The following is a 54,673-nucleotide window of genomic DNA, read 5'->3' as shown; positions in this document are numbered from 1 at the left end:
GCGCCGTGTGGTCAGGCAACGCCGCCGCCACGTCGGCGAAGAAGTTCGCCCGTTGCGGCAACACATGGTCACGGTCCCGGTAGGTCAGCCATTCCTTCTCGCTGTCAGGGCTATGCACCACCTCCTGCAAGCAAAGGATGTCGGGAGCGGACGAGCGCAGGTATGCAAGCAGCGGCTCGTGAAGCTTTCCGCCCCAACCGTTCAGGCACATGATCTTCAAGGGCCACCCGATGCTCGGCCATGTAGGATAGAACGAGCTCGATAGCCGAAGGCATGAGGCTTTCAAGTCGGTCGTGAGCGAGAATCTTTACACCTACGCCGCGTCTCGGCTCCACCCTGGACAGACCATCGGCGTATCCGCTTTCGGCGCCGCCGTTCGGCATTGCCGGTCGCGGTCCATCTCGTCGTTTCAGGGCGCGAGGCGCGGATCAGTCTTCCGAGATCGCCCAGATTTCCTTGGGGGTGCGCACGATCACCGCCAGGGCGATCGTGCCGGCCACCGCCAGGGCGCCGCCCATCCATTGAACCGGGTTCATGCCCTCGGCGGCGTAGCGTCCGACGATCCAGCTCACCGCCACCACGGCGGCGGCCGAAAGCCACTTGGCGATCAGGGGCGAACGCAGCCGTTCGAACATGCGCGATCCTCGCGAAAGACGCCTGGATGAAAGGGGCGGAACGTCGCCCGCCCTCCGACGACGGCGGACGGGACGTCGCGCGAAATACCCGAAACGGCGGCGTAACGCAAATCGGCGAGGCGGCCTGTCTGCGGCCTTCGCCCCTGATCGGGCTGGGGAATTTCCGGTTTCGCACGTTGCGGGCGAGCCCCTGCGGCGCGTTCGCCCAGGCCGCGTCCAAATCTGTCGTCCGGGGGCGGACGGGTGTATGATCGAGACAGGGTCGATCGGACCTGAAGGGCCACGCCATGAGCCGGTCCGCTTACAGCCGCAGGCGTCTGCTCGCCCTGCTCGGGGCGGGGATAGGCTGGGCCGGCGCGGCGCTGGCTTCCCCCGATCCGCCGACCGGCAGCCGCATTCCCCTCGACCCGACCTCGCCGGACGCGGTCTACGAGCCGCCGGCCAGCCTAGCGGCCGCGCTCGATCTCTACAGCCGCATGACCGCGCCGGTCCTGGTCAACGGCGCGGGGCCGTTTCCCTTCGTGGTGGACACCGGCGCCAACCAGACCGTCATCTCGACCGAGCTGGCCGACCTGCTCCGGCTGCCGCTCGGACCGCCCCAGCCCCTGCACGGCGCCGTCGGGGTGCGGATGGCCGACACCGCCCAGGTCGATTCCCTGAGCATCGGCGCGCGCATGCACCGTTCGGTGATGGTCTCGATCCTGCCGCAGGCGGCGGTCGGCGGTCCCGGTCTGCTGGGCGTCGACCGGCTGGGCGACCAGAGGCTGACCCTGGACTTCAAGGGCCGGCGCATCCGCATCGAGGATTCGCGCGGGGCGCGGCGCAGCGGCCTCGACCTCGTCGCCCCGGCGGCGCGGCGGGCGGGCCAGCTCACCCTGGTCAAGGCGCGGCTGGGGCGGGCGCCCATGACCGTCTTCCTCGATTCCGGGGCCGAGACCACCATCGGCAACATGGCCCTGCGCAACCTCGCCGCGACCGGGTTCCCCAAGACCCAATGGAGCCGCACCACCATCATCAGCGCCACCGGCCAGCAGATGGACGGCGACTGGGCCGTGCTGCCCGAGCTGAAGCTGGGCGGGCTGGATGTCCGCAACCTGTTGACCATCTTCGCCGACCTGCACACCTTCGCCATCTGGAACATGCTGGAGGAGCCGGCGCTGCTGCTCGGCGTCGACGTGCTCAGTCAGTTCGAATTCGTCTCCCTCGATTTCGCCCGCAGCGAGGTTCGTTTCCGGCCGCCGCAAGGCCCGGATCGGGTCCGGCTGCTTTAAGCCGCCGGGAGGCGTAGAGTAGGGACAAAGAGGTCGTCGGACCCGAATGGAAACGCTGATGGATCATCCCGACGAGACGCGGCGGCGGCTTGCGGTCCTGCTGGCGGCGGCGCTGGCCTCGCCCGGCCTGGCGTCGCCGGGTCTGGCGCGCGCCAGTCCGCCGGCGCCGCAGACCGGCACGCGGCTGCTGGAGCCGCCGGTCGATCTGCACGGCGAGCAGTACGTGCCGCCGACCACGCTGCGGGCGGTGGCCGACCTCTACAGCCGCATGAGCGTGCCGGTCCGCATCAACGGCGGCGGTCCCTATCAGTTCGTCGTCGACACCGGGGCCAACAATTCGGTCATCGCCGACGCGCTGGCGGCCAGGCTCGGGCTGCTGGTCGGGGCGGCCCGGGAGTTGCACGGCGTCGCCGGCGCCGAGATGGCCGGCACCGTGACGGTCGATTCGCTGCAGGTCGGCGACCGCGTCCGGCGCGGCTCCAACCTGTTCGTCCTGCCGGCCGCCGCGCTGGGGACCTCCGGCCTCCTGGGCCTGGACAGCGTCGACGGCCAGAAGCTGGTGCTGGACTTCAAGGCGGCCGAGATGCGCATCGAGGCCTCCGACCGACCCCGGCCGGATCGCCGCGAGATCATCATGAGCGCCCGTCGCCGGTCGGGCCAGCTGACCCTGGTCGACACCGAGCTGGCCGGCGTGCCGGTGACGGCCTTCATCGATTCCGGCGCCCAGAACACCATCGGCAACCGGGTGCTGCAGCGGCGGGCGGGCGCCCGCTCGCCCCAGACCGTCTGGCTGCCGGTGCCGATCCTCAGCGCCACCGGCCAGACCATATCCGGCGAAGCCGGCGCCCTGCCGTCCTTCCGCATGGGCGGGCTCAGCGTCGACCACTTGCCGGTGCTGTTCGCCGACCTGCACACCTTCAGCCTCTGGGACCTCAACAGCCGGCCGGCGCTGCTGCTCGGCATCGACGTGCTCAGCCGGTTCGAGCGGGTCTCCCTCGATTTCGCCCGCGGCGAGGTGCGTTTCCTGATGCCGGGCGGGGTGCGTCCGCCCTCTCCCGACGTGGCGGCGCACAGCGTTTCGCGCGCCGAGGGCTAGGCGTCCGCGGCGCGCCAAGACGCCGTCGAGGCCATGCCTCGCCTTGACCGGACTCGGCCGGACCTTCAAAGCTGAGAATTCAGCGGAGGGTTAGCGGCATGGGCTTTCAGGCGCGGTTGCAGCGCGAGTGGCGGTTTTTGCGCGGCCTGACGCGGACGCTGAAGCGGGTGAAGTCCATCGCGCCGGATTCGCCCAACCTGGTCTGCGACGACCTGGAGGCGGCCGTCGACCAGTGGTCGGCGCGCACGGCCGTCGTCTTCGAGGGGCGCAGCGTCACCTACGCCGAGCTGGACGCCATCGCCAACCGCTTCGCCCACTGGGCCAAGGAGCACGGGCTGCGCCGGGGCCAGACCGTCGCCCTGGTCGCGCCCAACCGCACCGAATACCTGCCGATCTGGTACGGCCTTTCCAAGATCGGCGTGGCCACCGCCCTGATCAACAACAACCTCGTCGGCGCGCCGCTGGCCCACTGCCTGTCGATCTCGGGCGCCGCCCACGTCATCGTCGACGGCGACACCGCCGAGGCCTTCGCCGCGGTCAAGGAGACCCTGGCCCGGCCGATGACGGCCTGGACCCTGGGCGCGGCCCACGGCGACCTGCGCGACCTGACCATGGCGCTGAGGAGCTGCAGCCAGCTGCGGCCGGACCGCGCCCTGCGCGAGGGCATGACCGCCAAGGACACCGCCCTCTACATCTACACCAGCGGCACCACCGGCCTGCCCAAGGCGGCCCGCATCACCCATTCGCGGGCGCAGCTCTACATGCGCGGCTTCGCCGGCTCCACCGGCGCGCGGCCGGACGACCGCATCTACGTGACCCTGCCGCTCTACCACGCCACCGGCGGCCTGTGCGCCATGGGCGCGGCCCTGCTCAACGGCGCGTCGGTGATCCTGCGGCGCAAGTTCTCGTCCACCCACTTCTGGGAGGACGTCAACGCCCACGAATGCACGATGTTCGTCTATATCGGCGAGCTGTGCCGCTATCTGGTCAACCAGCCCGAGGCCGAGGGCGAGCGCCACACCAAGCTGCGCCTGATCTTCGGCAACGGCCTGCGCCCCGACGTCTGGGAAAAGCTGCTGCAGCGTTTCCGCATCGACAACGTGCTGGAGTTCTACGGCTCCACCGAGGGCAACGTCTCGCTGTTCAACTTCGACGGCAAGGTCGGCGCCGTCGGCCGCGTGCCCGGCTATCTGCGCAGTCGTTTCAACATCCGCATCGTCAAGTTCGACGTCGAGAGCGAGCAGCCGGTGCGCGGGGCCGACGGCCGCTGCGTCGAGGCCGGGATCGACGAGCCGGGCGAATGCATCGGCCATATCGGCGCCGACGCCCGCTCCAGCTACACCGGCTACGCCGACAAGGCCGCCAGCGACAAGAAGGTCCTGCACGACGTCTTCCAGAAGGGCGACGCCTGGTTCCGCACCGGCGACCTGATGCGCATGGACGGCGAGGGCTATTTCTACTTCGTCGACCGGGTGGGCGACACGTTCCGCTGGAAGGGCGAGAACGTCTCGACCGGCGAGGTGGCCGAGCACCTGGCCGGCGTGCCGGGGGTCAAGGAGGCCAATGTCTACGGCGTCCGCGTCGGCGATCTCGACGGCCGCGCCGGCATGGCCTCGCTGGTGGTCGGCGACGATTTCGACATCGCCGCCCTGACCGGTTTCGTCGACGGCGACCTGCCGGCCTACGCCCGGCCGCTGTTCGTGCGCCTGAAGCGCGAGATCGAGACCACCGGCACCTTCAAGTACCGCAAGGTCGATCTAGTCGAGGACGGCTTCGACCCGGCCAAGGTCAAGGAGCCGCTCTACTTCAAGGACCCGGCCAAGGGCTATGTGAAGCTGACCAAGTCGGTGTTCGAAAAGGTCCAGGCCGGCGGCTACAAGATCTGACCCTAGGGGCCGGCCGGCGTGTCGGCCGGCGACTTCCCCCGGATGGCGCGGCGCAGGCCGGCGAGCGCGACGACCAGGCCGGTCAGGGCGACGACGGCGGCGGCCAGGGCCTTGAACCAGGCCGGGCTCTGCAGGACGACGTCCCACACCCAGAGCCACCACGGGGACTGGACCTTGATCCCGTGCGTCTCCGGCCGGAAACGGAGCGGGACATAGTTCCCGTCGCTGTCCTTGAACTCGACCTGGGTGGTGACGGTCAGCTCGTGGTCGCCGCCGGACTTCGGCGTGACCAGCCAGTCCCAGTGGGTGACGCTGTCCTTGAGCACCTCCTGGTGCTCAGGCCCTTGCGGGACGATCTCGAAGGCGTCGCCGGTCAGGGTCGCCGACATGTAGCGGCCGACCAGCGGCTTGTAGGGGGTCGCCTCGCCAGGCAACTGCTGCACCGCCGCCTCGGGTCCCGGCGGGGGCGGCGGCGTTTCGGGCTCGGCGACATGCGCGGCGTGCGGATGGCCTGGCCGGGCGGCGGCCTTCTCGATAGGCTTCTTGACCGGGGCGGGCGGCTCGGGCGGCGGGGGAGGCGGCGCCTGCTCCACCGCCAGCCGCAGCAGGACGGCCCGGCCGCGGCGCATCTCCTTGGGCCAGTTGAACGCCGCCAGACCTTCCCTGACGTCGTGGTCGGTGGCGTTGGCGAGGTCGCAGTCCTGCCTGGTCACGAGGCGGCGGCCGATGATCTCGCAGGGGATCAGGTCGGTCCTTCCGGCCGTCGCGGCCTCGTTCGCCGGCGGGGGCTTGGGCCTGGCCTCGTCCCGCGCCTGGCAGGCCGTCAGCGTCAACAGAACGGCGTATCCCACGCCAACCCATGTCCGCCGCATGTCAGCTTCCCCCGCAGCAGGGCCGAGAATGTCACGACAACCCGGAGTTGTCGAACGCCGTTCTCCGTTCGCGGGCCCCGTTGTGGCCTCCGGCTCTTCTTGCGACTGTCGCACCGGCCTCGCCGAAGATCGGGGCGCGCTGGAGGGACCTTCAACCATGGCCGATCCGCACGCGTTTCATACGCCCAGGTCCAGCTACGCCAAGGACGACCTGATCCTTTCCGGCCAGGGCGGTTACTTCGGTCCCGGCAACGCGCAGCTGCCGGCCCCGCCGATGCTGATGATGGACCGGATCACCGAGCTCAGCCTTGACGGGGGCGAGTTCGGCAAGGGCCACGTCGTCGCCGAACTGGACATCGTTCCGGACCTTTGGTTCTTCGACTGCCACTTTCCCGGCGATCCGGTCATGCCGGGCTGCCTCGGGCTGGACGCCATGTGGCAGATCCTCGGCTACTGGCTGGGCTGGTCCGGCTCGCCGGGCAAGGGGCGCGCCCTCGGCGTCGGCGAAGTCCGGTTTCGAGGCGACGTCACGCCGGCGACGCGGATGGTGCGCTACGAGGTGAGCGTGCGGCAGGCCAGGCGCGGCCAGCTGGCGCTGGGGGTGGCGAACGGCCAGCTGTTCGCGGACGACGCCTGCGTCTATGTCGCCTCGGGGCTGAGGGTTGGAATGATCAGGCCCGCGTCCTAGCGGGTTGCGATCGACCTCCAGCTTGCGCTTTCGCCTGCCGCGCATGGCGTCCGGGTTCGCCCCCGGCCGAGGCCGGTCGTTGGTATGGGGCTTCTGAAAAGAACTTTACATTACAAAGTAATTGGCGATAGAAACGTTCATGCCAGCGGCGGGAGGCCGACATGAACGATCAGATCCAGACCCTGAAAGACGACATCGCCTTCATGCGGGCCATGGCCGAGGAGGGTCGCTCGGCGCCGCTGCTGGGCGGGGCCGTCCTGACCAGCGCGGGGGTGGTCTACGCCCTGGCCAGCCTCGCGCAGTGGGCGGTGCTGACGCAGACCGTGGCGGTGTCCTACAAGGTGCTGCCCTACATGTGGCTGGCGGCCATGCTGATCTCGATGACCCTCCTGGCGGTGTTCAAGCGCCGCCTCGCCGGCGCGCCCGGGTCGGCCTCGCCGGCCAACCGCGCCGCGCGCTTCGCCTGGAAGGGCGTCGGCCAGGCCATATTCGCCATCGGCGCGGCGATGTTCATCGCCGTCTGGAAGACCCAGGACTACAACCTGATAAACTTTTCGCCCAGCATCGTGCTGGCGCTCTACGGCGTCGCCTGGACGGTCGGCGGGCTGATGATTCCGGCCAGCTGGGTGCGTTTCGTGGCCTGGGGCGCCTTCGCTGCGGCGGTGCTGATGGCGTTGCTGATCGGCGACGTCAAGGTTTGGCTGGCCTATGCGGCGGCGCTGCTGCTGCTGACGGCCGTCCCCGGCGTCGTCCTGATGCGGCAAGAACCCTCGGACGTGATCTGAGGCCCGCCATGGACGGGTTCGACATCGACAGGATCGACGAGGTGATCCATGGCCGGCTGCGGCTGGGCGTGATGGCCTTCCTCTCCAGCGCCGAAACGGCCGATTTCAACGCGCTCAAGGCCAAGCTCCAGGCCACCGACGGCAACCTCTCGACGCATCTGCGCAAGCTGGAGGAGGCCGGCTATGTCAGGATCGACAAGAGCTTCGTCGGCCGCCGCCCCCTGACGCGGGTCAGCCTGACCGACGCCGGCCGGGCCGCGTTCGTCGGCTATCTCGACGCCATCGGCAAGCTGGTCGGCGCGGGATGACAGCAGCCTTGGCGACGGGCCATGCGCGCGCCGCCAGACTCGCCTATATCGGGACCATGACCGAGGAGACCCCGGCCGCCCCCCTGCAGGGCGCCGCCCTGATCGCCGACGAGGTGAAACGCCTGCCCGACGCGCCCGGCGTCTATCGCATGATGGGCGAGGACGGCGAGGTGCTCTATGTCGGCAAGGCCAAGAGCCTGAAGAAACGGGTGATCCAGTACGCGCAAGGGCGGTTCCACACCCAGCGCATCGCCCATATGGTCCACCTGACCCGGTCGATGGAGTTCGTCACCACCAAGACCGAGACCGAGGCGCTGCTGCTCGAGATCAACCTGATCAAGCAGCTCAAGCCCCGGTTCAACGTGCTGCTGCGCGACGACAAGAGCTTTCCCGAGATCCTGATCCGCCGCGACCACCCCAGCCCGCAGATCCGCAAGCATCGCGGCGCCCACGCCATCAAGGGCGACTATTTCGGCCCGTTCGCCAGCGCCTGGGCGGTCAACCGCACGGTCAACAGCCTGCAGAAGGCCTTCCTGCTGCGCTCGTGCTCGGACAGCGTGTTCGAGACCCGCACCCGGCCGTGCATGCTGCACCAGATCAAGCGCTGCAGCGCCCCATGCGTCGACCTGGTCACCCCGGCCGAGTACGACGACCTGGTCGAGGAGGCGCACGACTTCCTGCGCGGCAAGAGCCGGGCGGTGATGAAGCGGCTGTCGGACGAGATGACCGCCGCCGCCGAGGAGATGGAGTTCGAGCGCGCCGCCCGCCTGCGCGACCGCATCCGCGCCCTGGCCTCGGTCAGCCAGGAACAGACCATCAATCCCGAGACGGTCGACGAGGCCGACGTCTTCGCCCTGCACGCCGAGGGCGGCCAGGCCTGCGTGCAGGTGTTCTTCTTCCGCGCCGGCCAGAACTGGGGCAACCGCGCCTATTTCCCGCGCGTGGCCAGCGCCATCGCCGACGGCGGGGAAGGCGAGGGCGGAAGCGAGGACCCGGGCGACGCCGCCATCCTCGACGCCTTCCTCGGGCAGTTCTACGAGAGCCAGGCCATCCCGCGCCTGATCCTCCTATCGCACGAGGCGCCCAACCGCGAACTGCTGGCCGAGGCGTTCAGCATGAAGACCGGCCGCAAGGTCGAGATCGCCACGCCGCAGCGGGGCGAGAAGCGCGAGCTGGTCGCCCACGCCCTGACCAACGCCCGCGAGGCGCTGGGCCGCAAGATGGCGGAAGGCTCGGCCCAGTCGAAACTGCTGGCCGGGGTGTGCGAGGCGTTCGGCCTGGAGGCCTCGCCCGAGCGCATCGAGGTCTATGACAACAGCCACATCATGGGGACCAACGCCGTCGGCGGCATGATCGTCGCCGGCCCGGAAGGCTTCCAGAAGAACCAGTACCGCAAGTTCAACATCAAGAGCGCCGAGCTCACGCCCGGCGACGACTACGGCATGATGCGCGAGGTGCTGCGCCGCCGTTTCGGCCGCCTGGTCAAGGAGGAGGAAGCCGGCGAGCCGGCCGTGCGGCCCGATCTGGTGCTGGTCGACGGCGGCAAGGGCCAGCTCGACGCGGCGCTGGAGATCATGGCCGACCTCGGCGTCGACGACATCGCCGTGGTCGGGGTGGCCAAGGGGCCGGATCGCGACGCCGGCCTGGAGCGGTTCTTCATCCCGGGCAAGGAGCCGTTCATGCTCGAGCCCAAGTCGCCGGTGCTCTACTACCTGCAGCGCCTGCGGGACGAGGCGCACCGCTTCGCCATCGGCAGCCATCGCGCCCGCCGTTCGGCCGAACTGAAGAAGAACCCGCTGGACGAGATCGACGGGGTCGGGCCGGGGCGAAAGCGGGCCCTGCTGCACGCCTTCGGCTCGGCGCGCGGCGTCTCGCGCGCCGCCGTGGCCGACCTGGCCAAGGTCGAGGGGGTGAGCGACCAGCTGGCCCAGCGCATCCACGACCATTTCCGCAGGTCGTGAGCGCGCGGTCAGTTTCAGTCATGTCGATCCAAGCCTAGGGGACCGACCTGGGCGAGGCCTTGGCCGACCCGTGAAATATTTGCCGCGCGCAGGCCGATCCGCCGCAAAATTAAGGTTGAAGTAACCCTAAAGCTTGTCTGGCTTCCCTGGTGTCTCGTTTGCGGGAGGTGAGTGCATGTCGGGCGGCGAAACCTTGAAGGAGCGGCTGCGGTTCATCGGCCTGGACGAGGCCGAGCGGGCCAATCTTTCCGCCAACCGCGCCTTCATCGACAAGGCGCTGCCCGACGCGCTCGACACCTTCTACGCCCGCGTCCGCGAGACGCCGCAGACGCGCCGGTTCTTCCGCGACGAAGATCACGTCGCCGCCGCCCATTCGCGCCAGAGGGCCCATTGGGGCCGCATCACCGAGGCCCGCTTCGACCAGTCCTATGTCGACAGCGTGCGGGCCATCGGCGAGGTCCACGCCCGCATCGGGCTGGAGCCGCAATGGTACATCGGCGGCTACGCCATGGTGCTGGAAAGTCTGGTCCGGGCCATTCTGGAGCGCGACTGGCCCGAAAGCCGCCGGTTCGGCGGCCGCAACGACGGGCCGGGCAAGACCGCCGACGCCGTCGCCGCCCTGATCCGCGCGGCCATGCTCGACATGGACCTGGCCATCTCGGTCTATCTCGACGCCGGCGAGGCCGCGCGGCGGGCCAGCCTGGAGGAGGCCGAGGCCGCCAAGCGGGCGACCCTGGCCGGTCTGGCGCGGCGGTTCGAGGCCAGCGTCGCCGGCGTCGCCGAATCCGTCGCCGAGGCGGCCGGCCAGCTCGAGGCCACGGCCCGGGCGATGTCCGACACCGCCCAGCGCACCAGCGAGCGGTCGGCGGCGGTGTCCACCGCCGCGCAGCAGGCGACCACCAACGTCTCGGCCGTCGCCGCCTCGGCCGAGCAGATGGGCCAGTCGGTCGCCGAGATCGCCCAGCGCATCGGCCGCTCCGGCGCGATGACCAGCCAAGCGGTGGTCAAGGCCCAGGCCGCCGACGAGACCATCGGCAAGCTCGCCGCCGCCGCCGAAATGGTCGGCGAGGTGGTCAACCTGATCGCCGAGGTCGCCGCCCAGACCAACATGCTGGCCATCAACGCCACCATCGAAAGCGCCCGCGCCGGCGAGGCGGGCAAGGGCTTCGCCGTCGTCGCCGACGAGGTCAAGCGCCTGGCCGCCCAGACCTCGAAGTCGGCCGCGTCGATCCGCGAGCAGGTCGGCGAGATGCAGGACGTCGCCCGCGCCTCGGCTGACGAGATCGCCGCCATCCGCGCCATCGTGCTGGAGCTGGGCCAGGTGTCGACCGAGATCCAGAACGCCATAGACGAGCAGGCCTCGACCACCCGGGCCATCGCCCGCAACACCCACGAGGCTGCGGCCGGCGCCGAGGTGGTGTCGCGCAACATCGTCGACGTCCAGGACGGCGCCGACCGCACCGGCCGCAGCTCGAGCGAGGTGGTCGCCGCCTCCCAGAACCTGGAGCGCCAGGCCGGCGACCTGCGTCTGGTGGTCGACGAATTCCTCAAGAGCGTCCGCGCCGCGTGACAGGGCGCGCGGCGCGCGGCATGAGTGGCGCGTGAACCGCTGGAGACCGCGACCATGCTGAAGGCGCTGCCGAACATCATGACCGGGCTGCGCCTGCTGCTGTGCCTGGCCCTGTTCGCCGCGCTGGCGGCGGCGGGCTGGGGGCTGCGCCACGAGGGCATGTCGCTGGCCGCGGGCTTCGCCCTGTGCCGGTTCGCCTTCGCCGCCTTCGTGGTGGCCGCGGTCACCGATTTCCTCGACGGCTGGCTGGCGCGCCGCTACGACGCCACCAGCCTGCTGGGCGCCATCCTCGACCCCATCGCCGACAAGATCCTGGTCTGCGGCGCGATCCTCGGCCTGATGGCCGTCGAGGCCGAGCCGTCGGTGATGCTGCCCGGCGGGATCATCCTGTTCCGCGAGTTCGCCGTCTCGGCCCTGCGCGAGGTGCTGGCCCCGCGCGGCGTCAAGCTGCCGGTCACCTTCCTGGCCAAGACCAAGACCGCGTTGCAGCTGTTCGCCCTGGCGGCGGTGATGTTCGTCCGCTTCTGGCCGGCCTGGGGCCTGCCCCTGGACTTCCGCGTCTTCCGCCAGGCCGAACTGGCCGCGCACATGGTGCTGTGGCTGGCGGCGCTGGTCACGGTGTGGACGGGGATCGAGTACGCCCTGTCGGCCAGGAAGGCGTTGGCGCGGGGCTGAGCCAGCCCCGCGGCCCCGCCGCAAGCCTCAGGCCGAAGCCTCGGGCTTGTGCATCGGTCCGGTGTAGGTCTCTTCCGGCAGCGGGATGAATTCGCCCTTGTCGTCGGGCGGCAGCACGAAACGGCCGGCCTTCCAGTCGGCCTTGGCCGCGTCCAGCCGGTCCTGGGTCGAGGCGACGAAGTTCCACCAGATCAGCCGCGGGCCGATCGGCTCGCCGCCCAGCAGCATCACCGTCGACGGCTGCGACGCCTTGAAGACCACGGTCTGGCCCGGCGCGAACACCATCATCTGGCCGGCGTGGAAGGTCCGGCCCTCGACCTCGACCGCGCCCTTGGCGACATAGGCGGCCCGCTCGGGATATTCGGCCGGCAACGCCGCCTCGGTCCCGGCCTGCATCTCCCAGTGGACATAGAACAGCGGCGAATGGGTCCGCACCTTGGCCTTGGCCCCGAACGCCTCGCCGGCGATCAGGCGGGCGAACAGGCCGCCGTGCTCGTAGGACGGCAGGTCGTCCGGTCCGTGGTTGGCGAAGGAGGGGGCGTCGTCCTCGTTTTCGGTCGGCAGGGCGACCCAGGCCTGCATGCCGTGCATGCGCACGCCCCTGGCCCGCACGTCCGGGTCGGTGCGCTCGGAGTGGGCGATGCCCTTGCCGGCGGTCATCCAGTTGACCTCGCCGGGGCGGATCACCTGGCTGTTGCCGAGGCTGTCGTGGTGGTGGGCCTCGCCCTCGAACAGATAGGTGACCGTCGACAGGCCGATGTGCGGGTGCGGCCGCACGTTCAGCCCCTCTTCGTCGGGGGCGAAGTCGGCCGGGCCCATGTGGTCGAGGAAGATGAAGGGGCCGACCGTGCGGCGCTTGTGGAAGGGCAGCACCCGCCCGACCTCGAAGCCGCCGAGGTCCTTTTTCCGTGCGTCTATGACAAGGTCGATCATTGCGTTCGGGCTCCGGCGTCACGATATCCGCGCCAACCGAAAATGGAGGCGCGGCCGGATGCTATACCTGGTCACGATGATGCGAAATCCAGCCTTCGATCCAGCCGTGATTCCAGAGCACCAGGCGTTCCTGGAGCAGCTGAAGGCCAGCGGCGAACTGATCATGTGGGGGCCGTTCACCGACCGGACCGGCGGGGCCTACGTCCTGCAGGCCGGTTCACTCGACGAGGCCGCATCGATGGCCTTCACCGACCCCGTCCACGTCTCGGGCGCGTCGACCGTCACCGTCACCGAATGGGACGCCAAGCGCCCCTGATCTCAGATCACCGCGCTGACATAGGGGCTGACCAGCCCCAGCGGCACGGCCGTGGTGTTCTTGACCGCGCGGATGACGATGCGGCTCTCGATGTTGGACACCAGGCCCAGCGACAGGATCTTGTCGCGCAGGAAATCGTCGAAGGCGTGCATGTCGCGGGTGATGACCCGCAGCTCGTAGTCGGCCGCGCCGGTGACGGTGGCGCACTGCACCACTTCCGGCCATTTCAGGATGGCGATCTCGAAGGCCTCGAGGTTCTCCTTGGTCGGCAGCGACAGCTTGACGGTGCAGTAGACCTCGAAGCCGAGGCCGAGGCTTTCGCGGTCGAGAATGGTCACGCGACGCTGGATGACGCCGGCGTCCTCCAGCCGCTTGATCCGCCGCCAGCAGGGGCTCGACGACAGGCCGACGCGCTCGGCGATCTCGGCGACGGACAGCCCGGCGTCGTGTTGGATGAGGTCCAGAATCTTGGCGTCAACGGCGTCGAGCGTCTCGGACACGTTTTTCTCCCCCAGAACGCCCTTTGGCGCGCGGTTCTTGCCGTGCGGACCGACTCATGGGGCACGGCTTTGGCAAGCAATTTCGCGCTGCTTATATGATCTTGCAAGGCTCAGGGAGAGGCCCGTAGGAAAAATCTTGCAATGCGACACTCCGAAGTGACCTTGGACGACAAATATGTCCTCGAAGAGGGTCGCGCGTTCATAACCGGCGTGCAGGCTCTGATCCGGGTGATGCTGGACCAGCGCCGCCTGGACAAGGCCGCCGGGCTGAACACCGCCGGCTTCGTTTCGGGCTATCGCGGATCGCCGCTCGGCGGCCTCGACCAGCAGGCCGGCCGCGCCAAGAAACTGCTCGCGGCGGCCGAGGTGGTGTTCAAGGAGGGGCTCAACGAGGACCTCGCCGCCACCGCCGTCTGGGGCAGCCAGCAGACCAACCTGTTCCCCGGCGCCCGCTTCGACGGCGTCTATGGCATGTGGTACGGCAAGGCGCCGGGCGTCGACCGCACCGGCGACGTGTTCAAGCACGCCAACTTCGCCGGGACCTGGGGCAAGGGCGGCGTGCTGGCCGTGGCCGGCGACGACCACGCCTGCAAATCCTCGACCCTGCCCTCGCAGTCGGAGTTCGCCTTCCAGGACTTCGAGATTCCGGTGCTGTCGCCCGCCGATGTCCAGGAAGTGCTCGACTACGGCCTGATGGGCCTGGCCATGTCGCGCTTTTCGGGGCTGTGGACCGGCCTGATCGCCCTGGCCGACACCATGGATTCCGGCGTCACCATCGACGTGTCGCTGAACCGGCACAGCTTCACGACGCCCGATTTCGCCCTGCCGGCCGGCGGGCTCGGCATCCGCGTCAAGGACCAGCCGCTCGAGAAAGAGCGACGCATGCGGCTCTACAAGATCCCGGCGGCCCTGGCCTTCGCCCGCGCCAACGGGATCGACCGGGTGGCGCTGTCCTCGTCGCGGCCGCAGCTCGGCATCGTCTGCCAGGGCCAGGCCTACAAGGACGTGATCGAGGCCTTCGCGGCCATGCAGATCAGCTTCGAGGAGGCCGCCGCCCTCGGCGTGTCGATCTACAAGGTCGGCATGCCCTGGCCGCTGGAGCCGATCGGCCTGCGCGCCTTCGCCGCCGGCCTCGACACCCTGATGGTCATCGAGCACAAGCGCGGCCTGATCGAGCCCCAGGCCCGCGCCGCCCTCTACGACCTGCCGGCCCACGCCCGCCCCAAGATCATCGGCAAGACCGACGAGCACGGCGCGCCGCTGCTGTCGGAAACCGGCGCCCTGTCGGTGGCCGAGATCGCCCTCGCCCTGTTCGACCGCCTGCCGGACGGCCCGCACCGCGAGCGCGCCCAGGCCTATCTGGATCGCGTCTCGGCCGCCGGCGTCGCCGCCGTCACCCTGGCGGCGGACCAGGTGCGCAAGCCGTTCTTCTGCTCGGGCTGCCCGCACAACACCTCGACCCGCCTGCCGGAAGGCTCGCGCGCCCTGGCCGGGATCGGCTGCCACTACATGGCCAGCTTCAACGATCCCAACACCGACATGACCAGCCAGATGGGCGGCGAGGGCCTGTCGTGGATCGGCACGGCGCCGTTCACCGACGAGGGCCATATCTTCGTCAACCTGGGCGACGGCACCTATAACCACTCCGGCTCGCTGGCCATCCGCGCTTCGGTGGCCGCCAATTCGCACATCACCTACAAGCTGCTGTTCAACGACGCGGTGGCCATGACCGGCGGCCAGCGGGCGGAGAGCGGCTTCACCCCGGCCCAGATCACCCGCCAGATGGCGGCCGAGGGCGTGGCCAAGACCGTCATCGTCGCCGACGATCCGTCGCGCTACGACGGCGTCGCCGACCTCGCCCCGGGCGTCGTCGTGCGCCCGCGCGCCGAGCTGATGGACGTCCAGCGCGAGCTGCGCGAGACCCCCGGCACCACGGTCCTGCTCTACGATCAGGTCTGCGCCACCGAGAAGCGCCGCCGCCGCAAGCGCGGCACCATGGCCAAGGCCGAGACCAAGGCCTTCATCAACCCGCTGGTCTGCGAAGGCTGCGGCGACTGCTCGAAAGCCTCGAACTGCGTCTCGGTCGAGCCGCTGGAGACCGAGTTCGGCCGCAAGCGCAAGATCAACCAGTCGAGCTGCAACCAGGACCTGTCCTGCGTCAACGGCTTCTGCCCCTCGTTCATCACCCTGGAGGGGGCCGGCAAGGTCGGCGAGAAGAAAAACCCGGCCCTGACCGCCGACGCCACGCCCCTGCCCGAGTTCGAGACCTTCGAGGGCGTGCGCACGATCGTCTTCACCGGCATCGGCGGCACCGGCGTGACCACAGTGGCCTCGATCCTGGCCATGGCCGCCCACATCGACGGCCGCGCCGCCTCGGTGGTCGACATGACCGGCCTCGCCCAAAAGGGCGGGGCGGTGTTCAGCCACGTCAAGATCGGCGAGCGCGAGGACAGCGTGGTCGGCGGCCGCGTGCCGGCGGCCTCGGCCAATGTGCTGATCGCCTGCGACGTGCTGGTGGCGGCGGGCCCCGAGGCCCTGGCGCTCTACGCCAAGGACCGCACCCACGCGTTCGGCAACGGCGACTTCTCGCCGACGGCGGACTTCGTCACCAACCGCGACATCCGCTTTGACACCGGCGTCATGGCCCGCAAGATCAAGGCGGCGGTCCACGACTACGACGCCTGTCCGGCCCAGCGCCTGTCCGAGGAGAAGCTCGGCGACGCCATCTACACCAACATGATCATGCTGGGCTTCGCCTGGCAGCGCGGCGTGGTGCCGGTGTCCAGCCGCGCCGTCTATCGCGCCATCAAGCTGAACGGCGTCGACGCCGAGGCCAACCTCCAGGCCTTCGAGGTCGGCCGCAAGGCCGCCGCCGATCCGGACTTCGCCGCCAAGGCCCGCCCGCCCGGCCCGACCCAGGACACCTTGAGCGTCGCCGACCTGATCGCCCAGCGCGCGCGCGAGCTGACCGCCTATCAGGACGAGGCCTACGCCAAGCGCTACCTGGAACGGATCGGCAAGGTCGCCGCCGCCGAACAGGCCCTGGGCGGCGGCTCGGACGCCCTGACCCGCCAGGCGGCGGTCAGCCTGTTCAAGCTGATGGCCTACAAGGACGAGTACGAGGTGGCGCGTCTCTATTCGGACGGCCGCTTCGCCGGGGAGCTGGCGCAGGCCTTCAAGGGCGGCAAGGCCAAGGTGTGGCTGTCGCCGCCGCTGCTGGCGCCCAAGGGCGCGGACGGCAAGCCGAAGAAGATCGCCATGCCGGGCTGGGTCGTCACCGGCGTCTTCCCGGTGCTGGCCAGGTTCAAGGGCCTGCGCGGCGGCGCGTTCGACATCTTCGGCATGACCGAAGAGCGCCGGATGGAGCGCCGGATGATCGCCGAGTTCGAGGCCAGCCTCGACCGCCTGGTCGGCGGCCTGGCGGCCGGCAACCTGGCCGCCGCCGTCAAGATCGCGGCGGCGCCCCAGGCCGTGCGCGGCTTCGGCCACGTCAAGGAAGCGGCCTTCAAGGCGTTCAAGGCCGCCGAACCGGGCCTTTGGGCCGAGTGGGAGAAGGCCGGCGAGGCCGTCGCCGCCTGATCTTCGCGCGCGAGGACGCCGGCGCGAATCGCGTCGGCGCTTCCAACCGGTTGCGAAACAGGCTTAACCTCGCCGAATGGCTTTGCTCGACTGGTTTTCGACCCAGGCGCCGCTGTCGCTTGAAGGCGGCGGCGTCAGCCTGAGGCCGCCCCGGTGGGGCGACTACGCCGAATGGGCGGAGCTTCGCCGCATCTCCCAGACCTTCCTGCAGCCGTGGGAGCCCACCTGGCCGGCCGACGACCTGTCGCGCGCGGCGTTCCGTCACCGGCTGTCGGCCTACGCTCGCGACATCGACCTGGGCCAGGGCTATCCGTTCTTCGTGTTCCGCCAGTCGGACGACGCCCTGGTCGGCGGCGTCACCCTGTCGAACATCCGCCGCGGCGTCGCCCAGATGGGCGTGCTCGGCTACTGGATCGGCCAGCCCTTCGCCCGGCGCGGCCACACCCTGGGGGCGGTGCGGGCGGTGACGGCCTTCGCCTTCGACCGGCTGGGCCTGCACCGGGTCGAGGCCGCCTGTCTGCCCGAGAACGGCGCCTCGCACGGCCTGCTGCTGCGGGCCGGCTTCACCCAGGAGGGGCGGGCGTCTGGTTATCTGAAAATTAACGGCGAATGGCGAGATCATCTATTGTTCGCCATCGTGGCGCGCGACCATGCGCGCTAGGATCGACCAAGAGCGCCCGGCGGGCGCATGGACGCGCATGCCGCAAAGGGCTGGAGACCGTTTCGTCTGGGACGCCACCGCCACGCTCGAGGCGCTGGGGTCGGCCGCGGTCGCCCTGTGGGTGTGGGAGCCCGAGCGCGATCGTCTCAGCCTGACCGGCGCGGTGCGGCCGCTGGGCCTTGCGCCCCTGGCCCCCGAATGCTCGTCGGCGGCGATCCTGGCGCTGTCCCTGCCGCAGGACCGGGCGACCACCGAGGACGTCCTCCGGGTCCAGGAGCCCGGCTCCGAGATCGCCGCGCGGGTGCGCATGCGCGGCGGCGACACCTGCATCTGGCGCGGGGTCTGGTTGGAGGAGGGCGTGCGCGCCGCCGGGATCATCGCGCCCGAGACCAAGTTCGCCGCCTCCGAGCGCGACGTCCTTACCGGGTTGCTCGACCGCAAGAGCTTCGTCGCCCGCGCCCGCGAGCGACTGCAGTCGCCGGGCTCCTACGACCTCGTGGTGGCCGACCTCGACCGTCTGCGCCGCCTGAACGAGGCCCTGGGCCACGAGCGCGCCGATCTGGTGCTGGCGGCGCTCGGCTCGCGCCTGGCCACCGCCTTTCCGCCGGAGGCCGTGCTCGCCCGCGTCGGCGAGGACGAGTTCGCCGTGCTGTCGCCGGCCGGGCCGGCACCCGATCCGTCCGAAACGGTGCGCGACGCCCTGGAGCGGCCGTTGCGCGTCGCCGGCTTCGACATCCATCCGACCCTGTCCATCGGCGCGGTCAAGGCCGAGGGCGGGGCCGACGCGCCGGAGGCGGCCGAGCTCCTGCGCCGGGCCGAGCTGGCGGTCGAGGCGGCCAAGAGCGCCGGCCGCGGCGGGGCCGCCGCCTATGGCCGGGCCCTGGAGACCGATGGCCTGTCGCGCCTGGCTCTGGAGGCCGACCTGCGCGGCGCCGTGGCCCGCGGCGAGATCGTGCCCTACTTCCAGCCGGTCGTGCGGCTGTCCACCGGCGCCATCTCCGGGTTCGAGGCGTTGGCCCGCTGGCGCCATCCGCGCCGGGGCCTGATCTCGCCCGACGAATTCCTGCCGCTGTGCGACGAGATGGGCCTGCTCAGCGCCCTGGGGGCGGCGATGATGGAGACGGCCGCCGGCCAGCTCGCCCAGTGGCGGCGCTCGCATCGGGCGGCCGGCGACCTCAGCGTCAGCGTCAACCTGTCGACGGGCGAGCTCGACCGGCCGCACCTGGTGGCCGACGTCGCCCGCATCCTGGCCGAGACCGGCCTGCCGCGCGGGGCGCTCAAGCTGGAGATCACCGAGAGCGACATCATGCGCGACCCCGAGCGGGCGGCGGTGACGCTGCACGCCCTGCGCTCGGCCGGGGCGGCCATATCGCTCGACGACTTCGGCACCGGCTTCTCGTCGCTGTCCTACCTGACGCGGCTGCCGTTCGACATGCTGAAGATCGACCGCTACTTCGTGCGCACCATGGGCGCCAACGAGGGCTCGGCCAAGATCGTGCGCTCGGTGGTCAATCTCGGCCGCGAACTGTCGCTGGAGGTGGTGGCCGAGGGCGTCGAGAACGCCGCCATGGCCCGGGCCCTGCTGGACCTGGGCTGCGACTATGGCCAGGGCTTCGGCTATGCGCCGGCCCTGTCGGCCCAGGAGGCCGAGGTCTATCTCAACGAAGCCTATGTCGACGGCGTCGCCCCAGTGAAGGCCCGCGGCTAGGCCGCCTCCGCCGCCGGAAGGCCGGTCCCCGGCAGGTAGAGCATGACCGGCCTGATCTCGTAGACGGCGGTGGGGTTGACCCGGCGCAGGTCGCGGGCCGCCTCGACGGCGGCGTCGCGGTCGGCGCAATCGACGACATAGAAGCCCAGCAGCTGTTCCTTGGTCTCGGCGAAGGGGCCGTCGACGACCACGCCGGCGCCGGGACCGCGCAGGGTGCAGGCGGTCTCGACGGCGTCCAGCCGCGCGGCCGGGCCCATGCGGCCCGCGTCTATCAGGCGGCCGTGGACCCGGTGCAGGTCGTCCATCAGGGCGGCGTCCTCCTCCGGCGACCAGACTGCGAACGATCCTTCCGCGTGATAGGCCAGAATGGCGTAGAGCATGCGATCTTCTCCTTCCAACTCGCGCCGGGGGCGGCGTAGCCTAAGGACGTCGGCGAGGCGCGGGAGCCGACATCCGCGTTTTCAGTTCAGGAGGTTCGATCAGGCCATGAAACCATCCAGCTTGCCGGCGGAGGGCGGGTGCCGGTGCGGCCACGTGCGGTTGCGCATCGCCGCCGCGCCGCTGTTGACCATGGCCTGCCACTGCACGGGCTGCCAGAGAATGTCGGGCAGCGCCTATTCGCTCAGCGCCGCCATCCCCTCGGAAAGCTTCGCGGTGATCCAGGGCGAGGCGGTGCGCGGCGGCGCTTCGGACGGGGCGGCGGGACATCACTTCTGTCCCCGCTGCTGGAGCTGGATGTTCACCCGGCCGCAGGGGCTGGACTGGTTCGTCAACCTGCGCCCGACCATGCTCGACGACGCGGCGTGGTTCAGCCCGTTCATCGAGACCTACACCAGCGAGGCGCTGCCCTGGGCCCGCACGCCGGCCGTCCACAGCTTCGCCCAGTTCCCGCCGTTCGAGGCCTATGAGGCGCTGATCGGCGAATACGCCGTCGCGGCCGCCTGAGGCGGGGCGTCGGCCAGCGTCGGCCTGGGCTCGATCCGGCCGGGCAAGCTGGCCGAGGCCGGCGTCGCCCCGGCGGGGACGAAGGGCGCTAGGCGCGGCCGGCGTGGGCGGACAGGCGTTCGGCGCTGACGCCCAGCTTGGCCAGGGCCGAGGACCACTTGTGCTCGTGGTCGTCGCCGAACAGCAGGGCCTCGTCCGCGTCGCAGGTCAGCCAGACGTTGTCCTGCAGCTCGCGCTCCAGCTGGCCGGCGTCCCAGCCGGCGTAGCCCAGGGCCAGCACCGCCTGGCGGGGGCGGCGGGCCTCGTCGGCCATGGCCTCCAGCACCTCGCGGGTGGTGGTCATGGCGATACCGTCGGCGACCGGCAGGGTCGAGCCCTCGGAATTGTAGTCGTCGGTGTGCAGCACGAAGCCGCGCTCGCGCTGTACGGGCCCGCCCAGCAGCACCGTGCCGCCGGCCGGGTCGGCGCCGTCGATGCCCAGGCGCTCGAACAGGTCCGGCACGCTCAGTCCCTCGACCGGCCGGTTCACCGCCAGGCCGAAGGCGTGGTCGGGGGTGTGGTCGACCAGGAAGATCACCGCCCGCTCGAAGCGGGGGTCGCCGATGCCGGGCATGGCGATCAGCAGCCGCCCGGTCAGGAATTCCGGCGTCTGATCGGTCGGCGGATTGGCGGCGGGCTGGCCCATGTCCCTATGTTCGGTCTTGTGCATGACGCTTTCAAGACCGTGCGCGCACGAGGCGAGGTTCGGGCGCAAGGCCCGTTCCAGCCGTCGCGAAAGCGGGCTATCTGTCGCGCGGAAGTTCCGGGCGGCCCTTCGGCCGGCCCCTAGCGAGGGAGAGGCCGATGGCCATCAAGGTTGGCGACAAGCTGCCGGGCGCGACGTTCATGACCGTCACCGAGGAAGGGCCCGCGCCCGTCACCTCCGACGAGGTGTTCAAGGGCAAGACCGTCGCCCTGTTCGCCGTGCCGGGCGCCTTCACCCCGACCTGCTCGGCCAAGCACCTGCCGGGCTTCAAGGAGAAGGCCGCCGAGTTCAAGGCCAAGGGCGTCGACGCCATCGCCTGCCTGTCGGTCAACGACGTGTTCGTGATGAAGGCCTGGGCCAAGGACCAGGGGATCGCCGGCGAGGTGATCATGCTGGCCGACGGCAACGGCGACTTCACCCGCGCCATCGGCCTGGAGCTGGACGGCTCCAAGTTCGGCATGGGCCTGCGTTCGCAGCGCTACTCGCTGATCGCCAAGGACGGCGTCGTCGAGCAGCTCAATGTCGAGCAGGGCGGCGAGTTCAAGGTGTCGTCGGCGGAATACCTGCTCGAACACCTCTAGGCGTTTTCGCCGCTCCTCCTGAGCGGCGAGCGGCCGGCCGGTTGGACACGGCCGGCCGGCGCCGTCTAGAAATCCTCCTAGGCCGCCGTCAGCGCGGCGAGGAGGAGACGGCGAGGATGGCCAGGGCGCGCGCGAACGGCGTCGAGATCGAGTACGACATCGTCGGCGACGGTCCCGAGACCGTGCTGATGATCATGGGTCTGGGCGGACAGATGACCCGCTGGCCGCCGGCCCTGACGGCGCGCATCGCCGCCGAGGGCTTCCGCGTCGTCGTCTACGACAACCGCGACGTCGGGCTGTCCACCGGGTTCGACGCGGCCGGGCCGGCCGACATCGCCGCGGTGATCACGGCCATGGCCGAGGGGCGCAAGCCCGAGGTTCCCTACCTGCTGGACGACATGGCCGCCGACGCCGCCGGCCTGCTGGACGCCCTGGGCGTCGAGCGCGCCCACCTGTTCGGCGTCTCGATGGGCGGCATGATCGGCCAGATGGTCGCCGCCAACCATCCGGAGAAGACCCTGTCGCTGGTCTCGGTGATGTCGACCACCGGCGCCCGCGCCGTGCCGCCGCCGACGCCCGAGGCCCAGACCGCGCTGATGGCCCGCGCGCCGGACGGCGCCGGCGTCGAAGTCGCCGCCGACTACGCCCTCAAGGCCCAGATCGCCATCCAGAGCCCCGGCTATCCGCTCGACCCGGTCGAGACCCGCGCCCGGCTGCGCGCCGACATCGTGCGGGCCTACCGCCCGGCCGGGGTCGGCCGCCAGATGGCGGCGGTGATCGCCAGCGGCGACCGCCGCGAGCGCCTGCGGACGATCACGGCGCCGACCATCGTCGTCCATGGCGTCGACGATCCGCTGGTGCGCGTCGAGGGCGGCCGCGACACCGCCGCGACCATCGCCGGCGCCGAGCTGCGCCTGGTGCCGGGCATGGGGCACGACCTGCCGGCCGGCCTGTTCGACGTCTTCGTCAAGGCGGTGATCGACGCCGCCGAGCGGGCGCGGGCGACGGCCTGAACGCCTAGTCCAGGCCGAAGGCGCGGGCGTAGCGCACCTCGCCCGCCAGGGCCGCGCCGTCCTGGCCGCGCAGGCGATGGCCATGAAGGACGGCCCCGAGAACGGCGCCTTCAGTCCCAGCGCCGCCTGGGCGGAAAACCCGAAGCGCGGATAATAGTCGGCGTGGCCGAGCACCACCACGGCCTCGAAGCCGGCCTCGCGGCAGGCGTCCAGGCCGGCGCGGATCAGCGCCCCGCCGACGCCCCGGTTCTGGCGGGCGGGGTCCACCGCCACCGGCGCCAGGGCCACGGCCTTCAGCGCGCCCTGCGCGCCGACGATGCTCAGCGACGAGAACAGGATGTGCCCGACCAGAACGCCGTCCTGTTCGGCGACCAACGAGACGGCGGCGTCGCCGTCGGCGCGCAGGGCGTCGACCAGGGCGGCTTCGTCCGGCTGGTCGAAGGCCGCCGTCTCGATCCGGCGGACGGCGTCGTGGTCGGCCGGGGTCTCCGGACGAACGACGAGGGCGGGGCTCATGCGCCCAGCGCGTCGGCGGTCAGGGCCTCCAGCGGGGCCGCGCCCTGGGTCGCGCCGGCGGCCAGGCCTGGCGCCCGGGCCAGGACCTGTTCGGCGAACAGCCGGGCGAGGGCGATCTTGCCCCGCAGATAACCGTCCTCGCCGCGGCCGAGGCCGGCGTCGGCGGCCAGGGCCCCGCGCCCGAGCATCCAGCCGCCGGCGACGTCGCCCAGCAATTGCAGATAGGCTCCGGCGCCGGCCAGGGCGTCGGGCGAGCCGCGCCGCTCCAGCATCCAGTCGCTGGCGGCGACCAGGGCCTCCAGCGCCGCCTCCAGGCGGGCGCCGACGTCGCGCAGGCCGGCGTGGCCGAGCAGGGCCTGGGTCGTGGCCCGGATGTCCGCCGTCAGGCGGCGCAAGGCCTCGCCGTCGCCGAGGCCCAGCTTGCGGCCGACCAGGTCGATGGCCTGGATGCCGTTGGTGCCCTCGTAGATCGGGGCGATGCGGGCGTCGCGATAGTGCTGGGCCGCGCCGGTCTCCTCGATGAAGCCCATGCCGCCGTGGACCTGCACGCCGATCGAGGCGACCTCGACGCCGACGTCGGTGGACCAGGCCTTGGCCACCGGGGTCAGCAGCTCCTCGCGCAGGCGGGCGGCGTGGCGGTCGTCCGCGTTCGGGGCGAGGCGGGCCAGGTCGGCGGCGACGCCGGCGGCGAGACAGATCCCTCGGGCCGCCTCGATCTTGGCCTTGGCCAGCCCCAGGCTGCGGCGCACGTCGGGATGGTCGAAGATCGGGGCCGAGGCCTCGCCGGTCCAGGCCGAGCGGCCCTGCCGCCGTTCCTGCGAGAAGGCCAGGGCCTGCTGGTAGGCGCGCTCGGCGATGGCCACCCCCTGCACGCCGACGTTCAGGCGGGCGGCGTTCATCATGGTGAACATGTGGGCCAGGCCCTGGTTGGGCTGGCCGACCAGCTCGGCCTGGGCGCCGTCGAACAGCATCACGCAGGTGGGCGAGCCGTGGATGCCCAGCTTGTGCTCGATGCTGGCCGGCCGCAGGTCGTTGGCGCCGCCCAGGACGCCGTCCTCGCCGACCAGGATCTTGGGAGCCAGGAACAGCGAGATGCCTTTGACGCCCGGCGGGGCGTCGGGCAAGCGCGCCAGCACCAGATGGACGATGTTGTCGGCGCAGTCGTGGTCGCCCCAGGTGATGAAGATCTTCTGGCCGTACAGGCGATAGCCGCCGTTCCCGTCGGGTTCGGCGCGGGCGCGCACGGTCGACAGGTCCGAACCCGACTGCGCCTCGGTCAGATTCATGGTGCCGGTCCATTCGCCGGAGACCAGCCGGGGCAGGTAGACCGAGCGCTGGCGCGCGTCGCCATGCGCCTGCAGCGCCTCGATGGCGCCCTGGGTCAGCATCGGGCACAGGGCGAACGCCATGTTGGCGGCCTGGAAGGTCTCGAAGACCGCCAGCTCCAGCGCCTTGGGCAGGCCCTGGCCGCCGAATTCGGGATCGGCCGACAGGCTGTTCCAGCCGCCCTCGGCGAAGGCCTTGTAGGCGGCGGCGAAGCCAGGGGCGGCGGTGACGCGGCCGTTGGCGCAGGCCGCCCCGACCTGGTCGCCGATCCGGTTCAGCGGGGCCAGGACGTCGCCCGCCAGGGCGCCCGCCGCGTCGAGCACCGCGCTCATGGTGTCGCGGTCGAAATCGGGGAAGGCCCCGCCGCCCGCCAGCTGGTCGATGTCCGCCACCTGGGCGAGCGTGAAGGTCAGGTCGCGAAGGGGGGCTTTGTAGGTCATCAGAAAAACTTCAATGTGCGGCGGCCAGGTTGACGTTTTAGTGCCAGACGGCGCGCTGTGGGCCAGGAGGTCGGTCGATCACGGTTTCGTGAACGGGTCGCCGGCTTCCCCTGCGCCGCGACCGCTCTATCTTTCGCGAACTGCAACAGCAGCTATAACAATTCGGAGACAGACCATGCGCCCCATCCTCGCCGCCGCGCTGGCCGCCGGCCTCGCCTTCGCCGGCCTCGCCGCCTCGACCGCCGCCTCGGCCGCGCCCGGCGTCTCGTCGACCAAGGCCGCCGACCTGCCGGCCGGCGCCTATGTGCTGGACAAGTCGCACGCCAGCCTCACCGCCAAGCTCAGCCACATGGGCTTCTCCAACTACACCCTGCGCTTCACCAAGTTCGACGCCGGCTTCAGCTACGACCCCAAGGCCCCGCAGGCCTCGAAGATCACCGTCACCGTCGATCCGGCCTCGCTGGAGACCGGCGCGCCCAGCTTCAACAAGGAGCTGATCGGCGACGGCTGGCTCGAGGCGGGCAAGTACCCGACCATCACCTTCGTCTCGACCTCGGTCGACGTCGGCGACGGCGTGCATGGCAAGGTGGCCGGCGACCTGACCTTCCACGGCGTCACCAAGCCGGTGGTGCTGGACGTCGCGTTCAACGGCGTCGGCGCCGGCCTGGCCCCGGGCAGCACCCGCACCGGCTTCTCGGCGACCACGACCATCAAGCGCACCGACTTCGGCGTGAGCAAGTACGCCCCCCTGGTCGGCGACGACGTGACCCTGGCCATCGAGGTGGAGTTCACGCCGAAGTAAGTCATTCTCCTCCCAGAACCCTTCGAGGAGACCGGCATGACGGCTGCGTCCGCGCCCGCGCGTTCCGCGGGACGCTATTCCACGGTCGCGATCACCCTGCACTGGGTGATCGCGGCGGCGCTCATCTTCCAGATTATCCTGGGCTGGCGGATGGGCGACGGCCCCAAGGGGCCGGCCACCTACGCCCTGTTCCAGCTGCACAAGTCGGTGGGGATCACCATCCTGATCCTCACCCTGGCGCGGCTGGGCTGGCGGCTCGGCCACAAGCCGCCGCCGATGGCCGAGCACCTGGCCGGGTGGGAGCGGGCGCTGGCGCGCGCCGTCCATGTCCTGTTCTACGTCATCCTGCTCGGCCTGCCGCTGACCGGCTGGGTCATCGTCTCGGCCAGCAAGACCAACATCCCGACCCTGCTCTACGGGGTGATCCCCTGGCCGCACATCCCGGGCCTGCCCGAACTGGCGGCCGGGCCCAAGCACGCCTGGCACAACGCCGGCGAGCTGGGCCATGGCCTCCTGGTCAAGCTGACCTACGGCCTCCTGGCCCTGCACGTCGCCGGCGCGCTCAAGCACCAGCTCTTCGACCGCGACGCCGACCTGGCCCGCATGGCGCCGGGAACCCGGCCGGGGGCGTGGCTCGATCCGCGCCTCCTGGCCATCGTCGCCGGCGTCGCGGCGGTGATCGGGCTGGGCTACCTGTTCAAGCCGGCGGTCAAGCCGGCCGCTCCGCCGCCGGCGCCCATCGCCGCCGAGCCCGCGCTCGCCGCGCTTCCGGCCCCGGACGCGGCGGCTGCGGCCTCGCCCGCCGCCCCGCCGGCGACCGACGACAAGGTCGCTCAGGACAAGGCGGCTGAGGATAAGGCCGCCAAGCCGGCCTCGCCCTCGAAATGGGCGGTGGCCAAGGGTTCGGCCCTGGGCTTTTCGACCTCGTGGTCGGGCGCGGCGGTCGAGGGGCGGTTCGACCGCTGGAGCGCCGACATCCTGTTCAGCCCCGACGCCCTCGACCAGTCGAGCGTGACGGTCAGCGTCGATGTCGCCTCGGCCTCGACCGGCGACAGCCAGCGAGACTCCACCCTGCCGACCGAGGACTGGTTCGACGCCGCCGGCCATCCCAAGGCGACTTTCACGGCCAAGACCTTCCGCAAGACCGGCCCGGACCGCTACGAGGCCAGGGGAACCCTGTCGCTGCGCGGCGTCTCGCGGCCGGCGGCCTTGCCCTTCACCCTGAAGATCGACGGCGACAAGGCCCGGATGACCGGTGTAACCACCCTCGACCGCACGGCTTTCGGCGTTGGGCAGGGCGAGTGGAAGGCGACAGATCAGATACCGGCCGCAGTGAAGGTCAGCGTCAGCCTGACGGCGACGCGCCAGTAGCCGCCGTCGAGGCGGCCGCCGCGGCGCTGCGCGCCGGCCGCCTCGTCATCCTGCCGACCGAGACGGTCTACGGCCTGGCGGCGGACGCCGGCGATCCCGCCGCCGTGGCCGCCATCTTCGAGGCCAAGGGCCGGCCGCGCTTCAATCCCCTGATCGCCCATGTGCCCGACCAGGCGGCGGCCGAGGCCGTCGCCATCTTCGACGACCGTGCCCGGGCGCTGGCCGCCGCCTTCTGGCCGGGGCCGCTGACCATCGTCGCGCCGATCCGCGACGCGGCGGCCGTCTGCGACCTGGCGCGCGCCGGGCTGGAGACGGTGGCGATTCGCGCGCCGGGCCACCCGCTGGCGCGCCGGCTGCTGCGGGCGTTCGGCGGCGCGGTGGTCGCGCCTTCGGCCAACCGCTCGGGCCGGCCGAGCCCGACCACCTATCAGGACGCCCTGGACGAGACCGGTTCCGCCGTCGCCGCGTCGCTCGACGGCGGGCCGTGCGCCGTGGGCCTGGAATCCACTGTCGTCGCCGTGCTGGACGGGCCGGTGCGGCTGCTGCGGCCCGGCTCGGTCATCCGCGCCCAGATCGAGGCGGTGGTCGGCCCCCTGGCCGAGGCCGAGGTCGACGCCAGGCGCTCGCCAGGGCGCCTCGCCCTGCACTACGCCCCCGACGCGCCGGTGCGCCTGAACGTCACGACGCCGGAAGAGGGCGAGGCGTGGCTGGCCTTCGGGCCGGCGGCGCAAGGGCCTTCGGTGTTCAACCTGTCGCCGCGCGGCGACCTGGCCGAGGCCGCCGCCAACCTGTTCGCCTATCTGCGCGCCGCCGACCGCCGAAAGCCCGTCGCCATCGCCGTCGCCCCCATCCCGGACGAGGGCCTGGGCGAGGCGATCAACGATCGCCTGCGCCGCGCGGCGGGGTTCATCGGCTAAGCCCCAGGGACTAGACTTCCGCCATGACCGTCGCCGTTTCCACTCCCGTTCCGGACCACGTCGTCTCCCGCCTCAAGGCCGCGGTCGGCGAGGGCGGCTGGAGCCAGGAGCCCGAGCGGCTCGCCCCCAAGCTGGTCGAATGGCGCGACCGCTGGAGCGGGACGACGCCGATCCTGATGCTGCCCAGATCGACCGCCGAGGTCGCCGCCATCGTCGGGATCTGCGCCGAGACCGGGACCCCGGTCACGCCCCAGGGCGGCAACACCGGCCTGGTCGGCGGCCAGATCCCGCAGGGCGAGGTCCTGCTGTCGCTGGAGCGGATGCGGGCGATCCGCGACATCGACGCCTTCGACGACGTCGTCGTGGCCGAGGCCGGCGCCACCCTGGCGGCCGTGCACGCGGCGGCCCTGACCGTCAATCGCCGCTTCCCGCTGGGCCTGGCCTCGGAAGGCTCGTGCACGGTCGGCGGCAACGTCTCCACCAACGCCGGGGGCGTGGCGGTGCTGCGCTACGGGGTGATGCGCGATCTGGTGCTGGGCCTGGAGGCGGTGCTGCCCAACGGCGACGTGTGGAACGGCCTCAAGCGCCTGCGCAAGGACAACACCGGCTATGACCTCAAGCAGCTCCTCATCGGCGCCGAGGGCACCCTGGGCGTGGTCACCGCCGCCAGCCTCAAGCTGTTCCCGATCCTGGCCTCGCGCGCCACGGCCGTGGTCGGGCTGCGCACGCCCCAGGACGCCATCCGCCTGTTGGCCCGGGCCAAGGAAGAGACCGGCGGCGCCGTCGAGGCCTTCGAGCTGATGGGCCGGCGCGGGGTCGCCTTCGTGCTCAAGAACATCCCCGGCCAGCGCGAGCCGCTGGAGGGCGTGCATCCCTGGTATGTGCTGATCGAGACCGCCAGCGGCGAGCCGGGCGCGGCCGAGGCGGCGATGGAGCGGCTGCTGGCGCGGGCCCTGGAGGACGACTTGATCCAGGACGCCGCCGTCGCCCAGACCGAGGCCCAGGCCCACGCCTTCTGGGCCGTGCGCGAGAACCAGTCGGCCGGCCAGAAGCCGGAGGGGGCGGCCTGGAAGCACGACGTCTCGGTGCCGGTGTCGCAGATCGCCGACTTCATCGACGAGGCGACGGCGGCGGTCGAGGCCTTCTCGCCCGGCGTGCGCGTGGTGGCCTTCGGCCATGTCGGCGACGGCAACGTCCATTACGACGTCCTCGCGCCCGAGGGCGGCGATCCGGCCGCCCATTCGGCCCGACGCGACGACGGCTCGCGCCTTGTTCACGATATTGTCGCCCGGCGTTCAGGCTCGATCTCGGCCGAGCATGGGCTGGGGGCGATGAAGTCGGCCGAGGCCTTGCGCTACAAGGCCCCGATCGAGGTCGAGGCCCTGCGCGCCGTGCGCGCCGCGCTCGATCCGCGACGGATCATGAACCCGCGCGTGCTGTTCTAAGGCTGGTTTTTGGCGACGGGCCGGCCTATCTCGCGCCCGACGACGACCGCTCCAAAGGCCGCCATGCTGTTCGTGCTTTCCCCCGCCAAGTCCCTCGACTTCACGCCCGCGCCGCTCGACGCGCCGCTGACGACGCCGGCCCTGACCAAGGACATCGCCGAGCTGGCGAAGACCACCCGCGTCCTGTCGGTGGGCGACCTCAAGAGCCTGATGCACATCTCGGACAAGCTGGCGGTGCTGAACCGCGAGCGGTTCCAGGCCTTCGACCCGGTCTGCGAGGACGGGCTGCAGGCGGCGATCGCCTTCGACGGCGACGTCTACGAGGGCCTGCAGGCCCGCACGCTCGACCGGCCGGGCCTGGACTGGGCCCAGCAGCACCTGCGCATCCTGTCGGGGCTCTACGGGGTGCTGCGGCCGCTCGACGCCTTGCAGCCCTATCGCCTGGAGATGGGGGTGCGCCTCAAGACCAAGCGCGGCTCGACCCTCTACGACTTCTGGGGCGCGCGCATCTCCGAGACCCTGAACGCCGCCGCCGAGGGCCACGCCGACCGCACCTTGGTCAACCTGGCCAGCCAGGAATATTTCGGCGCGGTCGACGCCAAGGCGCTCAAGCTCAAGGTCGTCACCTGCCACTTCAAGGACGAGAAGGACGGCAAGCTGCGCACGCTGGGCTTCTACGCCAAGAAGGCGCGGGGCCTGATGGCGCGCTTCGCCGTCGACAACCGCATCGAGCGGCGCGACGACCTCAAGGCCTTCGACGGGGCCGGCTACGCCTTCCAGAAGGGGCTGTCCGACGAGGCCGACTGGGTGTTCACCCGCCCGCAGCCTTGAATTTCATCTCTTGATGAATTTAAACCGGAGGCCATGAACGAGCCGCTCCGGCGAAGCGGTTAGGGGCTCGCTCTTCGCAACCGCAGCGCCTATGCTGCGTTGCAGCAAGTCAGGAGGAGCGACACCATGGCTTATTCGTTCGGATTGAAGGACCACGTCGCCGTCGTCACCGGCTCGACCAGCGGGATCGGTCACGCCCTGGCCGACGCCTTGGCCGCCGAAGGCGTCGACATCGTGCTCAACGGCCTGGGCGACCCGGCCGAGATCGAGAAGACCCGCGCGGCGATGGAGGCCGCCCACGGGGTCAAGGTCCGCTATCACGGCGCCGACATGACCCAGCCGGCGCAGATCGCCGATATGGTCGCCTTCGCCCACAAGCAATTCGGCCGCCTCGACATCCTGGTCAACAACGCCGGCGTCCAGCACGTCGAGGCGATCGAGACCTTCCCGGTCGAGAAGTGGGACCAGATCATCGCCATCAACCTGACCTCGGCCTTCCACGCCACCAAGGCGGCGATCCCGATCATGAAGGCCCAGGGGCGCGGACGCATCGTCAACATCGCCTCGGCCCACGGCCTGGTCGCCTCGCCGTTCAAGTCGGCCTATGTCGCGGCCAAGCACGGCATCGTCGGCTTCACCAAGACCGCCGCCCTGGAGCTGGCCACCTCCGGCGTCACCGCCAACGCCATCTGCCCCGGCTATGTGAAGACGCCGCTGGTGGTCGCCCAGATCGCCGACCAGGCCAAGTCGCGCGGCATGAGCGAAGAGGACGTCATGAAGAACGTCATCCTGGCCGCCCAGCCGACCAAGAAGTTCGTCGAGTTCTCCGAACTGGCGGGCCTGCTGCTCTACATGGTCTCCGACGCCGGCGCCTCGATGAACGGCGCGGCGGTCGCGGTCGACGGCGGCTGGACGGCGGAATAGGGCGGGGCATGCTCGGCTCGCGCAAGAAGCCGGCCGCGCCCAGGCCGATCAGCCTGGCGCTGCAGGGCGGCGGGGCCCACGGCGCGTTCGAGTGGGGCGTGCTCGACCGGCTGTTGGAGCACGGCGGCGTCGAGATCAAGGCCGTGGCCGCCGCCTCGGCCGGGGCGATGAACGCGGTCTGCCTGGCCGACGGCCTCGCCGAGGGCGGCCCGGACGGGGCGCGGGCCCGGCTGGAATCGTTCTGGCGGGAGGTCAACCGCGCCGGCGGCCGCAACGTGTTCGGCGACGCCGCCGGCTGGACGGCGGCCTTCAATCCGGCGACCTGGCTGCAGAACACCCCCGGCTGGCGTCTCGCCGAGAACCTGGCGATGAGCTTCAGCCCCTACGAGTTCAACCCCTTCAACCTGAACCCGCTGCACGACGTGCTGGAGGCCCAGGTGAACTTCAAGGCGATCCGCGAGCGCTCGCCCATCGCCCTCTACATCTCGGCCACCGAGATCCGCACCAGCAAGGCGCGGGTGTTCCGCGGCCCTGAACTGACCGCCAAGCACGTGATGGCCTCGGCCTGCCTGCCCTATCTGTTCCAGGCGGTGGAGATCGACGGCGAGTCCTACTGGGACGGCGGCTATCTGGCCAACCCGCCGCTGTGGCCGCTGTTCTACGACAAGACCCCCAACGACATCCTGGTGGTCAGCCTCAACCCGCTGGTCCGCGAGACCACGCCCAAGTCGCCGGGCGAGATCATGGACCGGCTGAACGAGATCACCTTCAACGCCTCGCTGGTCTCCCAGCTCCGCTCGGTCGCCTTCGTGCAGAAGCTGATCGAGGAGGGCCTGCTCAAGGACAGCGCCAGGGGCCGCTATCGCGGCATGTACATCCACGCCATCACCGCCGACGGCCGGCTGGACGACCTGTCCTCGACCAGCAAGTTCGACACCGAGTGGTCGTTCCTCCAGGACCTCAAGGCGCGGGGCCGGGCGGCGGCGGACGAGTGGCTGGCCGCCGCGCTCAAGGACGTGGGGGTCCGTTCCAGCATCGACGTCCGCGCCTCGTTCCTTTAGGGGGCTCCAGGTCGGCCGCGCGACGCCATCAGGCGGCGCAGGCGCTGACGTCGGCATGGCGGAAGACGGGGCGGCGGCGATGGGCGATCAGGCGAGAATTCCGGTTCCGACCGCCGGCGTGGTCTGCCTGCGCGGCTCCGAGGTGCTGTTGATCAAGCGCGGCAACCCGCCCCGCCAGGGCCAGTGGAGCCTGCCGGGCGGCCGCCTGGAATGGGGCGAGACACTGGCCCAGGCCGCCTTGCGCGAACTTCGGGAGGAAACTGGCGTCGAGGCCGAGCTCCTGGGCCTGATCGACGTGGTCGACGGCCTGTTCACCTCGCGCGCGAGCGGCGAGACCACGCGCCACTACGTGATGGTCGACTACGCCGCCCGCTGGCTGTCGGGCGAGCCGAAGGCCGGCGACGACGCCGCCGACGCCCGGTTCTTCTCCCGCGACGAGGCCCTGGCCGTGGTCGAGTGGGACGAGACCCGCCGGGTGATCGCCGAAGCCGCCGCCCGCTTCGGCGGCTAGGCCGGCGCTAGAACGACCAGGCGCAGCCGACGCCGGCGGCGGCGCCTTCCTGGCCGAGCACTGTCACGGTTCCCGCCGCCCGCGCCTTGCAGCCGTTCTTGGGCTTCTTGGGCAGATAGGCCTCGGGGTCCTGGCTGGCGGCGAAGTCGCCCCGACGATCCAGGTTGAGCCTGGGCGGCGGTCCGTCGGCGCGCCGACCGGCGGCGAAGCGGTCCTGGCAGGCCTGGCGCGCCTCGCGGGAGGCGTCAGGCATGGCGTTCCGGCATGCCAGGGCGTCGCGCAGCGCCCGCTGCAAGGCGAGGCGCTCGTCCTGCTCCGGCTTGGCCATGGCCGGGGGCGCCGGCCCGGCCGGCTCGGCGTTCGGCGTTAGGGCGGACGGCGGGGCGGCGACGGGGACCTCGGCCTTGCGAGCCGGCGGGGAATGGGCGGGGCGGCGGCTGCGGCCCGCCGGCCAGGGCGGCGTCAGCGTCACGCTGATCGCCTGGGGCTCGCGCGGGCCCGAGGGCGTATCGAGATGCGCCGCCATCCACGCGATGAGCGCGGCGTGGATCAGGATCGCCCCGGCGACCGCGTAGGCCAGGCTCTCGCCCCGGACCCGCCGAATGCTGGCCGCCATCCTCGCCGTCCCCCTGGTTCGCGTCCGAAATAAACCTTGCGTTGCGGCGCAAAGAAGACTGACGCGAGGCGAAAGCGCGGCCTGGCCGCCCGCCCCGGCTTGACGGGCCGAGCGGAACCCGCTTCCTGTCGAACAACTGTTTCAACGGGAGATGACGCCATGGCCTACGCGCCCTTCGACCTGACCGGCAAGGTCGCCCTGGTGACCGGCGGCAACCGCGGCATCGGCTTCGGCATGGCCGAGGCCCTGACCCAGGCCGGGGCCGACGTGGTGATCTGGGGCTCGAACCACGACCGCAACATCGAGGCCGAGGGCAAGCTGACCCGCCACGGCCGCCGCGTCCTGGCCCAGGTGGTCGATGTCTCCAACGAGCAGGCGGTGGTCGAGGCCATGGCCGAGGCGGCGACCGCCATGGGCCGCATCGACACCGTCATCGCCAACGCCGGCGTCGGCTACGGCGCGCCGTCCTTCGTCGACATGACCACCGAGACCTATCGCAAGGTGCTGGCGGTCAATCTCGACGGGGTGTTCTGGACCTTCCGCGAAGCCTGCCGCCACATGGTCGAGCGGGCCAGGTCGGGCGATCCGGGCGGCTCGATCGTCGGCATCGCCTCGCTGGCGGCCATCGAGGGCGCGGCCCGCAACGAGGCCTACGCCGCCACCAAGGGCGCGGTGATCTCGATGGTCAAGTCGGTCGCCGTCGAGCACGCCCGCTACGGCGTGCGGGCCAACGCCATCCTGCCGGGCTGGATCGCCACCGACATGACCGCCGGGGCCCAGGAGAACAAGGCCTTCGCCGACAAGGTGATCCCGCGCGTTCCGGCCCGCCGTTGGGGCGAGCCGGCCGATTTCGGCGGCATGGCGGTCTATCTGGCCTCGGACGCCTCCAGCTACCACTCGGGCGACACCCTGGTCATCGACGGCGGCTACGCCATCTTCTGAGGCCATTTTCCGGCTCGCCTTGACGCGGGGTCACGGTTGCGCCGCCCCGGCGGCGGCGCGATGCTCGCCTGAACGACGATAAGTTCGGGAGCCCGCCATGTCCCTGCGCACGCCGCTCTGCGATCTCCTGGAGATCGAGCATCCCATCCTGCTGGCCGGCATGGGCGGGGTGTCCTACGCCGAGTTGGCGGCGGCGGTGTCCAACGCCGGCGGCTACGGCGTGCTCGGCATGGCTGGAACCGGCCCCGACTTCATCCGCGAACAGATGCGCCAGGTGCGCAGGCTGACCGACCGGCCGTTCGGGGTCGACCTCCTGGCCGCCACGCCGGACGCCCTGACCGCCTCGGTCGACGTCATCATCAACGAGGGGGCCAGCGCCTTCATCGCCGGCCTGGGCGTGCCGACGCCGATCCTGGAGAAGCTGCACAAGGCCGGCCTCAAGGTCATGGTGGTCTGCGGGGCGGTCAAGCACGCGGTCAAGGCCGAGCAGGCCGGCTGCGACGCAGTGATCTGCCAGGGCGGCGAGGGCGGCGGCCACACTGGCCTGGTCGGCACCTTGCCCCTGGTCGGCCAGGCGGTCGACGCGGTGAACATTCCGGTGGCTGCGGCCGGCGGCATCTCCGACGGGCGGGGCCTGGCCGCCGCCCTGGCCCTGGGCGCCCAGGGCGTGTGGATGGGCACCCGCTTCATCGCCTCCGAGGAGGCCCACGCCGGCGCCGCCTATCGGCAGGCGATCCTCGAGGCGGCCGACGAGGACACCGTCCGCACCCGCTGCTATTCCGGCAAGCCGATGCGGGTGAAGAAGAATCCCTATGTCGAGGACTGGGAGAGCCGGCCTCAGGACATCCAACCCTTCCCGATGCAGGCGGGGATCAGCATCCGCAACGGGGCCATGGGCGGCATCGGCGGCCAGATCGACGGCCTCGATCCCGACAAGTCGTGCTTCGCCATGGGCCAGTCTGCGGGCGGCGTGCACGAGGTGCTGCCGGCGGCCGAGATCGTCGCCAGGATCATGGACCAGGCCGAGGCCGCCGTCGCGCGCATGGCCGGGCTGCGGGCCGGGGTTCCGGCGGCGGCCGAGTAGGGACCTTCCCGGCGGACTCGTGCTAAGGCGCGGGTCATGAGCGAGCATCCGCATTCCCACCCCGCCGTCAGCCGCTGCGCCTGGAAGGGCATGGCCGGCGATCCGCTGTACGAGGCCTATCACGACACCGAATGGGGCGTGCCCGAGTACGACAGCCGCGCCCTGTGGGAGAAGCTGGTGCTCGACGGGTTCCAGGCCGGGCTGGCCTGGATCACCATCCTCCGGAAGCGCGACGCCTTCCGCGCGGCCTTCGCCGATTTCGACCCGGAGAAGGTCGCCCGCTTCGGCGAGGCCGACCGCGCCCGCCTGATGGCCGACGCCGGCATCGTCCGCTCCAACGCCAAGATCGACGCCGCCATCTCGGGCGCGCGCCTCTATCTCGACATGCGCGAGCGCGGCGAGGACTTCTCGCAGTTCCTGTGGGGTTTCGTCGGCGGCGCGCCGATCCAGAGCCGGTGGGAAAGCATCGCCCAGGCGCCGACCCAGACCCCCGAGGCGGTCGAGATGTCCAAGGCGCTGAAGGCCAGGGGCTTCAAGTTCGTCGGCCCGGTGATCGTCTACGCCTTCATGCAGGCGACCGGCCTGGTCAACGACCACATGGTCGGCTGCTTCCGCCACCAGCCGATCCGCGACATGGCCCGGCGATGAGCCGAACGGGTCCGGATTTCCTGCTCGAGGCGGCCTGTCCCGGCCCGGTCTGCGGCGTCGACGAAGCTGGCCGGGGCCCATGGGCCGGGCCAGTGTCGGCGGCGGCGGTGATCCTCGATCCGGACCGCTGCCCCCAGGGGCTGAACGATTCCAAGAAGCTGACCGCCAGGGCCCGCGACCGGCTGGAGGGCGAGATCAAGGCCATGGCCGTCTCCTGGGCGGTGGGTTTCGCCTCGGTCGAGGAGATCGCCGAGCTCAACATCCTGCACGCCACGGGCCTGGCCATGCGCCGGGCGGTGGAGGGACTGAAGGTCGCGCCGGCCTTCGCCCTGGTCGACGGCAACTATCGCTTTCCGCTGCCTTGCCAGGTCAGGACGGTGGTCAAGGGCGACGCCGTGTCCTGCTCCATCGCCGCCGCCTCGATCCTGGCCAAGGTCGCCCGCGACCGGCTGATGACCGAGCTGGACGCCGTTCATCCCGGCTACGGCTTCGCCTCGCACAAGGGCTATGGCGCGCCGATCCATATCGAGGCGCTGACCCGGCTCGGCCCGTGCCCCGCCCACCGCATGAACTGGGCCCCGGTGCAGACGGCCCTGCGCGGCGCGGCGCGCGAGGGCTGACGATCCTTCCGGTTGCGGCGGGCGGCTTTCGCCGGTCTGATGGCGCGCGCCTGAGGGGGACGTCATGCCGCAAACCAGCAACCACGCCACCGTCGAAAGCCTCAACCGGGCCTCTGAGGGCAAGCTGCCCGGTCATGTCGGCCTGGAGGTGGTCAAGGTCGAGCCTGGCCTCGTCCAAGGGCGGCTGACCGTCCGCCCAGACCTTGTCGCGCACACCGGCTACCTGTTGGCCGGGACGGTGCTGACCGTGGCCGACATCCTCTGCGCCTACGGCGTCTCGACCGCCTGGCCCGAGGGCGCGAGCGGCTTCACCACCGCCGAGGTCAAGTGCAACTTCACCGGCACGCTGCGTGAAGGCGTCGGGCTGTGCACGGCCAGGCTGCTGCACGGCGGCCGCCTGACCCAGGTCTGGGACGCCAGCTTCACAGACGAGGCCGGCGAGCGCCTGCTGGCCGCGTTCCGCTGCACGCAGATCATTCTCTACCCGCGGGGGTGAGCACGGTTTCCAGCCGCCGGCTCCATCCTTCCGACCAGTCGACCAGCGGCAGCAGCAGGTCGAGCAGGGCCGCGCCGTCCTCGGTCAGGCGGTAACCGCCGCCGTCGTGCGCCACCAGGCCCGCGCCGCGCAGTTCGTGCAGGCGGGTGTTCAGCACCGCCGGATTGGTCTCGGCGGCGTCCTGCAGCGCCCGGAAGGTCAGCGGCCCGCCGCGCAGCTCCCACAGGACGCGCAGCGTCATGCGCCGGCCCAGGAGGTCGAGCAGCACCATGACCGGCCGGCCTGTGGACGAGCCGCGCACGGGGGCGCCGATCTGGGGAATCTTCATGCTATACTTTTCATAGCTGCCGTGTTGGTGTGCGCTATGTAAATCATAGTGAAAGGCGAGGCCGATGTCCGCACGCATTTCTCCCGCTCAACCGCCCTTCGACGCCGCCGTCCAGGCCCGTCTCGACGCGGTGACGCCGCCCGGCGTTCCGCCGCTGACGCTGTTCACCACGCTGGCCCGGGACGGGCGGCTGTTCAAACGCTTCATGGACGGCGGCCTGCTCGACCGCGGCCACCTGACCATGCGCCAGCGCGAGGTGGTCATCGACCGCGTCACCGCCCAGTGCGGGGCCGAGTACGAATGGGGCGTGCACATCATCTATTTCGCCGAGCGGGCGGGCCTGACCGCCGAGCAGCAGGCCTCGTTCCGCCATGGCGGGCCCAAGGACGGCTGCTGGTCGGCCGAGGACGGCCTGCTGCTGCGCCTGTGCGACGCCCTGGCGGAAACCTGCGACATCGACGACGACCTCTGGGCCGAACTACGGGGCGCGTTTTCGGAGGAGGCCGTGATCGAGCTGATCCTGCTGGCCGGTTTCTACCGGACCACCTCGTATCTGGTGAACGCCCTGCGGCTGCCGCTGGAGGCGACGGCGGCGAGGTTTCCGCAGGCCTGACGCGCGCCGGTCAATCACGCGCAGCGAGGCCGATTCAGCAACGGACTCTTTGACTCCAAAGCACTTCTGGCGTCGGGCGAGTTTTGCATTAACCATAGATCGACACGCCGGCTTAACCACGCGCCGCCAGGATTCCGGCTTCAGAGCGTGCTGCGTGAAAGCGGCGACCGGTTTTGCGTTCAAGCGCGCTCTCATCTTTTGGATGCGTGCATTCCAGGCGGCGGACCGGCGTCCACCCTGCCTGAATGCGCGGGTCGGGAGTTAGCCAGGCATGACCTTCGGGCCGGAAACCATCATCCAGGGCGACTGCATCGCGCAGATGAACGCCCTGCCCGAGAAGTCGGTCGACCTCGTCTTCGCCGATCCGCCCTACAACCTGCAGCTCGGCGGCGACCTGCTGCGGCCGGACAATTCCAAGGTCGACGCGGTCGACGACCACTGGGACCAGTTCGAAAGCTTCCAGGTCTATGACGCCTTCACCCGCGACTGGCTGAAGGCCGCCCGCCGGGTGCTGAAAGACGACGGCGCCCTGTGGGTGATCGGCAGCTACCACAACATCTTCCGCGTCGGCGCCACCTTGCAGGACCTGGGCTTCTGGATCCTCAACGACGTCATCTGGCGCAAGTCGAACCCGATGCCGAACTTCAAGGGCACGCGCTTCACCAACGCGCACGAGACCCTGATCTGGGCGGCCAAGGGGCGCGGCGCCAAGCGCTACACCTTCAACTACGACGCCATGAAGATGGCCAATGACGAGCTGCAGATGCGCTCGGACTGGACCCTGCCCCTGTGCACCGGCGAGGAGCGGATCAAGACCGCCGCCGGCGACAAGGCCCACCCGACCCAGAAGCCCGAGGCCCTGCTGCACCGGGTGATCCTGTCATCGACCAAGCCGGGCGACGTCGTGCTCGACCCGTTCTTCGGCGTCGGCACCACGGGCGCGGCCGCCAAGCGCCTGGGCCGCCGGTTCATCGGCATCGAGCGCGAGACCGACTATGTCGAGCTGGCCCGCGAGCGCATCTCCAAGGTGATCCCGATCTCGCCGGAAGACCTGGACGTGATGGGCTCCAAGCGCGCCGAGCCGCGCGTGCCGTTCGGCCAGATCGTCGAGGCCGGCCTCTTGCGGCCGGGCGACAAGCTCTACTGCCCCAAGGGCCAGCACATGGCCCGCGTGCGCGCCGACGGCTCGCTGGTGATCGGCGACATCGCCGGCTCGATCCACAAGGTCGGGGCGATGGTGCAGTCGGCGCCGGCCTGCAACGGCTGGACCTACTGGCACTTCAAGACCGACCGGGGCCTGGCCCCTATCGACGTGCTGCGCGCCAAGGTCCGCGCCGGCCTAGATCAGCCGGTCAAGTCCAGCCCGCGCGGCCTTGAGGAAGACGCTCGGCAGGCCCTCTAGTTCGGCCCGCGACGCCCAGATCAGGCCGCTGTCCGCAAGGTTCGCCGGGGCGGCGGCCTTTTCGTCGAGCTCGGCCCGCCGCACCTCCAGCGTCAGGCTGAAGTGGGTGAACACGTGCTCGATCGCGCCGGCCGGCCGCCAGGCGGCGCCCGCGGGGGCGGCGGCGGCGATCTCGGCCTCGCTGAACGGCGCGGTCCGCCAGTCGGTGGTGGGCAGGGCCAGCATGCCGCCCAGCAGTCCCTTGGGCGGACGGCGCACCAACGCCACGCGGTCGCCGTGGGTCAGGACGAAGGCCGCGCCCAGCCGCCGGGGGCGGTCTGCCTTTCGCGTCTTGCGCGGGAAGGTCTCGGCCGCGCCTTGCGCGAACGCGGCGCAGAAGGCCGAGATCGGGCAGCGGTCGCACAGCGGCGCCCTGGGCCGGCAGACCGTCGCGCCCAGGTCCATCAGCGCCTGGGCCCAGTCGCCAGGGCGGTGGTCGGCGACGAGGCCGCCGGACAGGGCCTTCAATTCAGGTTTCGCGTCCGGCAGCGGCGTCTCGACGGCGAACAATCGCGACATCACCCGCTCGACATTGCCGTCGACCACGTTGGCCGCCCGGTCGAAGGCGATGGCCGCCACGGCCGCCGCCGTATAGGCGCCGACGCCGGGCAGGGCGCGCAGGGCGTCTTCGGTCGCGGGGAAGACGCCGGCGTGATCCCCGGCGACCGCCCGCGCGCAGGCGAGCAGGTTGCGGGCGCGGGCGTAATAGCCAAGGCCCGCCCAGGCGCTCATCACCTCGGCGTCCGGGGTGGCGGCGAGGTCGCGCACCGTCGGCCAGCGCCGGGTGAAGTCCAGGAAATAGGGCGTCGCGTGCGGCACGGTGGTCTGCTGCAGCATCACTTCCGACAGCCACACCCGATAGGGATCGGCCCTGGCTCCGGCCGCGTGCTCGGCCGGCCCCACCCGCCAGGGCAGGTCGCGGGCTTGGGCGTCGTACCAGGAAAGCAGGGCGGCGCGGAGGGCGGGGACGTTCATCGATCCTGCTCTTACCTCTTCCGCTCGTCCCGGCGAAAGCGGGGATCCGACACGGCCCGACGTCCCGGTTCGACCGACATCCCGCTTTCGCGGGGGCGAGAGGGTGGGGTAGGCTCGGGGCGATGAAGCGACAGCTCCCCACCGCCGAAGAGGCCGCGCGCATCCTGGCCGCGCGGCGCACGCGGCCGGCGCGCCGGACCGCGCCGCCTGCCGGCCGGTCGCTCGCCAAGTTCATCAAGGCGTTGGACGAACGCTTCGGCCAGGGGCCGGAGGCCCTGCAGGCGCGCTGGCGCGAGATCGTCGGCGAGGCCCTGGCCCGGCGCACCGAGCCGGTGAAGCTGACCCGGCCGCGCGGCGGCGGGGGCGGGGCGCTGGAGATCCGCGTCGACGGCCCGGCCGCCGCCCTGATCCAGCACCAGGCCCCCGAGATCGTCGCGCGGGTGAACCTGTTCCTCGGCGCCGGGGCGGTGACCAAGCTGCGCATCGTCCAGGGGCCGGTGCGGGCGCCGGCGACGCGCGACGCCGCTGCGGCCAAGTCCAGGCGTCGTCCGCCGCCGCTGGACGCCGCCGCCGAGGCGCGCCTGGAGACCAGCGTCGCCGGAGCCCATGACGACCGCCTGCGGGCCGCCCTGCTGAAACTGGGCCGCGAAGTGCTGCGCCGCGACGGTTGAATCGGTCGCGCCGCGCGCGATTTGTTGACAAACGCTCTGGCTCGGGGTTCCAGCTTGAGGCCGCGCGGCTGTCCCCGGGGGGATGGAATCGCGCTTAACTCTGAAACTTGGTCAGTTAGGGAAACCGCCGATGCGCGCCTTCAGCCGCCTGACGCCTCTGGTCGCCGTGCTCGTCGCCGGCCTGGCGCTCGCCGCCTGCAACAAGAAGACCGCCTCCGAAGGCGACGAGATGAGCATGGGCGACGCCAACGCCAAGGTGACGATGGTCGAGTACGCCTCGGCCAGCTGCCCGCACTGCGCGCGTTTCAACAACAACGTCTTCCCCGACTTCAAGAAGAAGTACGTCGACACCGGACAGGTCCGCTACGTGTTCCGCGAGTTCCTGACCCCACCCTATCCGCTGGCCGCCGCCGGCTTCCTGACCGCCCGCTGCGCCGGCAAGGACAAGTACTTCACCGTCCTCGACGCCGTGTACCGCGCCCAGGAGCAGATGTTCGAGAGCGGCGACTTCCGCGGCCCGCTGTTGAAGATCGCCCAGTCGGCCGGCCTGTCCGAGCAGCAATTCAACGCCTGCATTCAGGACGAGAAGGCCCTGAAGGCCCTCAGCGACCGGGTCGAGCGCTTCGCCAAGGAAGACAAGATCGAAGGCACGCCGACCTTCATCATCAACGGCAAGCCGCTGCCCCCCAGCACCCATGAAACCACCCTGGCCGACCTCGACGCGGCGATCGCCGCGGCCAAGGCCGGCAAGTAAGATCGGAAGGAGCCGCCGGGTACGCCCGTGCATTTCCAGAGGCTGCGTCTTTCGGGCTTCAAGTCCTTCGTCGACCCGACCGAGTTCCGTATCGAACCCGGCCTGACCGGCGTGGTCGGCCCGAACGGCTGCGGCAAGTCGAACCTTCTGGAGGCGCTCCGCTGGGTGATGGGCGCCAACTCCGCCAAGGCCATGCGGGCCGGCGGCATGGACGATGTGATCTTCGCGGGGTCCGGCGGCCGGGCCTCGCGAAACCACGCTGAAGTCACCCTGACCATCGACAATGCCGACCGCACCGCCCCGGCGCAGTTCAACGCCGAAAGCGTGCTGGAGGTCGTCCGCCGCATCGACAAGGGCGAGGGCTCGACCTACCGCATAAACGGCCGCGAGGTCCGCGCCCGCGACGTCCAGCTGCTGTTCGCCGACGCCTCCACCGGCGCCAATTCGCCCGCCCTGGTCCGCCAGGGCCAGATCAGCGAGCTGATCGCCGCCAAGCCGCAGAACCGTCGCCGCATCCTCGAAGAGGCGGCCGGGGTCTCCGGCCTGCACACCCGCCGGCACGAGGCCGAGCTTCGCCTGCGCGCCGCCGAGAGCAACCTCGCCCGCCTGGACGACGTCACCCGCGAACTGGATTCGACCCTGAACCGTCTGAAGCGCGAGGCGCGGCAGGCGGAGAAGTACAAGAAGCTGTCGGCCGAGATCCGGGCTTTGCAGAGCGCGGTGCTCTACGCCCGCTGGACCGACGCCCGCGACGCGCGGCTGCGGGTCGAGGCCGAGACCGAGGCCGCCATCCAGGCGGTGGAGCGCACCGCCCGCGAGGCCGCCGCCGCGACCGCCGCCGCCCTGACCGCCGAGGAGGCGATCAAGCCGCTGCGCGAGGAGGAGCAGGTCGCCGCGGCCGTGCTGCAACGGCTGGCCATCGAGAAGGACCGCGTCGAGCGCGAGGCCGAGCAGGCGGCGGCCGAGGTGGCGCGCCTGACCGACGAGCTGGCCCGCCTGGAGGCCGACCGCGCCCGCGAGGAGCAGATCGTCGAGGACGCCCGCGCGGCGCTGGGGCGGATCGAGGCCGAGCTCGACGAGCTGGACGTGCAGGTCAAGACCGCGCCAGGCCGCATTCCCGAGCTGAAGGCCGCCTCCGAGCGGGCCGAGGCCGCCCGCGCCGTCGCCGAGGCCGAGGTCGAGAAGCTGGCCGCTCAGGTCGCCGCCGAGGAGGCACGCCGCCGCGCCGCCGCCGACCGCGTGCGCGAGGCCGAGGCCCGCGTCTCCCGGACCTTGCGGGCGCTGGAGCAGGCGCGCGGCGAGCGCGCCGCCCTGGGGCCCGAGGTCGATCCCGCCGCCGCCGAGGCCGCCGCGCGCCTGGCCGCCGCCGAACAGGCCCTGGCCGTCGCCCGCGCCGCCGTCGAGACCGCCGAGGCCGAGCGCGCCGAGGCGGCCCAGGCCGAGACGCTCGCCCGCGACGCCGCGCGCAAGGCCGAGGACCAGCTCGGACGCCTCAAGACCGAGGCGCGGGGCCTGGCCCAACTCACGCAGCCCCAGCGCAAGGGCGGCTTCGCCCCGGCCCTGGATCAGGTCTCCCCCGACAAGGGCTTCGGCGCCGCCCTGGCCGCCGCCCTGGGCGAGGACCTCGACGCCGCGCTCGATCCCAAGGCCGCGGCCTACTGGGGCGGACGCGAAGCCGCCGCGCCGGCCTGGCCGGAAGGCGCCCGCCCGCTGGGGCCGCTGGTCAAGGCGCCGCCCGAGCTGGCGGCGCGGCTGGCCTGGACGGCGGTGGTCGAGCGCGCCGACGGCGAGCGCCTGGCCAAGGATTTGGCGGTCGGGGCGCGGCTGGTGTCGCGCGAGGGCGACCTCTGGCGCTGGGACGGCTTCGTCGCCCGGGCCGAGGCGCCAAAGCCCGCCGCCGTCCGCCTGGAGCAACGCGCGCGTCTCGTCGAGGTCGAGGCCGAGATCGACCGTCTGGGCCCGGCCGTCGCCGAGGCCGCCGCCGGCCAGAAGGCGGCGGCGGACCGCCTGCGCCAGGCCGAGGAGACGCTGCGCAACTCCCGCCGCGGGCCCCAGGACGCCGAGCGCGCCGTCGCCCAGGCGCGTGAAGCCGTCGAGCGCTTGGCCCGCGAGCAGGCCCGCCGCGACGCCCGCGCCCAGTCGCTGGACGAGACCATCGCCCGCTTCGACGCCGAGCGCCTGGAGGCCGAGACCGCCCTGGCCGCCGCCCGCGCCGAGGCCGAGGGACAGGCCCAGGGCGAGGAGGATCTCGCGCCCCGGCTTTCGGCCGCCCGCGAGGCCGCCGCCCAGGCTCGCGAAACCGCCGCCGCCGCCCGCACAGCGCTCGACCTCGAGACGCGCGAGCGCGACAGCCGCACCCGCCGGGTCGACGGCCTGCGCCGCGACCGCGCCGACTGGACCCGCCGCTCCGAGGCCTCGGCCAAGCGTATCGACCAGTTGGCCAAGGACCGCGACAAGGCCGCGGCCGCCTACAAGACCGCCGCCGAGGCGCCGGCGGCGATCGCCGCGCGCCAGGACAAGCTGCTGGACGACCTGGGGCTGGCCGAGGCGCGACGGGCCAAGTCGGCCGACGCCCTGGAGAACGCCGAGGCCGCCCGCACCGAGGCCGATCGCGCCGCCCGCGCGGCCGACGGCGCGGCCTCGCAGGCGAGGGAGGCCCGTGCGGCGTTGGCGGCGCGGCTGGACGCGGCCCGCGAACGGCTGGGCGAGATGGCCGCCAACATCCGCGAAGTGGCGCGGATGGAGCCCGAGGCCCTGGGCCGCAAGCTGGTCGAGGACGCCGTCGGCGTGCCGGCCGACCCGTCCGGCATGGAGGCGCACCTGTTCGCCCTGGAGCGCGACCGCGACGCCATCGGCGCCGTCAACCTGCGCGCCGACGAGGAGGCCCAGGAATACGCCCTGCGGCTCGACGCCATGCGGACCGAGCGCGCCGACCTGACCGGGGCCATCGGCCGCCTGCGCGAGGGCATCGAGGAGCTGAACGCCGAGGGGCGCGAGCGGCTGCTGGGCGCGTTTGAGATCATCAACGGCCATTTCCAGACGCTGTTCCAGGCTCTGTTCGGCGGCGGCCAGGCCGAGCTGCGGCTGGTCGAATCGGACGACCCCCTGGAGGCGGGCCTGGAGATCTTCGCCTGCCCGCCGGGCAAGCGCATGGCCACGATGAGCCTGATGAGCGGCGGCGAACAGGCCCTGACGGCGGCGGCGCTGATCTTCGGCGTGTTCCTGGCCAATCCCGCGCCGATCTGCGTGCTGGACGAGGTCGACGCGCCGTTGGACGACGCCAACGTCGACCGCTTCTGCAACATGCTCAACGAGATGCGTCAGCGGACCGAGACCCGCTTCGTGGCCATCACCCACAATCCGGTGACCATGGCCCGCATGGACCGGTTGTTCGGGGTGACCATGCCCGAGCGGGGGGTGTCGCAGCTGGTTTCGGTGGACCTGCGGCAGGCCGAAGCCCTGGCGGCGCAATAGCCGTCGCGCAAGGGCCGGAAAGCGGCCTGACGCAACGGCGCCCGGCCGCCGGAAAAAGCTTCACGATCTCCGAGGCTTATCGATCCTGAAGCAAATCTTGACGCACCGCACCCGCATCTATAGGTTCCGCCGCGATCAAGCCGGGCCGCGGCGGCTACGTCGTGGTCGCTATTGACCTGACCAGCATGCCGCAGCCGGACGACCAACGCGAAGAGGCGCTTTCCCGCCTCGACGACCGCCTCAAGGCTTTCGAGGCGGATCGTGCGAAGAAGCCCGCGCCCTTCGGGGGGGAGCGGCAGGTCGGGGACGGCTACCGCCTTTTGGCGGAACTGATCGGCGGCGTTCTGTGCGGCCTCGGCCTCGGCTGGGGGTTTGATCAGATCGCGCACACCAAGCCCATGGGCCTGATCGGCGGCGTGCTGATCGGGACGGGGCTGTCGGTGTTCATGATGGTGCGGCAAGCATCGCGCATGAGCGCCGCATCCTCCGCGAGGGGGGCTTCCGAGAAGGCCGGGCCGGCGAAATCGGCTCCCTTCGAAGAGGACGAAGACGACACCTGATCGGCCCGCCATATCGGGCCGTGGACAATCACTCCCGGCGCGTTTGGCCGGAACGGAAGGGGCGTGACGGCCGATGGCCATCGATCCGATGCACCAGTTCGCGATCCACGAGGTCGTGCATATCGATCCGGTCAACGTCCCGGGTCTGGGTCTGGTCAATTTGTCGATCACCAATTCCGTGCTGTGGATGGGCATCGCCGCCCTGGTGGTCTGCGGCTTCCTGCTGGCTTCGGCCCGCGGCGCGGTCGTGCCCGGCCGCCTGCAGTCGCTGGGCGAGTCGCTCTACGGCCTCGTCGACAACCTGACCTCGTCGATGATCGGCCACGAGGGCCGCAAGTTCCTGCCGTTCGTCTTCACCCTTTTCAGCTTCATCCTGGTGATGAACCTGTTCGGCCTGATCGCCATTCCCGGCGTCGGCGCGCCGTTCACGGCGACCTCGCAACTGGCGGTCACCCTGACGCTGGCCCTGGTGACCTTCATCACCGTCATCGTCATCGGTTTCATCCGCAACGGCTTCGGCTTCTTCAAGCTGTTCGTCCCATCGGGCGTTCCGTGGCCGCTGCTGTTCCTTCTGGTGCCGATCGAGTTCATCTCGTTCATGGTCCGTCCGGTCACCCTGTCGCTGCGTCTGTTCGGCAACATGCTGGGCGGTCACGTGGTGCTGAAGATCTTCGCCAGCTTCGTGATCGGCCTCGGCGCCTTCGCGCTCACCGGCGGCCTCGCCAGCCTGGGCTTCGTGGGCTCGGCCCTGTCGCTCGGCACGGTGGTCGCCCTGACCGCCCTGGAGTTCATCGTCGCCTTCCTGCAGGCCTTCGTCTTCGCGGCGCTGGCTTGCGTCTACATCAACGACGTCGTGAACCTGCACGCTCACTGACGTCCTGACCAACCCAAACCACGTTTCTTCAAGGGGAATTCTCCAATGGAAGTTCAAGCCGCCAAGTACATCGGCGCCGGCCTCGCGATGCTCGGCATGATCGGCGCCGGCATCGGCCTCGGCATCCTGTTCGGCAACTACCTGTCCGGCGCCATGCGCAATCCGTCGGCCGCCGCCGGCGAGCGCCCGATGCTGTTCCTCGGCATGGCGCTGACCGAAGCGCTGGGCATCTTCGCCCTCGTCATCGCCTTCATGATCCTGTTCGTCTAAACCTCAGGTCAGAGATCGTTCGATGGCGGAGACGCCTAAACAAGCGACTCACGAGGGAACCGAAGCGGCCGGCGGGCACGCCTCCGGCGGCCTGCCGCAGTTCGACCCTCAGTGGTGGCCCGGCCAGATCATCTGGCTGCTGATCATCTTCGTCGCGCTCTATGTCGTGCTGTCCAAGGCGCTGCTGCCCAAGGTCGGCAAGGCCATCGACGAGCGGGCCGGGCGGATCGAGGGCGACATCGCCGAGGCCCGGCGCATGAAGGACGAGGCCGAGGCGCAAGCCCAGGCCGCCGCGTCCGAAATGGCCGAGGCCCGTGCGCGCTCGCAGAAACTGGCGGCTGACGCCAAGGCCCACGCCGCGGCGGAAACCGCCAAGCGTCAGGCCAAGGAAGAAGCCGTCCTGCACGAGAAGCTGTCGGCCGCCGAGACCCGCATCAAGGCCGCGCGCGACGAGGCCATGGGCAACGTGCGCTCGATCGCGGTCGAGACGGCCCAGGCGATCACCGAGAGGCTGACTGGCCAGGCGGCGACCGCCGCTCAGGCCCAGGCGGCCGCGGCGAAGCTGGCCTAAGGAGGCGTTCGAGATGGAACTGCTCAAGGACGCCGAATTCTGGGTCGGAATCGCCCTGCTGATCTTCATCGGCCTCTTGGTCTATCTGAAGGTCCCGGGCGCCGCCGCCAAGGCGCTGGATTCCCGCGCGGCCAAGATCCAGGCCGAGCTGGACGAGGCCAAGCGCCTGCGCGAGGAGGCCCAGGCCCTGCTCGCCCAGATCAAGAACCAGCGCGAGGACGCCGAGCGCACCGCCGCCGAGATGCTGGCCAACGCCGAGCTTGAGGCCAAGCGCCTCGAAGTCGAGGCCGAGGCCAAGCTGAAGGAGCAGATCAAGCGCCGGGCCGAGCTGGCCGAGCGCAAGATCGCCAACGCCGAAGCCGCCGCCGCGGCCGAGGTCAAGGCCGCCGCCGCCGACCTGGCCGCCGCCATCGCCGAGGACGTGCTCTCCGCCCGCCTCGCCGGCGCCAAGGCCGATCCGCTGGTGGACGAAGCGGTCAAGCAGATGTCGGCCAAGCTGCAATAGGCTTGGGGCTCAGGCCTCAGCAGAATTGCGGAAGGGCGTCCGGGAGACCGGACGCCCTTTTTGCTTGGGCCATCCGCCGCGCGCCCGACGGGCGGAGCGGTTTGGAGGGGCGGTGGTGCGCGCCGGCGATCCCGCGCGACGTGCGGGGCGTGGCCGCAGCCGGCCGCTCCGCGGGGCTGCGCGCCGAGGGGATCAGCCCCGCTTGCGGCGCAGGTAGCGGCGGCGCAGCGAACCGGCCCTGCGCCAGCGGCGGGGCAGGATCAGGCGCTCGACGCGCAGGGCCTGCTGCCAGGCGACCGGCAGGACTTCCGGCTCGCGCCGCAGCAGGCGGCGGAGCGGGAAGATCACGTTCGGATGCCGATGCTGGTAGCGGATGAAGGTGCGGCGCGCCTCCATCGAGTTGCGCAGCACGATGATCAGCCCGACCACCAGAATCGGCAGGCCTAGGTGCCCGGGCAGCAACGCCATGGGCACCCCGACCACCATCAGGGCGATCCCCACGCCGATCACGGTCCAGCGGGCGAGGCGACGCATCGCCTCGCGGACGGAGGCGGCGAATTCGGCGCGTTGCGCGGAGCGCAAGGTGAGGACGTCTGACATGGCTGTTCTTGGGTGACCGCTGGCGCCGACGTGGGGGGGCGTCGGCCGGCCATACAGGGCTATATGTGAAATCAAACGGCGACGAACAGGCGTCGTTCCAGTTAAATCGCCGTCATGCGGCTCAATTGCAGGGCGGCGTGACAATTCCGTCTCAGCCTCCCTGTCTGCGGAACAGACGCCGGCGCAGGCCGCGCGCCGGACGCCACCGGCGCGGCAGCACCAGGCGCTCGGCGCGCAGCACCTGCTGCCAGGCCACGGGGAGCACTTCAGGCTCGCGCCGCAGCAGCCGGCGTAGCGGAAACACCATCTTCGGATGGCGACGCTGGGCCTTGATGAAGGCCCGCCGCGCGCCCATCGAGTTGCGCAGCACCAGCACCAGGCCGACCACCACCAGCGGCAGGCCGAACGGACCGGGCAGCGGCGCGATCAGCACGCCGGCGACGACCAGCACGCCGCCGACCGCCATCAGGCCCAGGCGCAGCGCGCGACGCATCATCCCGCCGGAGCGGGACGAGAGGCGGGCGCGGGGCGCAAGGCGCAGGGCGGGGGCGTAGGTCATGATCCTCGAACAGGGGCGCGCACGCCGCCTACCCTGGAGATCCCGAGCCTTCACGCCGGACGCAAAGCGGAGATAGGACCACAAGCCGGCGGCTTAAAGGCGCCGGCCTGTGCATGGACAAGGTTTAATCCGCTATTCAGCCGCCTGGGCCAGCGCCGCCTCCGGCCGCCAGCGAAGCTTGGGCTTGCGGGCCGCCAGGGTCTCGTCGAGGCGCCGCAGCGGGGCGTGGAACGGCGCGCCCTTGAACCGCTCGGCGTCGCCCGCCTTGGCGGCCTCGGCCAGCAGGCGCAGGGTGTCGCAGAACCGGTCCAGCTCGTGCTTCGGCTCGGTCTCGGTCGGCTCGATCAGCATCGCCCCGTGGACGACCAGCGGGAAGTACATGGTCATCGGGTGGAAGCCCTCGTCGATCATCGCCTTGGCGAAGTCGAGCGTGGTCACGCCGGTGCCGTCCAGCCAGGCGTCGTCGAACAGCGCTTCGTGCATGCACGGCCCCTCGGGGAAGGCCGGGGTCATGACGTCCTGCAGGCGGGCCTTGATGTAGTTGGCGTTCAGCACGGCGTCCTCGGCCGCCTGGCGCAGGCCGTCGGCGCCGTGGCTCATCATGTAGGCCAGGGCGCGGACATACATGCCCATCTGGCCATGGAAGGCGCTCATGCGGCCGAAGGCGCGCTCGGCGGGGCCTTCCGGGGCCTCGACCAGGGCGAAGCCGTCCTCGCCGTGCACGATCCACGGCGTCGGCGCGTAGGGGGCCAGGGCGTCGGACAGCACCACCGGGCCCGCGCCCGGCCCGCCGCCGCCGTGCGGCGTCGAGAAGGTCTTGTGCAGGTTGATGTGCATGGCGTCGACGCCGAGGTCCGCCGGGCGCACCCGGCCGACGATGGCGTTGAAGTTGGCGCCGTCGCAGTAGAAATAGGCCCCGGCGGCGTGGGTCAGCCTGGCGATCTCGACGATGTCGCGCTCGAACAGGCCGCAGGTGTTGGGGTTGGTGACCATGATCGCGGCGACGTCGGGGCCGAGCTTGGCCTCGAGGTCGGCGAGGTCGACGCGGCCGTCCTCGGTCTGGGCGATCTCTTCCACGGCATAGCCGACGAAGGCGGCGGTGGCGGGGTTGGTGCCGTGGGCGCTGGTCGGGACCAGGACCCGCTTGCGGGCGTCGCCCTTGGCCTCGTGGGCGGCGCGGATGGCCAGCAGGCCGCACAGCTCGCCATGGGCGCCGGCCTTGGGCGACAGGGCCACGGCCGGCATGCCGGTCAGGGTCTTCAGCCAGTGGGCCAGCCGGTCCATCAGCGCCAGCGCGCCCTGCACCGTCGACTGCGGCTGCAGCGGGTGGATGTCGGAGAAGCCGGGCAGGCGCGCCATCTTCTCGTTCAGGCGCGGGTTGTGCTTCATGGTGCACGAGCCCAGCGGATAGAGCGCCAGGTCGATGGCGTGGTTCTTCTGGCTCAGGCGCACGTAGTGGCGCATGGCTTCGGGCTCGGACAGGCCGGGCAGGCCGATCGGCGCGGTGCGGACCAGGTCGCCGAGGTCGAGGCCGTCAGGGTCGACGTTGGGCAGGTCGACGCCGGTCTTCTCCCAGCCGCCCAGCTCGAAGATCAGGGCCTCGTCCTGCAACAGGCCGCGCCCGCCGCTCAGGGTGGCGGGAACGCCGGCGGCCTGGGCCGGGGCGGCGGCTTCGGGCCGGGTGGGACGGCCGACGGAATTCATGCTCATCAGCCTTGCTCCTTCGCGCCCAGAACCCGGGCCAGGGCCCTGGGCAGGAAGCGGATGTCGTTGTCCGGCGTCATTTCGGTGGCGGCGACCAGCAGCACGTCGTCGAGGCCGGCGGCCGGGTCGAGGCGCGAATAGGGCACGCCGGCGAGGACGCCGTTGCCGGCCAGGGTCTCGACCACCTCGGCGGCGTCGGCGGGCAGGCGGATGGCGAACTCGTTGAAGAAGCGCGGGGTCAGCACCTCGACCCCGGGAACGGCGGCCAGCTCGGCGCGCAGGGCGCGGGCCTTCTGGTGGTTCAGCGCGGCCAGCTTGCGCAGCCCCGCCTCGCCCAGCAGCGACATGTGGATGGTGAAGGCCAGGGCGCACAGGCCCGAATTGGTGCAGATGTTCGAGGTGGCCTTGTCGCGGCGGATGTGCTGCTCGCGGGTCGACAGGGTCAGCACGAAGCCGCGGCGGCCGTCGGCGTCGACGGTCTCGCCGGTCAGGCGGCCGGGCATCTGGCGCAGGAACTTCTCGCGGGCGGCGAACAGGCCGACATAGGGGCCGCCGAAGTTCAGGCCGTTGCCGATCGACTGGCCCTCGGCCACCACGATGTCGGCGCCCATCTCGCCCGGCGACTTGAGCAGGCCCAGCGAGACCACTTCCGTCGTCACGACGATCAGCAGGGCGCCGGCGGCCTGGGCGGCGGCGGCGATCTTGGCGACGTCGGTCGCCGTGCCGAACACGTTCGGCGTCTGGACCACCACGCAGGCGACGTCGGCGTCCAGGGCGTCGACCACCGCGGCCTCGCCGTCGATGGCGGCCGGCTGGCGGACGATGTCGACGCCGGCGACGTGGGCCAGGGTCTTGATGGTCTCGGCGTAGTGGGGATGCAGGCCGCCCGACAGCACCGCCTTGGGACGCTTGGTGACCCGGTGGGCCATCATCACCGCCTCGCCGGCGGCGGTGGAGCCGTCGTACATCGAGGCGTTGGCCACATCCATGCCGGTCAGGGCGGCGACCTGGGTCTGGAACTCGTAGAGGTACTGCAGCGTGCCCTGGGCGATCTCGGGCTGATAGGGCGTGTAGCTGGTCAGGAACTCCGACCGCTGGATGATGTGGTCCACCGTCGCCGGCACATGGTGGCGGTAGGCCCCGGCGCCGCAGAAGAACAGGCCGTCGCCGGCGGCGCGGTTGCGGCCGGCCAGGGCGCGCAGCTCCTGCTCCACCTCCAGCTCGCCGAGATGGTTCGGCAGGTCGACCGTGCCGTCGCGGCGGGCGGTCTGCGGCACGTCGCGGAACAGGTCGTCCACGGACGAGACGCCGACGACGCCCAGCATCTCGGCGCGATCGGCGGGGGTGAGGGGCAGGTAGCGCATTCTTGCAATCCAAACCCGTCTTCCCGGATCGGCCCTCGGGCCGCCCGGGAAGACGGAAGAAAGTTACAGGGTCTGAAGGAAGGCTTCGTAGGCGTCGCGGTCCATCAGGGCCTCGACGGCGGCCTTGTCGGCGACCTTGAGCTTGGCGAACCAGCCGTCGCCCTCGGGGGCGTGGTTGACCGTCTCGGGCGTGTCGGACAGGGCGCCGTTGGCCTCGACCACCTCGCCGGCGATCGGCGCGTAGACGTCGGAGGCGGCCTTGACGCTCTCGACCACGGCCAGGCCGTCGCCGGTCTTGACGACCTTGCCGACCTCGGGGACCTCGACGAACACCACGTCGCCGAGCTGCTCGGCGGCGTAGGCGGTGATGCCGACGGTGGCGACGTCGCCGTCGAGGGCGACCCATTCATGATCTTTGGTGAAGCGCATCAGTCTGACCCTTTCAGGCTTTGCGATGATAACGATTGGGAACGAACGGCATGGCGACCACCTCGGCCGCCTGGGGCTTGCCGCGCACGATGACCTTCAACGCGGTCCCGGCGGCGGCGAGGGCGGGGGGAACATAGCCCATGGCGATGGCCTGGCCGAGGCAGGGCGAGAAGCCGCCGCTGGTGATCACGCCGACCACGGCGCCGCCCTGGTCGGCGATCTCGGCGCCTTCGCGGGCGGGCGCGCCCTCCAGCACCTTGAGGCCGACGCGGACGCGGGAAAGCTCGCCGGCCAGCTCGGTCCGGACGCGGGCCGCGCCGGGGAAGTCGCCGGCCTCGCGGCGGCGCTTGGACAGGGCGAAGGTCAGGGCCGCCTCGACCGGGCTGGTGGTCTCGTCGCAGTCGTGGCCATAGAGCGGCAGGCCGGCTTCCAGCCGAAGGCTGTCGCGGGCGCCCAGGCCGATCGGCCGCACCCGCTCGTCCGACAGCAGCAGGCTCCACACCGCCTCGGCCGCCTCGGCCGGGACGGAGATCTCATAGCCGTCCTCGCCGGTGTAGCCCGAGCGCGAGACGATCGCGTCGACGCCGAAGGCGGTCAGCGCGGCGCTGTCCATGAACGCCATGTCGGCGGCGGCGGGAAGATGGGCGGCCAGGACCTCGGCGGCCTTGGGGCCCTGCAGGGCCAGCAGGGCGCGGTTCTCCAGGCGCTCGATGGTCACCTGGCCGGCCAGCTCGGCGTCGATGACCTTGAAGTCGTTCTCCTTGCAGGCGCCGTTGACCACCACGAACAGGCCGTCGGCGTCGGGCCGCGCGACCATCAGGTCGTCGATGATGCCGCCCTTCTTGTTCAGCAGCATGGAATAGCGCTGCTTGCCCGGCTTGAGGCCGATGATGTCGCCGGGGACCACCTCCTCGAAGGCGGCCTGGGGGGCGACGCCGCGCAGGCGGGCCTGGCCCATGTGCGAGACGTCGAACAGGCCGGCGTTCTCGCGCGTCCACTTGTGCTCGCCCATCACGCCCAGCTTGTACTGCACGGGCATGGCGTAGCCGGCGAAGGGCACCATGCGCGCGCCCAGCGCGACATGGGCGTCGTAAAGCGGGGTCCGCTTCAGGTCGGCTTGGGCGGTGTCGGTCATGACGGCTCCAGAACGCAGGGACGAGAACGCGAGGCCCGCGGACAAGGTCCGTCGAAACCGTGCGCGCCCCCGCTGTCCTGAAGCCTGAGAGATTCCGGGCCGCGATAGATCGCCGCGAACCCTTGCTCCTTCGGCGAGCGCCTAGGCGGCGCTGCTTTCCAGCGTTCTAGTCACTCCGCGGTCCTTTTGCCTGAGCGTTTCCGGGGCGGTTGCGCCTTCGGCGCCGGCGCGCCAAATCACTTGGACGCCGGTCTCTCCCGCGAGAGTGGCCGGAAACTGTGCGAGCCGGGCGGGGGAGTCAAGCGCGGCCTGACGCCCCGCCGGCTACATCCGTTCCGGAGTCTCGATTCCGAGCAGGTCGAGCGCGGTCTCCAACTGGGCCAGCGCGGCCTGGGCCAGGCCCAGGCGCGAGGCCTTCACCGCCTCGTCCTTGGCGATCAGCACCGGGCAGGCGGCGTAGAACTTGGAGAAGGCCTGGGCCAGCTTGTAGGCGTGCTCGGCGATCAGGTTCGGCGCCTTCTTGTCGTAGGCCTCGCCGAGCGCGGCCTCGAAGGCGTCGAGCATCAGG

General features: G+C 71.0%; 57 protein-coding genes and 1 riboswitch (2 of these 58 cut by a window edge). Of the genes, 39 read left to right on the top strand and 18 right to left on the bottom strand.

All coding sequences use genetic code 11. From position 1 onward, the window contains the following. Window positions 1–211, bottom strand: partial view of an endonuclease/exonuclease/phosphatase family protein gene (locus C5708_RS13945; RefSeq protein ID WP_242922208.1) — the start only. 581 nt of this gene lie to the left of the window's left edge; the window shows 211 of its 792 coding nt (coding positions 1–211); its start codon is at window positions 209–211; the stop codon falls past the left edge of the window. 217 nt (window positions 212–428) lie between these two features. Then, window positions 429–635 (bottom strand): hypothetical protein, encoded by a 207-nt coding sequence (locus C5708_RS13940; protein ID WP_242922053.1) that lies wholly within the window; start codon window positions 633–635, stop codon window positions 429–431. Between the two features lie 287 nt (window positions 636–922). On the opposite strand from C5708_RS13940, the gene C5708_RS13935 reads away from it, so the two are divergent. The 3 genes from C5708_RS13935 to C5708_RS13925 all read left to right on the top strand — a co-directional run bounded on the left by C5708_RS13935 (window position 923) and on the right by C5708_RS13925 (window position 4,888). Then, window positions 923–1,906, top strand: a complete 984-nt coding sequence (locus tag C5708_RS13935) for an aspartyl protease family protein (RefSeq protein WP_242922051.1) — start codon at window positions 923–925, stop codon at window positions 1,904–1,906. A gap of 58 nt (window positions 1,907–1,964) precedes the next feature. Next, window positions 1,965–3,002 carry a retroviral-like aspartic protease family protein gene (locus tag C5708_RS13930; protein WP_242922050.1) on the top strand — a complete coding sequence of 346 codons (1,038 nt, stop codon included), beginning with the start codon at window positions 1,965–1,967 and terminating at the stop codon, window positions 3,000–3,002. Between the two features lie 98 nt (window positions 3,003–3,100). After that, window positions 3,101–4,888: a long-chain-acyl-CoA synthetase gene (locus C5708_RS13925; protein ID WP_242922048.1), complete on the top strand. Its 1,788-nt coding sequence runs from the start codon at window positions 3,101–3,103 to the stop codon at window positions 4,886–4,888. A gap of 2 nt (window positions 4,889–4,890) precedes the next feature. Here the strand turns inward: C5708_RS13925 and C5708_RS13920 are convergent, their stop codons facing one another. After that, entirely contained in the window at window positions 4,891–5,739 is an 849-nt protein-coding gene (locus C5708_RS13920; RefSeq protein ID WP_242922047.1) for a hypothetical protein, read from the bottom strand. 178 nt (window positions 5,740–5,917) lie between these two features. On the opposite strand from C5708_RS13920, the gene fabA reads away from it, so the two are divergent. From fabA to pgsA, 6 genes are all read left to right on the top strand, one after another. Continuing rightward, window positions 5,918–6,448 carry a bifunctional 3-hydroxydecanoyl-ACP dehydratase/trans-2-decenoyl-ACP isomerase gene (gene fabA, locus C5708_RS13915; protein ID WP_242922046.1) on the top strand — a complete coding sequence of 177 codons (531 nt, stop codon included), beginning with the start codon at window positions 5,918–5,920 and terminating at the stop codon, window positions 6,446–6,448. Window positions 6,449–6,609: 161 nt separating this feature from the next. Continuing rightward, the gene (locus C5708_RS13910; RefSeq protein ID WP_242922045.1) at window positions 6,610–7,233 is read left to right on the top strand and encodes a hypothetical protein; all 624 of its coding nucleotides are present in this window, start codon (window positions 6,610–6,612) and stop codon (window positions 7,231–7,233) included. 8 nt (window positions 7,234–7,241) lie between these two features. Beyond that, complete coding sequence (locus C5708_RS13905) at window positions 7,242–7,541, top strand: transcriptional regulator (protein WP_242922044.1); 300 nt, start codon at window positions 7,242–7,244, stop codon at window positions 7,539–7,541. 56 nt (window positions 7,542–7,597) lie between these two features. Beyond that, window positions 7,598–9,502 (top strand): excinuclease ABC subunit UvrC, encoded by a 1,905-nt coding sequence (gene uvrC / locus C5708_RS13900; RefSeq protein ID WP_242922206.1) that lies wholly within the window; start codon window positions 7,598–7,600, stop codon window positions 9,500–9,502. Window positions 9,503–9,677: 175 nt separating this feature from the next. Then, a complete protein-coding gene (locus C5708_RS13895) occupies window positions 9,678–11,072 on the top strand; it encodes a globin-coupled sensor protein (RefSeq protein ID WP_242922043.1) in 1,395 nt (464 codons plus the stop codon). Window positions 11,073–11,129: 57 nt separating this feature from the next. Beyond that, entirely contained in the window at window positions 11,130–11,747 is a 618-nt protein-coding gene (gene pgsA, locus C5708_RS13890; RefSeq protein ID WP_242922204.1) for a CDP-diacylglycerol--glycerol-3-phosphate 3-phosphatidyltransferase, read from the top strand. 27 nt (window positions 11,748–11,774) lie between these two features. Here the strand turns inward: pgsA and C5708_RS13885 are convergent, their stop codons facing one another. Further along, entirely contained in the window at window positions 11,775–12,680 is a 906-nt protein-coding gene (locus C5708_RS13885) for a pirin family protein (RefSeq protein ID WP_242922042.1), read from the bottom strand. A 58-nt stretch (window positions 12,681–12,738) separates the two neighbouring features. Here C5708_RS13885 and C5708_RS13880 point away from each other — a divergent pair, with 58 nt between their 5' ends. Then, a complete protein-coding gene (locus tag C5708_RS13880) occupies window positions 12,739–12,996 on the top strand; it encodes a YciI family protein (RefSeq protein ID WP_242922040.1) in 258 nt (85 codons plus the stop codon). A gap of 2 nt (window positions 12,997–12,998) precedes the next feature. Here the strand turns inward: C5708_RS13880 and C5708_RS13875 are convergent, their stop codons facing one another. After that, window positions 12,999–13,496 carry an Lrp/AsnC family transcriptional regulator gene (locus C5708_RS13875; protein WP_242922038.1) on the bottom strand — a complete coding sequence of 166 codons (498 nt, stop codon included), beginning with the start codon at window positions 13,494–13,496 and terminating at the stop codon, window positions 12,999–13,001. Between the two features lie 141 nt (window positions 13,497–13,637). Here C5708_RS13875 and C5708_RS13870 point away from each other — a divergent pair, with 141 nt between their 5' ends. The 3 genes from C5708_RS13870 to C5708_RS13860 all read left to right on the top strand — a co-directional run bounded on the left by C5708_RS13870 (window position 13,638) and on the right by C5708_RS13860 (window position 19,444). Then, window positions 13,638–17,075: an indolepyruvate ferredoxin oxidoreductase family protein gene (locus C5708_RS13870; protein ID WP_242922036.1), complete on the top strand. Its 3,438-nt coding sequence runs from the start codon at window positions 13,638–13,640 to the stop codon at window positions 17,073–17,075. 76 nt (window positions 17,076–17,151) lie between these two features. After that, complete coding sequence (locus C5708_RS13865; RefSeq protein ID WP_242922035.1) at window positions 17,152–17,736, top strand: GNAT family protein; 585 nt, start codon at window positions 17,152–17,154, stop codon at window positions 17,734–17,736. Window positions 17,737–17,773: 37 nt separating this feature from the next. Then, on the top strand, window positions 17,774–19,444 hold the full coding sequence (locus C5708_RS13860) for a bifunctional diguanylate cyclase/phosphodiesterase (RefSeq protein WP_242922033.1): 1,671 nt from the start codon (window positions 17,774–17,776) through the stop codon (window positions 19,442–19,444). Here the strand turns inward: C5708_RS13860 and C5708_RS13855 are convergent. Beyond that, the gene (locus tag C5708_RS13855) at window positions 19,441–19,824 is read right to left on the bottom strand and encodes a YciI family protein (protein WP_242922031.1); all 384 of its coding nucleotides are present in this window, start codon (window positions 19,822–19,824) and stop codon (window positions 19,441–19,443) included. The two genes, C5708_RS13860 and C5708_RS13855, sit on opposite strands and share 4 nt — an antisense overlap. 106 nt (window positions 19,825–19,930) lie before the next feature. Between C5708_RS13855 and C5708_RS13850 the strand changes: the two genes are divergently transcribed. After that, window positions 19,931–20,389 carry a GFA family protein gene (locus tag C5708_RS13850; RefSeq protein WP_242922030.1) on the top strand — a complete coding sequence of 153 codons (459 nt, stop codon included), beginning with the start codon at window positions 19,931–19,933 and terminating at the stop codon, window positions 20,387–20,389. An 88-nt stretch (window positions 20,390–20,477) separates the two neighbouring features. Here C5708_RS13850 and C5708_RS13845 read toward each other — a convergent pair whose 3' ends face one another. Continuing rightward, window positions 20,478–21,074 carry a YqgE/AlgH family protein gene (locus C5708_RS13845; protein WP_242922202.1) on the bottom strand — a complete coding sequence of 199 codons (597 nt, stop codon included), beginning with the start codon at window positions 21,072–21,074 and terminating at the stop codon, window positions 20,478–20,480. Window positions 21,075–21,232: 158 nt separating this feature from the next. Here C5708_RS13845 and C5708_RS13840 point away from each other — a divergent pair, with 158 nt between their 5' ends. After that, window positions 21,233–21,715, top strand: a complete 483-nt coding sequence (locus C5708_RS13840; RefSeq protein WP_242922027.1) for a peroxiredoxin — start codon at window positions 21,233–21,235, stop codon at window positions 21,713–21,715. A gap of 116 nt (window positions 21,716–21,831) precedes the next feature. After that, window positions 21,832–22,728: an alpha/beta hydrolase gene (locus C5708_RS13835; RefSeq protein WP_242922025.1), complete on the top strand. Its 897-nt coding sequence runs from the start codon at window positions 21,832–21,834 to the stop codon at window positions 22,726–22,728. A gap of 512 nt (window positions 22,729–23,240) precedes the next feature. Here the strand turns inward: C5708_RS13835 and C5708_RS13830 are convergent. Next, on the bottom strand, window positions 23,241–25,010 hold the full coding sequence (locus C5708_RS13830; RefSeq protein ID WP_242922023.1) for an acyl-CoA dehydrogenase: 1,770 nt from the start codon (window positions 25,008–25,010) through the stop codon (window positions 23,241–23,243). 175 nt (window positions 25,011–25,185) lie between these two features. On the opposite strand from C5708_RS13830, the gene C5708_RS13825 reads away from it, so the two are divergent. The 8 genes from C5708_RS13825 (at window position 25,186) to C5708_RS13790 (ending at window position 32,872) form a co-directional block, all read left to right on the top strand. After that, complete coding sequence (locus C5708_RS13825) at window positions 25,186–25,812, top strand: YceI family protein (protein ID WP_242922021.1); 627 nt, start codon at window positions 25,186–25,188, stop codon at window positions 25,810–25,812. A 36-nt stretch (window positions 25,813–25,848) separates the two neighbouring features. Beyond that, window positions 25,849–27,183: a YceI family protein gene (locus tag C5708_RS13820; protein WP_242922019.1), complete on the top strand. Its 1,335-nt coding sequence runs from the start codon at window positions 25,849–25,851 to the stop codon at window positions 27,181–27,183. Beyond that, the gene (locus C5708_RS13815) at window positions 27,114–28,100 is read left to right on the top strand and encodes an L-threonylcarbamoyladenylate synthase (RefSeq protein ID WP_242922017.1); all 987 of its coding nucleotides are present in this window, start codon (window positions 27,114–27,116) and stop codon (window positions 28,098–28,100) included. The genes C5708_RS13820 and C5708_RS13815 overlap by 70 nt, the downstream gene beginning before the upstream one ends. A 23-nt stretch (window positions 28,101–28,123) precedes the next feature. After that, window positions 28,124–29,545: an FAD-binding oxidoreductase gene (locus C5708_RS13810; protein WP_242922015.1), complete on the top strand. Its 1,422-nt coding sequence runs from the start codon at window positions 28,124–28,126 to the stop codon at window positions 29,543–29,545. Between the two features lie 63 nt (window positions 29,546–29,608). Next, entirely contained in the window at window positions 29,609–30,376 is a 768-nt protein-coding gene (yaaA, locus tag C5708_RS13805) for a peroxide stress protein YaaA (protein ID WP_242922013.1), read from the top strand. 126 nt (window positions 30,377–30,502) lie between these two features. Continuing rightward, entirely contained in the window at window positions 30,503–31,300 is a 798-nt protein-coding gene (locus C5708_RS13800) for a 3-hydroxybutyrate dehydrogenase (RefSeq protein ID WP_242922011.1), read from the top strand. Window positions 31,301–31,308: 8 nt separating this feature from the next. Further along, window positions 31,309–32,361, top strand: a complete 1,053-nt coding sequence (locus C5708_RS13795) for a patatin-like phospholipase family protein (RefSeq protein WP_242922009.1) — start codon at window positions 31,309–31,311, stop codon at window positions 32,359–32,361. A gap of 79 nt (window positions 32,362–32,440) precedes the next feature. After that, a complete protein-coding gene (locus C5708_RS13790) occupies window positions 32,441–32,872 on the top strand; it encodes an NUDIX hydrolase (protein WP_242922200.1) in 432 nt (143 codons plus the stop codon). 7 nt (window positions 32,873–32,879) lie between these two features. On the opposite strand, the gene C5708_RS13785 is transcribed toward C5708_RS13790, so the two are convergent. Next, window positions 32,880–33,488, bottom strand: a complete 609-nt coding sequence (locus tag C5708_RS13785) for a hypothetical protein (protein WP_242922006.1) — start codon at window positions 33,486–33,488, stop codon at window positions 32,880–32,882. Window positions 33,489–33,647: 159 nt separating this feature from the next. On the opposite strand from C5708_RS13785, the gene C5708_RS13780 reads away from it, so the two are divergent. The 5 genes from C5708_RS13780 to C5708_RS13760 all read left to right on the top strand — a co-directional run bounded on the left by C5708_RS13780 (window position 33,648) and on the right by C5708_RS13760 (window position 37,278). After that, window positions 33,648–34,430, top strand: a complete 783-nt coding sequence (locus C5708_RS13780) for an SDR family oxidoreductase (RefSeq protein WP_242922004.1) — start codon at window positions 33,648–33,650, stop codon at window positions 34,428–34,430. Between the two features lie 97 nt (window positions 34,431–34,527). Continuing rightward, the gene (locus tag C5708_RS13775; protein ID WP_242922002.1) at window positions 34,528–35,514 is read left to right on the top strand and encodes a nitronate monooxygenase family protein; all 987 of its coding nucleotides are present in this window, start codon (window positions 34,528–34,530) and stop codon (window positions 35,512–35,514) included. A 36-nt stretch (window positions 35,515–35,550) separates the two neighbouring features. Further along, on the top strand, window positions 35,551–36,162 hold the full coding sequence (locus C5708_RS13770) for a DNA-3-methyladenine glycosylase I (protein ID WP_242922001.1): 612 nt from the start codon (window positions 35,551–35,553) through the stop codon (window positions 36,160–36,162). Beyond that, window positions 36,159–36,782 (top strand): ribonuclease HII, encoded by a 624-nt coding sequence (locus C5708_RS13765; RefSeq protein WP_242921999.1) that lies wholly within the window; start codon window positions 36,159–36,161, stop codon window positions 36,780–36,782. The genes C5708_RS13770 and C5708_RS13765 overlap by 4 nt, the downstream gene beginning before the upstream one ends. Before the next feature lie 64 nt (window positions 36,783–36,846). After that, the gene (locus C5708_RS13760) at window positions 36,847–37,278 is read left to right on the top strand and encodes a PaaI family thioesterase (protein WP_242921997.1); all 432 of its coding nucleotides are present in this window, start codon (window positions 36,847–36,849) and stop codon (window positions 37,276–37,278) included. Here C5708_RS13760 and C5708_RS13755 read toward each other — a convergent pair. Next, window positions 37,256–37,606 (bottom strand): winged helix-turn-helix transcriptional regulator, encoded by a 351-nt coding sequence (locus C5708_RS13755; RefSeq protein WP_121449800.1) that lies wholly within the window; start codon window positions 37,604–37,606, stop codon window positions 37,256–37,258. The genes C5708_RS13760 and C5708_RS13755 overlap by 23 nt on opposite strands. 64 nt (window positions 37,607–37,670) lie before the next feature. On the opposite strand from C5708_RS13755, the gene C5708_RS13750 reads away from it, so the two are divergent. After that, window positions 37,671–38,219 carry a carboxymuconolactone decarboxylase family protein gene (locus C5708_RS13750; RefSeq protein WP_242921995.1) on the top strand — a complete coding sequence of 183 codons (549 nt, stop codon included), beginning with the start codon at window positions 37,671–37,673 and terminating at the stop codon, window positions 38,217–38,219. 271 nt (window positions 38,220–38,490) lie between these two features. Then, window positions 38,491–39,621: a site-specific DNA-methyltransferase gene (locus C5708_RS13745; protein WP_242921993.1), complete on the top strand. Its 1,131-nt coding sequence runs from the start codon at window positions 38,491–38,493 to the stop codon at window positions 39,619–39,621. On the opposite strand, the gene mutY is transcribed toward C5708_RS13745, so the two are convergent. Then, the gene (gene mutY / locus C5708_RS13740) at window positions 39,559–40,635 is read right to left on the bottom strand and encodes an A/G-specific adenine glycosylase (RefSeq protein WP_242921991.1); all 1,077 of its coding nucleotides are present in this window, start codon (window positions 40,633–40,635) and stop codon (window positions 39,559–39,561) included. The two genes, C5708_RS13745 and mutY, sit on opposite strands and share 63 nt — an antisense overlap. A gap of 122 nt (window positions 40,636–40,757) precedes the next feature. On the opposite strand from mutY, the gene C5708_RS13735 reads away from it, so the two are divergent. From C5708_RS13735 to C5708_RS13700, 8 genes are all read left to right on the top strand, one after another. Further along, a complete protein-coding gene (locus tag C5708_RS13735; protein ID WP_242921989.1) occupies window positions 40,758–41,306 on the top strand; it encodes a DciA family protein in 549 nt (182 codons plus the stop codon). A gap of 130 nt (window positions 41,307–41,436) precedes the next feature. After that, window positions 41,437–42,060, top strand: coding sequence for a DsbA family protein (locus tag C5708_RS13730; protein WP_242921988.1), 624 nt, complete (start codon window positions 41,437–41,439; stop codon window positions 42,058–42,060). Window positions 42,061–42,087: 27 nt separating this feature from the next. Then, entirely contained in the window at window positions 42,088–45,534 is a 3,447-nt protein-coding gene (gene smc, locus C5708_RS13725; protein ID WP_242921986.1) for a chromosome segregation protein SMC, read from the top strand. Window positions 45,535–45,695: 161 nt separating this feature from the next. Then, a complete protein-coding gene (locus C5708_RS13720) occupies window positions 45,696–46,094 on the top strand; it encodes an AtpZ/AtpI family protein (protein ID WP_242921984.1) in 399 nt (132 codons plus the stop codon). A 73-nt stretch (window positions 46,095–46,167) separates the two neighbouring features. Next, a complete protein-coding gene (locus C5708_RS13715; protein WP_242921982.1) occupies window positions 46,168–46,968 on the top strand; it encodes a F0F1 ATP synthase subunit A in 801 nt (266 codons plus the stop codon). A 45-nt stretch (window positions 46,969–47,013) separates the two neighbouring features. Beyond that, window positions 47,014–47,238, top strand: coding sequence for a F0F1 ATP synthase subunit C (locus C5708_RS13710; RefSeq protein ID WP_242921980.1), 225 nt, complete (start codon window positions 47,014–47,016; stop codon window positions 47,236–47,238). Window positions 47,239–47,260: 22 nt separating this feature from the next. Then, window positions 47,261–47,809 (top strand): hypothetical protein, encoded by a 549-nt coding sequence (locus C5708_RS13705; RefSeq protein WP_242921978.1) that lies wholly within the window; start codon window positions 47,261–47,263, stop codon window positions 47,807–47,809. 13 nt (window positions 47,810–47,822) lie between these two features. Further along, the gene (locus tag C5708_RS13700) at window positions 47,823–48,314 is read left to right on the top strand and encodes a F0F1 ATP synthase subunit B (protein ID WP_242921976.1); all 492 of its coding nucleotides are present in this window, start codon (window positions 47,823–47,825) and stop codon (window positions 48,312–48,314) included. A 192-nt stretch (window positions 48,315–48,506) separates the two neighbouring features. Here the strand turns inward: C5708_RS13700 and C5708_RS13695 are convergent, their stop codons facing one another. From C5708_RS13695 to argS, 7 genes are all read right to left on the bottom strand, one after another. Further along, a complete protein-coding gene (locus tag C5708_RS13695; RefSeq protein ID WP_242921974.1) occupies window positions 48,507–48,914 on the bottom strand; it encodes a hypothetical protein in 408 nt (135 codons plus the stop codon). 151 nt (window positions 48,915–49,065) lie between these two features. After that, the gene (locus C5708_RS13690) at window positions 49,066–49,473 is read right to left on the bottom strand and encodes a hypothetical protein (protein ID WP_242921972.1); all 408 of its coding nucleotides are present in this window, start codon (window positions 49,471–49,473) and stop codon (window positions 49,066–49,068) included. A 132-nt stretch (window positions 49,474–49,605) separates the two neighbouring features. Further along, the gene (gcvPB, locus tag C5708_RS13685; protein ID WP_242921970.1) at window positions 49,606–51,183 is read right to left on the bottom strand and encodes an aminomethyl-transferring glycine dehydrogenase subunit GcvPB; all 1,578 of its coding nucleotides are present in this window, start codon (window positions 51,181–51,183) and stop codon (window positions 49,606–49,608) included. Next, window positions 51,183–52,541 (bottom strand): aminomethyl-transferring glycine dehydrogenase subunit GcvPA, encoded by a 1,359-nt coding sequence (gene gcvPA, locus C5708_RS13680; RefSeq protein ID WP_242921968.1) that lies wholly within the window; start codon window positions 52,539–52,541, stop codon window positions 51,183–51,185. The genes gcvPB and gcvPA overlap by 1 nt, the downstream gene beginning before the upstream one ends. A gap of 63 nt (window positions 52,542–52,604) precedes the next feature. Then, window positions 52,605–52,970 (bottom strand): glycine cleavage system protein GcvH, encoded by a 366-nt coding sequence (gene gcvH, locus C5708_RS13675; protein WP_242921966.1) that lies wholly within the window; start codon window positions 52,968–52,970, stop codon window positions 52,605–52,607. Between the two features lie 13 nt (window positions 52,971–52,983). Continuing rightward, window positions 52,984–54,105, bottom strand: a complete 1,122-nt coding sequence (gene gcvT, locus C5708_RS13670; protein ID WP_242921964.1) for a glycine cleavage system aminomethyltransferase GcvT — start codon at window positions 54,103–54,105, stop codon at window positions 52,984–52,986. Window positions 54,106–54,273: 168 nt separating this feature from the next. Continuing rightward, a riboswitch (glycine riboswitch) is annotated at window positions 54,274–54,375 on the bottom strand. 54 nt (window positions 54,376–54,429) lie between these two features. Continuing rightward, window positions 54,430–54,673: the final stretch of an arginine--tRNA ligase gene (gene argS, locus C5708_RS13665; RefSeq protein WP_242921962.1), read on the bottom strand. The gene runs 1,517 nt beyond the window's last position; only the last 244 of its 1,761 coding nucleotides appear in the window; its start codon lies beyond the right edge, outside the window; the stop codon is at window positions 54,430–54,432.

The sequence above is a fragment of the Caulobacter sp. CCUG 60055 genome (assembly GCF_022750545.1).
Taxonomy (GTDB): Bacteria; Pseudomonadota; Alphaproteobacteria; order Caulobacterales; family Caulobacteraceae; genus PUIC01.
Note: the sequence above shows the minus strand (reverse complement) of the source record. Positions and strands in the feature narration are given on the sequence as shown.

Coding starts and splice junctions, on each gene's coding strand:
- C5708_RS13940 (WP_242922053.1), bottom strand. CDS start 635: ATGTTCGAACGGCTGCGTTCGCCCCTGATCGCCAAGTGGCTTTCGGCC.
- C5708_RS13935 (WP_242922051.1), top strand. CDS start 923: ATGAGCCGGTCCGCTTACAGCCGCAGGCGTCTGCTCGCCCTGCTCGGG.
- C5708_RS13930 (WP_242922050.1), top strand. CDS start 1,965: ATGGATCATCCCGACGAGACGCGGCGGCGGCTTGCGGTCCTGCTGGCG.
- C5708_RS13925 (WP_242922048.1), top strand. CDS start 3,101: ATGGGCTTTCAGGCGCGGTTGCAGCGCGAGTGGCGGTTTTTGCGCGGC.
- fabA (WP_242922046.1), top strand. CDS start 5,918: ATGGCCGATCCGCACGCGTTTCATACGCCCAGGTCCAGCTACGCCAAG.
- C5708_RS13910 (WP_242922045.1), top strand. CDS start 6,610: ATGAACGATCAGATCCAGACCCTGAAAGACGACATCGCCTTCATGCGG.
- C5708_RS13905 (WP_242922044.1), top strand. CDS start 7,242: ATGGACGGGTTCGACATCGACAGGATCGACGAGGTGATCCATGGCCGG.
- uvrC (WP_242922206.1), top strand. CDS start 7,598: ATGACCGAGGAGACCCCGGCCGCCCCCCTGCAGGGCGCCGCCCTGATC.
- C5708_RS13895 (WP_242922043.1), top strand. CDS start 9,678: ATGTCGGGCGGCGAAACCTTGAAGGAGCGGCTGCGGTTCATCGGCCTG.
- C5708_RS13885 (WP_242922042.1), bottom strand. CDS start 12,680: ATGATCGACCTTGTCATAGACGCACGGAAAAAGGACCTCGGCGGCTTC.
- C5708_RS13880 (WP_242922040.1), top strand. CDS start 12,739: ATGCTATACCTGGTCACGATGATGCGAAATCCAGCCTTCGATCCAGCC.
- C5708_RS13870 (WP_242922036.1), top strand. CDS start 13,638: ATGCGACACTCCGAAGTGACCTTGGACGACAAATATGTCCTCGAAGAG.
- C5708_RS13865 (WP_242922035.1), top strand. CDS start 17,152: ATGGCTTTGCTCGACTGGTTTTCGACCCAGGCGCCGCTGTCGCTTGAA.
- C5708_RS13860 (WP_242922033.1), top strand. CDS start 17,774: ATGCCGCAAAGGGCTGGAGACCGTTTCGTCTGGGACGCCACCGCCACG.
- C5708_RS13855 (WP_242922031.1), bottom strand. CDS start 19,824: ATGCTCTACGCCATTCTGGCCTATCACGCGGAAGGATCGTTCGCAGTC.
- C5708_RS13850 (WP_242922030.1), top strand. CDS start 19,931: ATGAAACCATCCAGCTTGCCGGCGGAGGGCGGGTGCCGGTGCGGCCAC.
- C5708_RS13845 (WP_242922202.1), bottom strand. CDS start 21,074: ATGGGCCAGCCCGCCGCCAATCCGCCGACCGATCAGACGCCGGAATTC.
- C5708_RS13840 (WP_242922027.1), top strand. CDS start 21,233: ATGGCCATCAAGGTTGGCGACAAGCTGCCGGGCGCGACGTTCATGACC.
- C5708_RS13835 (WP_242922025.1), top strand. CDS start 21,832: ATGGCCAGGGCGCGCGCGAACGGCGTCGAGATCGAGTACGACATCGTC.
- C5708_RS13830 (WP_242922023.1), bottom strand. CDS start 25,010: ATGACCTACAAAGCCCCCCTTCGCGACCTGACCTTCACGCTCGCCCAG.
- C5708_RS13825 (WP_242922021.1), top strand. CDS start 25,186: ATGCGCCCCATCCTCGCCGCCGCGCTGGCCGCCGGCCTCGCCTTCGCC.
- C5708_RS13820 (WP_242922019.1), top strand. CDS start 25,849: ATGACGGCTGCGTCCGCGCCCGCGCGTTCCGCGGGACGCTATTCCACG.
- C5708_RS13810 (WP_242922015.1), top strand. CDS start 28,124: ATGACCGTCGCCGTTTCCACTCCCGTTCCGGACCACGTCGTCTCCCGC.
- yaaA (WP_242922013.1), top strand. CDS start 29,609: ATGCTGTTCGTGCTTTCCCCCGCCAAGTCCCTCGACTTCACGCCCGCG.
- C5708_RS13800 (WP_242922011.1), top strand. CDS start 30,503: ATGGCTTATTCGTTCGGATTGAAGGACCACGTCGCCGTCGTCACCGGC.
- C5708_RS13795 (WP_242922009.1), top strand. CDS start 31,309: ATGCTCGGCTCGCGCAAGAAGCCGGCCGCGCCCAGGCCGATCAGCCTG.
- C5708_RS13790 (WP_242922200.1), top strand. CDS start 32,441: ATGGGCGATCAGGCGAGAATTCCGGTTCCGACCGCCGGCGTGGTCTGC.
- C5708_RS13785 (WP_242922006.1), bottom strand. CDS start 33,488: ATGGCGGCCAGCATTCGGCGGGTCCGGGGCGAGAGCCTGGCCTACGCG.
- C5708_RS13780 (WP_242922004.1), top strand. CDS start 33,648: ATGGCCTACGCGCCCTTCGACCTGACCGGCAAGGTCGCCCTGGTGACC.
- C5708_RS13775 (WP_242922002.1), top strand. CDS start 34,528: ATGTCCCTGCGCACGCCGCTCTGCGATCTCCTGGAGATCGAGCATCCC.
- C5708_RS13770 (WP_242922001.1), top strand. CDS start 35,551: ATGAGCGAGCATCCGCATTCCCACCCCGCCGTCAGCCGCTGCGCCTGG.
- C5708_RS13765 (WP_242921999.1), top strand. CDS start 36,159: ATGAGCCGAACGGGTCCGGATTTCCTGCTCGAGGCGGCCTGTCCCGGC.
- C5708_RS13760 (WP_242921997.1), top strand. CDS start 36,847: ATGCCGCAAACCAGCAACCACGCCACCGTCGAAAGCCTCAACCGGGCC.
- C5708_RS13755 (WP_121449800.1), bottom strand. CDS start 37,606: ATGAAGATTCCCCAGATCGGCGCCCCCGTGCGCGGCTCGTCCACAGGC.
- C5708_RS13750 (WP_242921995.1), top strand. CDS start 37,671: ATGTCCGCACGCATTTCTCCCGCTCAACCGCCCTTCGACGCCGCCGTC.
- C5708_RS13745 (WP_242921993.1), top strand. CDS start 38,491: ATGACCTTCGGGCCGGAAACCATCATCCAGGGCGACTGCATCGCGCAG.
- mutY (WP_242921991.1), bottom strand. CDS start 40,635: ATGAACGTCCCCGCCCTCCGCGCCGCCCTGCTTTCCTGGTACGACGCC.
- C5708_RS13735 (WP_242921989.1), top strand. CDS start 40,758: ATGAAGCGACAGCTCCCCACCGCCGAAGAGGCCGCGCGCATCCTGGCC.
- C5708_RS13730 (WP_242921988.1), top strand. CDS start 41,437: ATGCGCGCCTTCAGCCGCCTGACGCCTCTGGTCGCCGTGCTCGTCGCC.
- C5708_RS13715 (WP_242921982.1), top strand. CDS start 46,168: ATGGCCATCGATCCGATGCACCAGTTCGCGATCCACGAGGTCGTGCAT.
- C5708_RS13710 (WP_242921980.1), top strand. CDS start 47,014: ATGGAAGTTCAAGCCGCCAAGTACATCGGCGCCGGCCTCGCGATGCTC.
- C5708_RS13705 (WP_242921978.1), top strand. CDS start 47,261: ATGGCGGAGACGCCTAAACAAGCGACTCACGAGGGAACCGAAGCGGCC.
- C5708_RS13700 (WP_242921976.1), top strand. CDS start 47,823: ATGGAACTGCTCAAGGACGCCGAATTCTGGGTCGGAATCGCCCTGCTG.
- C5708_RS13695 (WP_242921974.1), bottom strand. CDS start 48,914: ATGTCAGACGTCCTCACCTTGCGCTCCGCGCAACGCGCCGAATTCGCC.
- C5708_RS13690 (WP_242921972.1), bottom strand. CDS start 49,473: ATGACCTACGCCCCCGCCCTGCGCCTTGCGCCCCGCGCCCGCCTCTCG.
- gcvPB (WP_242921970.1), bottom strand. CDS start 51,183: ATGAGCATGAATTCCGTCGGCCGTCCCACCCGGCCCGAAGCCGCCGCC.
- gcvPA (WP_242921968.1), bottom strand. CDS start 52,541: ATGCGCTACCTGCCCCTCACCCCCGCCGATCGCGCCGAGATGCTGGGC.
- gcvH (WP_242921966.1), bottom strand. CDS start 52,970: ATGCGCTTCACCAAAGATCATGAATGGGTCGCCCTCGACGGCGACGTC.
- gcvT (WP_242921964.1), bottom strand. CDS start 54,105: ATGACCGACACCGCCCAAGCCGACCTGAAGCGGACCCCGCTTTACGAC.